We start from the raw sequence: 57,671 nt of genomic DNA on the forward strand, positions 1-57,671 counted from the left end.
GCTGTCGAAGGTGTAGGTGTCGCCGGTGATGGTCTTGATCTCGAAGGCGAGCCAGTAGTCGTTGCCGCAGGTGACGCAGGTGGCCATGGCGGCCGTCTCCTTCCGGTGGGGGCCGGCCGGGTGGCCGGGCAGCCGTTCCCAGTGTCGGAGGGCCCTGCGGGGGCGGCCACTCGACGGCGTCGTCAGGCGGGCCGGGCGGCCAGTTCCTCCAGGGCCCGGACGGCGCGGTCGGCGTCGTCGGCGGTGACGAACAGGTGGTCGTGGTGGAAGCCGGCCACCACGTTGCAGCTGATCCCCTCCTCGGCGAGGCGCCCGGCGACGGCCGCGGTGAGGCCGACGGCCTCCAGGGCGGAGTGGATCTGCAGGGTGATCCAGGCCGCCACGTACTCGTAGCGCAGCCCGAGCGCGTCGGCCTCCTCCTGGGTGACGACGACCGTGACCCCTTCGGGTTCGGCGACGGTCACCACCGGCCGCATGCCCGCGGGCACCTTGGCGGGCAGCGTGCAGTAGACGTACCGCCCCGGGTTGAGCAGCGGGCGCATCCCGTGCAGCAGCTTCGCGAGGTCTCGTTCACCGGCCATGCCCGTCACCGTAGCGGGCGGACGGGGCCTGGGCGGCGGGGTTGGGTGCCGATGCGCCGTTCGTGTCGGAATCCGTTGACGAGCGACAGTCGCCGATATATCGTCGAGCTATCGAGACAGTAACTCGACTGGCTCGGTGAACGAGGAGGTGAGCGCCATGCGCTCAGGAAACCGAGGAAATCCGGGAATGCGGTTCAGCGGCGAGGGTCCGCGCGGGGGCTGGCGCCGCGGGCCGGGGCCGGACTTCGAAGGGCGGGAGTTCGAGGGCCGGGAGGCCTTCGGCGGCTTCGGCCCGCCGCCGTTCGGCGGCGGTGGGCCCGGGCGGCCGATGGGCGGCCCGTTCGGGCACGGCTTCGGCGGGCACGGCGGGCGCCGGGGCGGCCCGCACGGGCGCCGCGGCGGCCGGGCGCGGCGCGGGGACGTCAGGGCCTCGCTGCTGGCGCTGCTCAAGGAGCGGCCGATGCACGGCTACGAGATGATCGCCGAGATCTCCGAGCGGACGGGTGGGGCCTGGCGGCCGAGCCCGGGCTCGATCTACCCCAACCTCCAACTGCTGGAGGAGGAGGGCCTGATCACCGCGGAGGAGGTCGGCGGCAAGCGGCTGGTATCGCTCACCGAGGCGGGCCGGGCCGAGGCCGAGGCGGGGCCCGCCGAGCCGTGGGCGGAGGCCGGCCGGGAGGTCGACTGGGAGGCCGTCCAGGAGGTCGGCCAGGCGCTGGCCGCGGTCGACCAGGCGATCCGCCAGGTGATGGCGACGGGCACCGAGGCGCAGCGGGCCAAGGGCCTGGTGGTGCTCACCGAGGCGCGCAAGAAGCTGTACCTGATCCTCGCCGACGAGGACTGACCGCCGTGGGGGGCTGGGCACAGGCGGTGCGGCTGTTCAGGGGTGGACCGTGAACAGGGCCACGCAGGCGAGCAGCAGCACCGCCCAGCCGAACCAGAGCCAGCCGTTCGGGCCGATCACCACGGTGTAGACGCACACCGCCACCAGCAGCGCCCCGGTGACGCCGGCGACCTGCCGGTTGTGGTGCGCGACCGCCTGGGGGCGGCTGCGGGGGTGCCGTGCCGTTCTCGCCATGCCGTCCTCCCGGGGAGGCTGGGGGTGGCGGCCGGTGCGGGCGGCGCGGCCGTCAGCCGGACGCGCGGGCGGTGGCCGCCTCGTCGAACTCGTAGCGCCAGTGCCAGCTGATGCCCCGCACCTGCTTGGACCGGACGTACACCAGTGTGCGCGCGGGGGAGTCGCCGTGCGCGGGGACCGGCACCTTGTAGGTCTTCGGCACGCCGAACATCGGCCCCAGCGGGATGGGGAGGATGCGGCCGTCCAGGGGGCCGCCGACGAATTCGGTGTCCGCGCTCTTCACCCCACCAGGGTCTCACCTCCGCACGGGTGACCGGCGCACCCGCCCGAGCCCTCCGGCCGGGTGCGGGGAGTGTGACCGGAGAGGCACCGCCCCCGGTCATCCGGAGCCCCCGCGCACCCTTATCCTTCCTGTTACGCCCCCGGGGTTCACCCGGGTCAGCGGGCCCCGTACGGGCCGGGCGGGGCGCGGATCCGCGCGCCCTCCGGCCGACCTGGCGCGGACAGCGTGCTGCCGCGACTGCGTACCGTGACCCGGGCGTCGGCCCTCCGGTGACCCCGGTTCCCGGTCGGCAGGGCGTGGACAGCAGGGCCGAGCACCGTCCCGGGAAGCAGCGGGGGGCGCTGTGCGTTGCGTCGGAGTGGTACGTCGAACGCTGTGCCGCACCAGGTACGGCAGTGCGCGGAAGGGGCCCGATGGAAGCCGGCGGCAGGTGGACGACCTGGTGGCAGAAGCGTGAGCGTCAGCGGGCCAGGTCGGGTGAGGTGGACGGCCCCGCCGCCCGGCTCGATCAGCTGCTCGGCGCGGTGCGCGCCGGATTCCCGCTCGCGCCGGCCGCGCATCCGGCCGGCTACCGCTGCTCCTGCGACCGGGTGGCCTGTCCGGCGCCCGCCCAGCACCCGGTCTCCTTCGCCTGGCAGACCCAGGCCACGACCGACCCCGAGCAGCTCGCCCGCTGGCTCGCCCGCGATCCGCAGACCAACTTCATCACCGCCACCGGCCGCGCCCACGACGTCCTGGACGTCCCGGTCGAGGCCGGCCGGCTGGCTCTGGAGCGGCTGACCGAGCGGGGCGTCGAGGGCCCGGTCGCCGCCGTCGGCGAGGACCGCTACCTGTTCTTCACCGCCACCCGGGGCACCCCGCAGGACGAGGACGAGTGGTGGCCGAGCGTCCTCGACTCCACCCCGGACACCATGTCCGAGCACCCCGGCCTGCGCTGGCACTGCCGCGGCTCGTACACCCTGCTGCCGCCGGCCGCGCTGCCGGACGGCTCGCAGGTGCGGTGGCTGCGCGGGCCCGAGCAGCCGCTGCCGGACCCGCTGCGCGTCCTGGACGTGCTCACCGACGCCTGCACCGAGGTGGGCGCCGTCGCCGAGGAGCAGTGGCTCATCGGCTGAACCGGCGCCCGGCCGGGGGTCACGGCAGGGTGAGGACCTCCGCGCCGTCCGCCGTGACCACCAGGGTGTGCTCGAACTGGGCGGTGCGCTTGCGGTCCTTGGTGACGACCGTCCAGCCGTCCGGCCAGATCTCGTAGTCGTAGGTGCCCAGGGTGAGCATCGGCTCGATGGTGAAGGTCATCCCCGGCTTGATCACCTCGGTGGCCCGCTCGCTGTCGTAGTGCGGGATGATCAGGCCGGAGTGGAACGACGTGTTGATGCCGTGCCCGGTGAAGTCCCGCACCACGCCGTAGTCGAAGCGCTTGGCGTAGGACTCGATGACCCGCCCGATCACGTTGATCTGACGGCCGGGCTTGACGGCCTTGATCGCCCGGTTGAGGGATTCGCGGGTCCGCTCGACCAGCAGCCGGGACTCCTCGTCGACGTCGCCGACCAGGTAGGTGGCGTTGAGGTCGCCGTGCACTCCGTGGATGTACGCGGTGGCGTCGATGTTGACGATGTCGCCGTCCTGGAGCACGGTCGAGTCCGGGATGCCGTGGCAGATCACCTCGTTGATCGAGGTGCAGACCGACTTGGGGAAGCCGCGGTAGCCGAGGTCGGACGGGTACGCGTCGTGGTCGCACATGTAGGTGTGGGCGACGGCGTCCAGCGCGTCGGTGGTGACGCCGGGGGCGATCAGCTTGGCGGCCTCCGCCATCGCCTGGGCGGCGATCCGGCTCGCGATCCGCATCTTCTCGATCGTCTCGGCGGTCTGCACCTCGGGCCCGGTGTACGGCGTCGGGGCGGGCCGCCCGACGTACTCGGGGCGCGCGATGTGCGCCGGGACCTTGCGGGTGGGGGACTGGATGCCGGGTACGAGAGCCATGGCCGCGAGTCTATCGGCCGCCCCCGGCGCGCCCGGGCGGTGTGCGCGGCGGCCCCGGCCGGGGAATGATCGGTACGACCCCATCGCTTCGACGGGAGGGCACCATGCCCCTGGGATTCCACCGCAAGCCGACCGGCAAGCCCGGCGAGTGGTTCTACTGCATCAAGCACGGCAAGGTCGAGGAGGGGCCGGAGTGCCCCGCCAAGGACCGCCTCGGCCCGTACGACAGCCCGGAGGAGGCCTCGCACGCCCTGCAACTCGCCGACGAGCGCAACCGGGAGTGGCGGCAGGGGGACGAGCGCTGGAACGACACGCCGAAGGACGGCGGCGGCGAGTAGCGGCCGGGGCGGCGTCCGGCGGACGGCTTCTGCCGTCAAGCCGTCGCCGCCGGCCGGCCGGCCGCCGTCAGTCCGTCGCCGCGGCGGCCTCCCGCTCCCGCTGCTGCTCCCGCTCGCGCTCCGCGCGCTCGTGCCCGGCGCGGACGGCGGCGGTGTGCGGGTCGGTGCGGTCGTCGTAGGCGAGCAGCTTGGGCAGCGCGGCGGCCACCGCGAGGACGGCGACGACGCAGATCAGGCCGCCGCTCCAGACGGCGGCGCGGACGCCGACCAGCCCGGCCATGGTGCCGGCCCGGACCTGGCCGAGCTGGGGGCCGACGGAGTAGCTGAGCAGTTCGACGCCGGCCATCCGGCCGCGCACCTCGTCCGGGATGGACTGGTTCCACATGGTCGAGCGGGCCAGCCCGCTGATCTCGTCGGCGCCGCCGGCCAGCGCCAGGCCGAGCAGCACCAGCCAGATGCTCCCGGACAGGCCGGCCAGGGCCATGGCCGCGCCCCAGCCGACGGCGGCGACCACCAGCAGCCGGCCGTGCCGGTGGATCCGGGACGTCCAGCCGCTGGTCGCCCCGACCAGCAGGGCGCCGGCCGCGGAGGCCGCGTACATCGGGCCGAGCGCCCAGTCCGCGCCCAACTCGGAGGCCAGGAAGGGGAAGACGGCCACCGGGAAGGCGAACAGCATCGCGCAGAGGTCGATCGTGTAGGTGCCGAGCAGGTCCTTGCGGCTCCACGCGTACCGGACGCCGGTGAGCACCGCCCGCACCGACGGCCGCTCGGCGCCGGTGGCCGGCGGCACCGCCCGGATCCGGACGAGCAGCAGCAGCGATGCGGCGAAGGTGAGCACGTCCAGCGCGTACGCCGTCCCCACCCCGGAGAACGCCACCACGACGCCGGCCAGCGCCGGCCCGGCCACCGAAGCGGCGTTGCGGTACAGGGAGTTGAGGGCGAACGCGGCGGTCAGGTGCTGGTGCGGGACGATCCGCGGGGTGAGCGAGTCCAGGGCCGGGCGCTGCAACCCGTCGCAGGCCGCGACCAGCGCGGCGACCAGGTAGATCGGCCAGAGCAGCGGGGACGGCAGCAGCGCGTTGAGCAGCAGCAGGCCGGCGAGCAGACCCAGCCCGGCCTCGGCCCGCAGCACCAGCTTCCGGCGGTCCAGGGCGTCGGCGAGGGCGCCGCCCCACAGGCCGAAGACGATCAGCGGGACGAGCTCGAAGGCGCCGATCAGGCCGACCGCGAAGGAGGAGCCGGTCAGCTCCTTGATCTGCATCGGCACGGCGACGTAGGTCAGGTAGCTGCCGAAGCTGGTGACGCAGCCGGAGAGCCAGAGGAAGCGGAAGTCGCGGGAGGCGCGCCAGGGCGAGAGGTCGGGCGCGAGCGAGCGCAGCAGCGTGCGCAACCGTCCGGAGGTGCCAGGGGGATGCGGGGGTTCGTCGTCGTTCACGAACCAGCATCCTCGAACGCGGGCTGCCGGGTTCGCAAAGGGTTTTTCAGCCCGACACACGACCGTCAGCCCGACACCTCGCTGACAACGGCCGGGTCGGGCCCGGGCTACCAGCGGCTGATCGCGGGCGGTGCGGTCAGCCGGCCGGCGAGTTCGGCGAGCCGGTCCAGCGCGGTGCGGCGGGCCGGGGGCCGCCCGGCGGCGGCGCTGACCAGGTGCTGGGCGAGGTCGAAGGGCTCCTCGTCGGCGGTGCCGACGGCGAGCCGCTCGTGCGCGAGCCCGCCGAGGTCGCCCGGCTCGGCGGGGGCGGCGCCGTCCAGCGCAAGCACGGTCGCGCCGTGCCGGCGGGCGTCCTGCACCCGTTCCAGCAGCGGCGCGCCGGCCGTCTCCGGCGCCACCACCAGGACGGTGGCGCCGCGCCCGGCCCCGGTGAGCCGACTCAGGCCGTGCGCGAGGTGCGCCGGGGCGCCGACCGGCGGAGCGTGCCGCAGCAGGGTGGGCGCCAGTCGGGGGACGGCCGACCAGGCGGCCTCGTCGGCCAGGTGCGCGGCCAGATGCCAGGGCTCGTACGCCTCGGTTCCGATCAGCAGCAGTCCGCCGGCCCCGCGCCGCGACACCGAGCGCCGCAGCGACCCGGCGAAGCCGCCGACCGCCTCCAGCCAGCCGGTGCCCGCCAGGTGCTGCCGGAGTGCCGAAACTCTCACCGCGTCCATGCGGCCCAGAATGTCGCGTCCGGCCGGGGGTTTGACAGGATCGGCCCATGACTTCCCTCGATTCAGCGACAAACCCGGCCCACGAACTGCCGGACGTCTCACAGCTGGTGATCGGTGTCCTCGGCGGCACCGGCGACCAGGGGCGCGGCCTGGCCCTGCGACTGGCCAAGGCCGGCCAGCAGGTGATCATCGGCTCGCGCGACGCGGCCCGGGCCGAGGCCTCCGCCGCCGAACTGGGCCTCGGCGTGCGTGGCGCCGACAACGCCACCACCGCCCGGGAGAGCGACGTGGTGATCGTCGCGGTGCCCTGGGACGGGCACGCCTCGATCCTGACCGCGCTGCGCGAGGAACTGGCCGGCAAGATCGTGGTCGACTGCGTCAACCCGCTCGGCTTCGACAAGCAGGGTGCGTACGCGCTGAAGCCGGAGGAGGGCAGCGCCGCCCAGCAGGCCGCCGCGCTGCTGCCGGACTCCCGGGTCACCGCCGCCTTCCACCACCTCTCGGCGGTGCTGCTCCAGGACGAGTCGGTGGAGCAGATCGACACCGACGTCATGGTGCTCGGCGAGGAGCGGGCCGCCACCGACATCGTGCAGGCGCTGGCCGGCCGGATCCCCGGCATGCGGGGGATCTTCGCGGGCCGGTTGCGCAACGCGCACCAGGTGGAGTCGCTGGTGGCCAACCTGATCTCGGTCAACCGCCGCTACAAGGCCCACGCGGGCCTGCGGGTGACGGACGTCTGAGATCCGGTGGAGCCGTGTCGGCCTCACCCCTGGACCAGCTCCGGAGGTGAGGTCGGCGACAATGGGTGCGGCCGCAACCCGGCCGACCGCACCCGGCCCTAGGAGCCTCCCGCCATGCCCCGCACGTCCCTCTTCGCCCTGATCGTCGTCGTCCTCGCGCTGGCGGCCGCCGTGGTCTCGCTGACCCAGGGCTTCTGGCTGGGCCTGATCTGGCTCCCGATGGCCGGTGTGGCGAGCAACGTGCTCTGGATGAACCGCCGCCGCGCGAAGATCGCCGAGGCCACGGCCGCCGCCGCGGCAGCCGAGCAGGGCTAGTCGGCTAGTTCTTCCAGAAGCTGAACAGGTACCGGCCGAGCGTCGCGTAGTCCTGGTCCACGCCGAACAGGCTCATCAGGTCGTGGATGACCCCGAAGAAGAACGAGTTCACCGAGGGCTGCCACAGCAGCGCGAACACGGCCAGCAGCCCGTACGGCGCGAACGGCTCGACCGCGCGCCGGGTCTTGTACGACAGCCAGGGCTCGACGATCCCGTAGCCGTCCAGCCCGGGCACCGGCAGCAGGTTCAGCAGGGCGGCGCTGAGCTGGAGCAGGCCGAGGAAGCCGAGCGCGCCCGCGAACGGCGAGACGTTCAGCTCGTAGCCGTTCCAGACCGCGTGCACCGTCGGGTCGTCCAGCCAGCCGGCGCCGATCGGGATCAGCAGCAGGGCCGCGCACACCACGTTCACCAGCGGCCCGGCCGCCGAGATCAGGCTGTGCTTGAGCCGGCCCCGGATCCGGTCCCGCTCGATCCAGACCGAGCCGCCGGGCAGGCCGATGCCGCCCAGGATCACGAACACGATCGGCAGCACGAAGCTGAGCAGCACGTTGGTGTACTTCAGCGGGTTGAGCGTGAGGTAGCCCTTGGCGCCGACGCTGATGTCGCCACCGTGCAGGGCGGTGCGCGCGTGCGCGTACTCGTGCAGGCACAGCGAGACCATCCAGCCCGCCACCACGAACAGGAACACCCCGAACGCGGCGTTCCCGTAGCCCGAGTACACCGCCCAGCCGGAGGTGGCGAGGACGGCGAGGAGCACCCAGAACACCGGGCTGATCCGGCGGTCCTCGCTGCGTGAGCGCTGCGTGGCGGCGAAGGTCATGGTGTGGGTGCTCCGGGTGTCCGAGGAAAAGCGGGCAGGGGATCGATCATGCCGGGCGGGCCGGTGACCGGACAAGCCGTCCCGGGTGAACGTCCGAGGGCCCCGTCCGGGTTCCGCCGCCGGTGAGGGGCCCCTGGACAATTGTGCGCCCCGATCGCCGCCCATCGACCAGAATGGACCGGTGTACTACGGCATCCTCGGGACCACGACGGCCCACCACGACGACGGCACCCCGGTGCCGCTAGGCGGCGCCCGGCTGCGGGCACTGCTCACCGCGCTCGCCCTCCGGCAGGGCCGTCCGGTGCCCGCCGACCTGCTGGTGGACGAGGTGTGGGAGGCCGAGCCGCCCCAGGACTCCTCCGCCGCGCTCCAGACCCTGGTCGGCCGGCTGCGCCGGACCGTCGGCCGGGACGAGATCGGCTCCGGCCCGGCCGGGTACTGGCTGACCGACCCGGCCACCGACCTCGCCGAGTTCCAGCGGCTCGGCGCCGAAGGCCGCCGCGCCCTGGACACCGGGGACCACGCGCTCGCCGCCGAGCGGCTGCGCGCCGCCCTGGCGCTGTGGCGCGGCCCCGCCCTGGCCGACCTGCCGGACCGCGGCGGCCCGGCCGCCCGGCTGGAGACCCAGCGCGAGGAGGCCCGCCGCCACCGGATCACCGCCGAGCTCGGGCTCGGCCGGGCCGCCGAACTGGTCGCCGAGCTCACCGAGCTCTGCGAACGGCAGCCGCTGGACGAGCCGTTGCAGCAGCTGATGATCCGGGCGCTGCACGAGAGCGGTCGCACCGCCGAGGCGCTGCGCCACTACGAGCGGACCAGGCGTGCCCTCGCCGAGGAGCTCGGCGTCGACCCGGGGCGCCAACTCCAGTCCCTGTACGCCACGTTGCTGACCCCGGCCGAGGTCGAACCGGCGCCCGCCGCCGCGCCGACCACGCCCGCGCCGGAGTCCATACCGGCCCCGCCGGCCCCGCCGACCCCGCCGGCCGCCGGGCGGTCCGGAGCGCCCCAACTCCCGCGCGTCGGCGGCAACCTGCGCGGCCGGCTGACCAGCTTCGTCGGCCGTGAGGGCGATCTCGCCGCACTGCGCGGGACGTTGACGGAGCATCGGATGGTCACCCTGACCGGCCCCGGTGGCTCCGGCAAGACCAGGCTCTCGATCGAGGCCGGCCGCGCCGAGCAGTCCGCCGGGCACTGGCCGGACGGCGTCTGGGTGGCCGAACTCGCCCCGCTGGAGACCCCGGACGCGGTGCCCGCCGCCGTGGTCTCCGCGCTCGGCCTGCGCGAGATCGTGCTGCACAGCGGCGGCATGGTCGCCGAGGTGATCGAGAAGCGCGCCGAGGACCCGGTGCGCCGGCTGGTCGAGCACTGCGGCCACCGCCGGATGCTGCTCGTCCTGGACAACTGCGAGCACCTGATCCAGGCCGCCGCCGACCTCGCCGACATCCTGCTCACCGAGTGCCCCGAGCTGACCGTGCTCGCCACCAGCCGGGAGCCGCTCGGCGTGCCCGGCGAGACCGTGCTGCCGGTCGAGCCGCTGCCCGACCCGGTGGCGCTGCGCCTGCTCACCGAGCGTGCCACCGCCGCCCGACCCGGCTTCGACCCGGACACCGACCCGGCGGCCTGCGCCGAGATCTGCCGCCGCCTGGACGGCCTGCCGCTGGCCATCGAACTCGCCGCCGCCCGGCTGCGGGTGATGACGGCGCGCCAGATCGCCGACCGCCTGGACGGCCGGTTCGCCCTGCTCACCGCGGGCAGCCGCACCCTGCTGCCGCGTCAGCAGACCCTGCGCGCGGTGGTCGACTGGAGCTGGGACCTGCTGGGCAAGCGCGAACGGGCGGTGCTGCGCCGGCTCTCGGTGTTCGCCGGCGGCTGGCAGCTGGAGGACGCCGAGGCGATCTGCGCCGACGGCGTCGAGGTGGTCGGCGGGGAGGTCGCCGACCTGCTGCTGTCGCTGGTCGACAAGTCCCTGCTGGTGGCCGACCTGGACGACGGCAGCCTGCCGCGCTACCGGATGCTGGAGACCATCCACGAGTACGCGACCGAGCGCCTCGCCGAGTCCGAGGAGGAGCGCGACGCGACCGGGGCCCGCCACCTGACGCACTTCCGTACCATCGCCGCCACCGCCTTCCTGAACATCCACGGCCCCCAGCAGCTGCACTGGCTGACGGTGCTGGAGCGCGAGCTGGACAACATCCGGGCCGCGCTGAGGCGCGCCATCGACCTCGGGGACGAGGAGCAGTCGCTGGTCCTCACCCTCGGCATGAGCTGGTACTGGTCGCTGCGCGGCTACAGCATGGAGGCCCGCGGCTGGTACGACGCCGTCGCGGCGCTCGGGCCGGATCCGTTCGGCCCGAAGCCGCCCGTACCGCTGGAGCGGGACGTGCTCTCCTACGGCCTGCCGATGCCCGAAGGGGTCGTCGAGGAGGCCCGCCGACTGCTCGCGATGTACCGGCTGATGGGTATGTTCGAGGGGAACCTGGACGTGCTCGGCAACCCGGTGGCGATCGCCGTCGCGGAGCAACTGCTGGAGGCCTACACCCCGGAGCTGCCGCAGGCCTACCGGTTCCCGGGCCTGATACGGGTGTTCGGGGCGTTCCTGGCCGGCCGGCTGGAAATGATGAGGAGCCTGCTGGACGACGCCGTCCGCGGCTGCGAGGAGCACGGCGGGCCGAACGACCTCGCGTTCATCCTGCAGCTCCGGGCCAAGATGCTGAACGACTGGCCGGGCGGGGCCGACCAGGGAATCCTGGACGGCCAGCGCTCCCTGGAACTGTTCGAGCAGGCCGGCAACCTCTGGGGGGTCTCCCAGGCCCTGTCCGCCCAGGGCGAGTCGCTGGCCAACCGGGGCGATCCGGAGGCGGCCGCCGTCGCGTACGAGCGGGCGATCGAGCTGGCCGAGGAGCTGGGGACGCCGCACGAGGTGCCGATGCTGCGGGTGAACCTCGGCTCCGCCCTGCTGGAGCAGGACATGGAGCGCGGCGAGCGGATCATCCGGGAGACGCTGGCCGGGCTGGACCACCACAGCGCGGACCACTCCTCCACCGGCGCGCTGCTGTTCGGCGGCCTCACGCTCTGCGGCGTCCACATGCTGCGCGGCGAGTACGAGCAGGCGCTGGCCGAGCTGGACCGGATGGAGGCGACCAGCGTCGGCAGCTTCGCCCCGGGGATCGTGACCGGGATGCTGACCACCACCCGGGGCTGGATCACCGCCCGGGCGGGCCTGCCGGACGAGGGGCTCGCGATGCTGCGCGAGGGGCGGACGCTGCTGCGCGAGACGTCGCGCACGAGCGGCTTCGGCGAGCAGATGACGGTCATGGTGGTCCCCGCGGTGGTGGGGGTGCTGCGCGCCTTCGCCGAGCGCGACGGCGACCTGGAGCGGGCCCGGCAGGCCACCGTGCTGCACGGCGCGCACCACGTGCTGAACGGCCCGAAGGGCGGCTACCTGGACCGCGTCGAGCGCGGCCGGGCGGCGACCGACCTGCGGGCCCAGCTGGGCGACGCCGCGTTCGAGGCCGCCCACGCCGCCGGCGAGGGCCTGACCCCGGAACAGATCCGGGAGCGGATGTACGAGTGGATCGGCTGACCGGCGTCCGTCCCTGGTCACCGGTCAGCCGACAGGAGTGGATCGGCTGACCGACGCCCGTCCCCGGCCGTCGGTCAGCCGTTCCGCCGGCCGGCCCCGTCCCCTGGTGCCGGTCGGTCGCCCCCCGGCCCTCCCCCGCGGAGGGTCGGCGGCCGTTCTCAGGTCCGCTTGCGGAAGCGGGCGACGGCGAGCGGCGCGAAGATCGCGGTGGTGGCCACCGACCAGATCAGCACGACCATCACCGGGTGGGCCAGCGGCCCCTGGCCGTTGAGCAGGGAGCGGGAGGCGTCGGCGAGCGCCGACAGCGGGTTGACCTTGGTGAAGGCCTGGAGCCAGCCCGGCATGGTGTCGGTCGGCGCGAAGATCGAGCTGCCGAACTGCATCGGCATCAGGACCAGCATGGCCACGCCCTGGACGGCCTGGGCGCTGCGCAGCGCCATGCCCAGCAGCATCGAGACCCAGACGATCGACATGCCGAACACCAGCGACAGGCCGACCGCGGCCACGACCTCCAGCGGACCGGTCTTCACCTCGAAGCCGATGCACATCGCGAAGCCGATCAGGATCACGAAGGAGAGCAGCGCCCGGCAGGTCTCGGCGGCCATCTTGGAGAGCAGGACGGAGGCCCGGCCGATCGGCAGGGTCCGGAAGCGGTCCATCACGCCGGTCTGGAAGTCGCTGTTCAGGCCGGTGCCGACGGCCATCGCGAGGGTGAGGCCGGTCTGCCCGAGCAGGCCGGGGATCATGTACTGCTTGTAGGAGTCCTGGTTGCCGGAGACGGCGCCGCCGAAGACGTAGACGAACAGCACCGTGAAGATGACCGGCATCAGCACGGCGTCGAACATCGACTCCGGGTCGGCCTTGATCCGCATCAGGTTGCGCCGGGTCAGTGCGCCGACGTGGCGGAAGGTGCCGGACAGGCCGATCCGGGGGTCCTCCACCCGGGTGGGGGCGACGGTGGCGGTGGTCATGCGACGGGCTCCTTGGCGAGGCTGGGGGCGGCGTCCGCGGTGTCGGCGGGCTTGCCGGTGATGGCGAGGAAGACCTCGTCGAGGCTGGGCACCTTGGTGTCGATGCCGGCTATCGCGAAGCCGCGGCCGCCGAGCACCCCGATGACGGCGGTCAGCTGCTCGTCGTTGGTGATCGGCACCGCGAGCAGCCCGGTGTCGGTGGAGACGGTGGCGCTGGTGATGCCGCGGTCGTGCAGGCAGCGGGCCATCTCGGGCAGCTCGGCCGGGTGGACGGCGCGGATCTGGAGGGTCTGGCCGCCGACCTTGGCCTTGAGCTCGGCCACGCCGCCGTTGGCGATCACCCGGCCGCGGTCGATGACGGTCAGCTCGTCGGCGAGCTGCTCCGCCTCCTCCATGTACTGGGTGGTGAGCAGCACGGTGCTGCCCTCGGCGACCATCCGCTGGACCTCGTCCCAGACCTCGTTGCGGGTGCGCGGGTCGAGGCCGGTGGTGGGTTCGTCCAGGTAGAGCACCTTGGGGCGGCCGATCATGCTGGCGGCCAGGTCGAGGCGGCGGCGCATGCCGCCGGAGTAGGTCTTGGCGGTCCGCTTGGCGGCCTCGGTGAGCGAGAAGCGCTCCAGCAGTTCGGCGGCCCGGGCCTTGGCCTCGCGGCTGGGGAGGTCGAGCAGCCGGCCGATCAGGTAGAGGTTCTCGTACCCGGAGAGGAGCTCGTCGACGGAGGCGTACTGCCCGGTGAGGCCGATGGTGCGGCGCAGCTGCTTGGGCTGGCGCAGGACGTCGTAGCCGCCGACGAACGCGGTGCCGGCGTCGGGCTTGATCAGGGTGGAGAGGACCCGGACCAGGGTGGTCTTGCCGGCGCCGTTGGGGCCGAGCACGCCGAGCACGGTGCCCTCGCGGACGGTGAGGTCGACCCCGTCGAGGGCCTTGGTGGTGCCGTAGTGCTTGACGATGCCGCGGACCTCGACGGCGTTGCCCGCGGCGGTCCCCCGGTCGTTCGGGGCGGTGGCGATTCGTGTCATGCCCCTAGGTTGTCCGGCCCGGCTGTCAGCGGGCTGTCATGAGGGGGCGGGCCCGGCGCTGCGCTGTCAGACCGCTGTCACCGGGGGAGCGGGCACACGGCAGCGGCCCCGCTCCCGGGCGGGGGAGCGGGGCCGTCGGCGGTTCACGCCCTAGCGGAAGCTGTGCTCCGCCGCCGGGAAGGCGCCGCCGCGGACGTCCTCGGCGAAGGCGCGGGCGGCGTCGCCGAGGACGGTCCGCAGGTCGGCGTACTGCTTGACGAACTTGGGCACCCGGCCCGCCGTCATGCCGGCCATGTCGGTCCAGACCAGGACCTGGGCGTCGGTGTCGGGCCCGCCGCCGATGCCGACGGTCGGGATGGTCAGCTGCTCGGTGACCTGGGCGGCCAGCTCGGCCGGCACCGCCTCCAGTACGACCGCGAAGGCGCCCGACTGCTGGACGGCCTTGGCGTCGCGCAGCAGCTGGTGCGCCGCCTCGTCGCCGCGGCCCTGGACGGGGTAGCCGCCGAAGGCGTGCACGGACTGCGGGGTGAGGCCGATGTGCGCCATCACCGGGACGCCGGCCTCGACCAGCAGCTCGATCGAGCGGGCGCTGCGCTCCCCGCCCTCCAGCTTGACCGCGCCGACCCCGGCCTCCTTCATCAGCCGGGCCGCGTTGCGCATGGCCTGCGCGGGGGACTCCTGGTAGGAGCCGAACGGCAGGTCGGCGACGATCATCGCGCGCTTGGTGCCGCGGACGACGGCGGCGGAGAGCATCACCATCTGATCCATGGTCACCGGCACGGTGGTCTCGTAGCCGAGGTGGCAGTTGCCGGCGGAGTCGCCGACCAGCAGGACGGGGATGCCGGCCTCGTCGAACACCCCGGCGGTGAGGGCGTCGTAGGCGGTGAGCATCGACCACTTCTCGCCGCGCTGTTTGGCGGTGGCGAGGTCGCGGACGGTGATGCGGCGGTTGGTGACCCCGCCGTAGAGGGTGGCGGTCGCCGCCTGGTTCTGGGCAGGCGAAGGCGAAGAAGCGTTCATCGAACGGACTCCTGAAGGGTTGTCGTCTCGTGGCGCCGTGCGGCGTCCCCGGATCACCTCCATGCTTGCACGCCCCGGCGTGCGCGCAAAGGGGCGTGCGGGCGGTCGGGTGCGATCTGCGGCACACCGGCGAGCGCGGGCGGCCCCGGGCTTTGCCGCGTTTTTACGAAACGGAGTCGTCTCGTATCGTAATGGCCGCTACCCTGGTGCCGGGGGGTTACGAGACGACCATGGCTCGGAATTGCCCGCCAGTGCCACACCACCACGGACGGGAAGACCAATGACCACCGCAGCCGCGCCACCCCGCGTGCCGGAAGCCATCCACCGCCGACGCTGGGCGATCCTCTGCACCCTGGTGCTCGCCCTGCTCGTCGTCGTCCTCGACAACTCGATCCTCAACGTCGCGATGAAGACCATCGCGACCCCCGCGCCGGTCGGCCTCGGCGCCAGCCAGAGCGACCTGGAGTGGTCGATCAACTCCTACACCCTGGTGTTCGCCGGGCTGCTCTTCACCTCCGGCCTGCTCGGCGACCGCTTCGGCCGCAAGCGCGCGCTGCTCGGCGGCATGGTGGTCTTCGGCATCGCCTCGCTGCTCTCCGCGCTGGCCGCCTCGCCCGGTGAACTCGTGGGCTACCGCGCCCTGATGGGCGTCGGCGCCGCGCTCGCGATGCCCGCCACGCTGGCCATCATCATGAACGTGTTCGAGCGCTCCGAGCAGCCCAAGGCGATCGGCATCTGGGCCGGCGCGGTCGGCCTGGCCATCGCCATCGGCCCGATCACCGGCGGCCTGCTGATCGAGCACTTCTGGTGGGGCTCGGTCTTCCTGGTCAACGTCCCGATCGTGATCGTCGCGGTGATCGCGATGATCGTCCTGGTGCCCGAGTCCAAGGACCCGAACCCCGGCAAGCTCGACCCGATAGGCGTGCTGCTGTCGATCATCGGCCTGGTCGCGCTGATCTACGGCATCATCAAGGGCGGCGAGCTGGCCGACTTCACCGCCGCCGAGGCCTGGGTGCCGACGCTGGTCGGCGTGCTGGCGCTGGCCGCCTTCGTCTGGTTCGAGGGCCGCACCCGCTTCCCCGCGCTGGACGTCACGTGGTTCCGCAACAAGGTGTTCAGCGCCTCCGTCGTGGTCGTCGGCGTGGTCTTCTTCGCGCTGATGGGTGTCTCCTTCTTCGGCGTCTTCTACATCCAGAGCGTGCGCGGCTACAGCGCGCTCCAGGCCGGCCTGCTGATGCTGCCGCTGGCCGTCGCCCAGCTGCTGTTCGCGCCGCGGGCCCGGCTGGTGGTCGACCGCTTCGGCGTCGCCGCCACCGCCGCCGTCGGCATGCTGCTGATCGCGGTCGGCTTCGTCGGCTACACCCTGCTGGGCGTCGACACGCCGATCTGGGTGCTGATCGTGCTCGGCCTGTTGATGGGTACCGGCATGGCGCACGTCATGCCGCCGGTCACCGTCGCGATCATGGCCTCGCTGCCCCGCGAGAAGGCCGGCGCGGGCTCGGCCGTCAACAACACCTTCCGCCAGGTCGGCGGCTCGCTCGGCGTCGCCGTGCTCGGCGCGGTGCTCTCCACCGTCTACCGCGACGGCATGACCGACACGCTCAACCAGCTGCCCGACGACCTGCGCGGCAAGGCCGGCGAGTCGCTGGAGGCCACCCTGGCCATCGCCGAGCGGATGGGCCCCAAGGGCGCCGCGCTGATCGGCCCGGCCGACGACGCCTTCGTCAGCGCCATGCACGTGGTGGCCTCGCTCTCCGCGGGCATCACGGTGGTCGGTGCGCTGATCGCCTGGTTCCTGCTGCCGCGCCGGTCGGCTGCCCCCGGCGGCCCGGCCGGGAAGGCCGCCGAGCAGCCCGACCAGAGTCGCAAGGCCGTGGCCGCGGACGCCTGACCCTCGACCGCACTGAGCGACAATGGCCCTGTCACCCGGGTGAACCCCCGGGCGGCAGGGCCGAGGTCCAGGACGGCGGCCGCCACCCGGCCCGGTCCACGGACCACCATCGGAAACGGAACGGCGCCCGTGCGCCACGCGGACAGCGAGGGAGTACAGCGGGGATGAAGACGGACACCCCGGCCGCCGGGGCCGGACAGCCCTGCGCCGCCGTACGCCGCGGCCGCCCGCGCAGCGAGGCCGCCGAGCAGGCCATCTTCGCCGCCGTCGAGGACCTGATGGCCGGCGGCACCGCGCTGTCCGAACTCACCATCGAGGGCATCGCCGCCGCGGCCGGCGTCGGCAAGGCCACCATCTACCGGCGCTGGCCCAACAAGGAGGCCCTGCTGGTCGACGTGGTCAGCCGGCTGGAAGTCCCGATGCCCGCGCCGACCGACGGCACCGCCCGGGACCACCTGATCGAGATGATCGACTACATGCGCCGGCGCGGCCTCGCCAAGCGCTCCCGCTGGGTGCTCAAGGCCGCCCTCGGCCAGATGCAGGGCCTGCCCGACCTGTACAGCGCGTACCGCGACCGGGTGATCAAGCCGCGCCGGGAGGCGGGGCTCACCCTGATCCGCCGCGCCATGGACGAGGGCGTGCTGCGGTCCGACCTCGACGTCGAGCTGCTCGGCGACATGCTGATGGGCCCGATCCTGTACCGCAGCATCCTCTGGGACGACTCCGACCTGGAGGACCCGGACCTGGCCCGCCGGATGGTCGACTCGCTGCTCGAAGGCCTGGCGCCGCACGCGGCCTCCGGCTCCCGCGGCTGAACGCGCTCCCGCGCCCCGGTCCCGTACCCGCAGCGACCTGCACCGACCTGCACCGACCTGCGTCCGACCTGCACCGACCTGCACCGACCTGCACCGACCTGCGTCCGGCGTGGCCTGGCTCACCAAACCGGGCCACGCCGGAACCCGCTCCGACGGCCCCGCGTCTGTCCCGGCATAGGCTGAGCCGGGTATCCGATCAAACCGGCACCAGTCCGGCACCCGCCCGTACCGCACGGGCCGGACACCGGACCGGCGACGGCACGAACAACGGGAGCCACGGATGACGCAGGCGGACAGGACCGACCGGAGCACGGCCGGGCCCTGGGGCGAGGCGGGCGCCCCGGCCCCCGCGGGCCGTCCCGGAGGGTTCCTGGGCCTGCGGCACTGGGGCCGGGACGGCCGCGGCGCCACCACCTGGCGGCGCGGCCTGGCGGTCGCGGTGCTGGCCGTGCTCACCGCCCTGCTGATGGCCCTCCACGCCGACGTCCCCAACAGCGCCGGCAACCTCGGCAGCCTGCTGGAGACCTTCCTGCCCTGGATCGGCCTGGCCGTCCCGGTGCTGCTGGTCCCCGCGCTGCTGCGCCGCTCCGCCACCGCGCTGATCGCGCTGCTGCTGCCCGTCGCGATCTGGCTCAACCTGTTCGGCGGCCTGCTCAGCGACAAGAGCGGCGGCACTGGCGACTGGACGGTGGTCAGCCACAACGTCGCCGCCGCCAACCCCGACGTGCCGGGCACCGTCCGCGGCCTGGTGGCCTCCGGCGCCCAGATCGTCGCCCTCCAGGAACTGGCCGGCAAGCCGCTGCGCGACTACGAGAGCGGGCTCGCCGAGGCGTACCCGTACCACGAGGTGGAGGGGACGGTCGGCCTCTGGTCGAAGTACCCGATCAGCGGAGTCTCGCCGGTGGACCTCAAGATGGGCTGGACCAGGGCGTTCCGGGCCCAGGTCGCCACCCCGCAGGGCCCGGTCGCGGTGTACGTCGCGCACCTGCCGTCGGTGCGGCTGAAGGCCGAGGGCGGCTTCACCGTCGACCAGCGGGACGTCAGCGCGCAGGCGCTCGGCGACGCGATCCAGGCCGAGCCGGTGAAGAAGGTGCTGCTGCTCGGCGACCTCAACGGCACCATGAACGACCGCAGCCTGGCGCCGGTCACCTCGCAGATGCGCTCGGCCCAGGGCGCCGCCGGGGACGGCTTCGGCTTCAGCTGGCCGGCGTCCTTCCCGATGGCCCGGATCGACCAGATCATGAGCAAGGGCGGCCTCGCGCCGGTCGACTCCCGCACCCTGCCCCGGGACGGCAGCGACCACCTCGCGGTGGCCGCCACCTACCGGTTCAACTAGCTAGGTCAGCCCCGCCGCCAGCGGTTGGTGATCGGCAGGCGGCGGTCCCGGCCGAAGTTCTTGACCGAGATCTTGGGGCCCGGCGGGTACTGCCGCCGCTTGTACTCGGCGGTGTCGACCAGCCGGACCACCCGGTCCACCACGGCCGGGTCGAAGCCGGCCGCGACGATCGCGTCCCGCCCCTCGTCGCCCTCGATGTAGCGGGCCAGCACGCTGTCCAGCAGGTCGTAGTCGGGCAGCGAGTCGCTGTCCTTCTGGTCCGGCCGCAGTTCGGCGGACGGCGGCTTGGAGATGGTGTTCTCCGGGATCGGCGGCACCTCGCCGCGCCGCTCGGCCTCCTCGTTGCGCCAGTGGGCCAGCCGGAAGACCAGCGACTTGTAGACGTCCTTGATCGGCCCGAACGCGCCCACCGAGTCGCCGTACAGGGTCGAGTAGCCGACGGCCAGCTCGCTCTTGTTCCCGGGCGCGAGCACGATGTGCCCCTCCTGGTTGGAGATCGCCATCAGCAGGGTGCCGCGCAGCCGGGACTGCAGGTTCTCCTCGGCCAGGCCGGTCAGCTCGGTCGCGCCCAGGTAGGCGTCGAACATCGGGGCGATGGAGACGGTGCGGTAGTGCAGCCCGGTCCGGCGGGCCAGCTCGGCCGCGTCGTCCCGGGAGTGCTGCGAGGAGTAGCGGCTGGGCATCGAGACGCAGTACACGTTCTCGGCGCCGATCGCGTCCACCGCGATGGCGGCCACCAGTGCCGAGTCGATGCCGCCGGAGAGGCCGATCAGCACCGAACGGAAGCCGTTCTTGGTGACGTACGCCCGGGTGCCGGAGACCAGCGCGGCCCAGATCTCCGCCTCGTCGGACAGCCGCGGCGCCACCTCGGGGGTCGGGGTGTCCGCGGGCGCGGCCTGCGGCTCGCCGCCCAGCTCGGTGCGGACGAGGTGCAGGCCGTCGCTCAGCAGCAGGCCGTCGGTGTGGTCGCCGCCGGCGGCCGGCAGGTCGAGGTCCAGCACCAGCAGGTGCTCCTCGAACTGCGGGGAGCGGGCCAGCACCTCGCCGTCCGCGCCGACCACGATCGAGTCGCCGTCGAAGACCAGCTCGTCCTGGCCGCCGACCATGTTGACGTAGGCCAGCGGGCAGCCCGCCTCGGCGGCCCGGCGCCGGACCAGCTCCAGCCGCTGGTCGTCCTTGTTCCGCTCGTACGGCGAGCCGTTGACCACCAGCAGCAGCCCGGCCCCGGCCTCGCGGGCCGCGGTGACCCGGCCGCCGTCCTGCCAGATGTCCTCGCAGATGGCCAGTGCGACGTCGACTCCGTGCAGCCGCAGCACCGGCAGCTGCTCGCCCGGGACGAACCAGCGGTACTCGTCGAACACGCCGTAGTTGGGCAGGTGGTGCTTGGCGAAGCGGGTCACCACCTCGCCCCGGTGCAACACGGCGGCGCAGTTCTGCGGGGAGCCGGCCGGGCGGCCGAACCTCGGCGAGGCGTGCTCGGAGCGCCCGAGGTAGCCGACCACCACCGGCACCTCGCCCAGCCCGTCGGCGGCCAGCCGCCCGGCCAGCTCGACCAGCGCGCCCCGGGACGCCTCGACGAAGGAACTGCGCAGGGCGAGGTCCTCGACGGGGTAGCCGGTCAGGGCCATCTCGGGGAAGGCGACCAACTGGGCGCCGGCCTCCACGGCCTGCCTGGTCCAGCGCACCACCTCATCGCTGTTGCGGGCGATGTCACCGACCCAGGGGTCGATCTGGCTCAGGGCGAGACGGAGATTGGGCATGCCTCCGAGTGTAATCGTCGATCTGACGCAATGTGCTGCCCGGGGGGTCGGACCGGGGTCCGGACTGCCGTCCCGCGCGGTGATCGGCCATGATGGGGGCAGTCGCGTCCGGGGGTCTTCCGGGCGTAACACGAGCGTAAAGAGCAGAGGTGAGACTGTCCCCATGGGCAAGCAGCAGCAGTTCGTGCTTCGGACGCTTGAGGAGCGTGACATCCGGTTCGTCCGGCTGTGGTTCACCGACGTGCTCGGGTTCCTGAAGTCGGTCGCGGTGGCTCCGGCCGAACTGGAGCAGGCCTTCGAGGAGGGCATCGGCTTCGACGGCTCGGCGATCGAGGGCTTCGCCCGGGTCTACGAGTCCGACATGATCGCCAAGCCGGACCCGACCACCTTCCAGATCCTGCCGTGGCGCTCGGAGACCCCCGGTACCGCCCGGATGTTCTGCGACATCCTGATGCCCGACGGCTCGCCGTCCTACGCCGACCCCCGGTTCGTGCTCAAGCGCACCCTGGAGAAGGCCTCCGCCCAGGGCTTCACCTTCTACACCCACCCCGAGATCGAGTTCTTCCTGCTGAAGAACCTGCCCGGCGACGGCACCCCGCCGATCCCCGCCGACCAGTCCGGCTACTTCGACCACACCCCGCGCGGGGTCGGCCACGACTTCCGCCGACAGGCCATCACCATGCTGGAGTCGATGGGCATCTCGGTGGAGTTCTCCCACCACGAGGGCGCCCCCGGCCAGCAGGAGATCGACCTGCGCTACGCCGACGCGCTGTCCACCGCCGACAACATCATGACCTTCCGTCTGGTCATGAAGGAGGTCGCGCTGGAGCAGGGCGTGCACGCCAGCTTCATGCCCAAGCCGTTCTCCGACCACCCCGGCTCGGGCATGCACACCCACCTGTCGCTGTTCGAGGGCGACCGCAACGCCTTCCACGAGACCGGCGCCGAGTACCAGCTCTCCAAGGTCGGGCGCTCCTTCATCGCCGGCCTGCTCAAGCACGCCGCCGAGACCGCCGCCGTCACCAACCAGTGGGTGAACTCCTACAAGCGGATCTGGGGCGGCTCCCAGCGCACCGCCGGCGCCGGCGGCGAGGCCCCGTCCTACATCTGCTGGGGCCACAACAACCGCTCGGCGCTGATCCGGGTGCCGATGTACAAGCCCGGCAAGCAGGGCTCCACCCGGATCGAGGTCCGCTCCCTGGACACCGGCTGCAACCCGTACCTCGCCTACGCCGTCACCCTCGCGGCCGGCCTCAAGGGCATCGAGGAGGGCTACGAGCTCCCGCCGGGCGCCGACGACGACGTCTGGGCGCTGTCCGACTCCGAGCGCCGCGCCCTCGGCATCCAGCCGATGCCGCAGAACCTCGGCGAGGCGATCGACCTGATGCAGCGCAGCGAGCTCGTCGCCGAGACCCTCGGCGAGCACGTCTTCGACTTCTTCCTGCGCAACAAGCGGCAGGAGTGGGAGGAGTACCGCTCCGAGGTGACGCCGTTCGAGCTGCGCAAGAACCTCCAGGTGCTGTGAGCACCTGAGGCTCCCAAACACCTCCGGGCCCGCTGTCGTTCGATCGGATGACAGCGGGCCGTCCGCTGGGGTGGGATCGCTTCCCCAATGGCGGTATGTGAAGATCCTGTGACGGACGGTTGTGATCCGATGGGCGTGCTCGTCCGTTCCGTCCCGAGAGGATCCCATGCCCTCCTCCGCTGTCAGCCGCGCCGCCGCGGCCCGCCTGCTCGCCCGCCGGGCCGTCGTCGCGGGCGCCGCCCTCGCCGCCGTCGCGAGCCAGCTGCTGGCCACCCCGGTCGCCGACGCCCGTGGCTCCGGCTCCGGTTCGTCGAACCCGCGCCCGCGCGCCGAGACCATCTCCGAGAACCCGCTGCCGTTCACCACCCGCTTCCAGGGCGACTTCCACGGCTCCGTCACCAGGATCAGCAACTCGCTGATGACCTGTGACGAGACCAAGCCGCCGGTCGACCCGGCGCAGCCGCCCTGCGAGGACGCCCGCAAGGGCCTCGGCAGCATGCCGATCAACAACAAGTACGAGATGAAGTACATCAACATCGACCCGGGCTCCATCGGCCCGCTCGGTGACCCGATCTACTCCGCCAGCTCCGCCGACCTCGGCCTGATCGACGGTTCCAAGGTCAAGTACGCCCGGCTGTACTGGGGCGGCACCCGCGGCATCGGCGACACCGTGCTGCCGGAGAACCAGATCGACGAGGTGTACCTCAAGGTCCCGGGCGAGAAGCAGTACCGGGACATCGCCAACGACCAGCCGTCCATCGGCTACATCACCACCGACGTGGAGAGCAGCTACCAGGCCTCCGCCGACATCACCGACCTGGTCAGGAACGCCGGCAACGGCACCTACACCGTCGCCGACATGGACTCGGTGGTGAAGCCGCACAGCTGGGGCGGCTGGACGATCGTCGTCGCGTACGAGAACGACTGCAAGCCGATGCGGCACATCCACCTGTGGGACGGCTTCCAGGTCGAGCTGCCGGACAGCCCGACGCGGCAGATCAAGCTCACGGGGCTGCAGACGCCGCAGAGCGGTCAGCTCCACGGCAAGCTCGGCTGGGTGGTCTACGACGGCGACCTCAAGTGGACCGGTGACACCCTGTCGGTCAAGTCCACCAACGGGCCCGAGGCGCTGTTCTCCGACATCAACCACGCGCCGGACGACGCCTTCAACTCCACCATCGAGGAGCTGACCCCGGAGGACCAGTTCGCCCGCAACCCGTACAACCGCAACAACTTCGGCTACGACTCCAACCGCTGGGACATCTCGCCGTACCTGCGCAACGGGGACACCGACCTCACCACCACCTTCAACACCCAGAAGGACGGCTACGACATCGGCGTCTTCTACGCCTACGTCAACCTGGACGGATCCACCGACGCCTGACCGGCCGCCGCCCGGCGCCGCTGCCGACCCACCCGCACCGCGCGGGCCGGCAGCGGCGCCGTCGCGTTCCCGCCGGGCCGGCGCGGCGAGCCGCGCAGCAGCCGCTCGCACGGCCGCTCCACCCAGCGGTACAGGCCCGCCGCCACCGCCAGCGACCCCCCGGCCAGCAGCAGCCAGACCCCGACCGCCGCCGCCCCGGGCGCCGGGCGCCCCAACTCGGCGAGCCAGCAGCGGATGCCGATCTCGTGCACCAGGTACCAGGCGTAGGACCACTCGCCGAGCCGCACCGCTGCCCGCCCGGCCAGACCTCGTCCGGCCGGTCCCCGTTCGCCCGGCGGCCGGGGGGCCGCACCGGCCGCGTCCCGCTGGGCCGCCGCCACCAGCAGCGCCGCGAACAGGGCCGCCGGCACCAGCTGGGAGGCGCTGTACGGGCCCCACCACAGCGCGTCCGGGACGGCCGCGTGCCAGGGCGCCAGCAGCAGGTGCCAGCCCGCCACCGCCGCGGCCGCCACGCCGAGCCGCACCCGGGGGAGCAGCCCGTGCCGCACCGCCAGCCCGACCGCCACCCCGAGCACGAACTGCGGGGTACGGGCCAGCGGCAGGTAGTCCAGCAGCCAGCCGCGCACCGTCGGATCGGCCGGCAGCAGCGGGCCCGCCGCCCACAGCGCCGGGCCGAGCACCGCGCACACCGCCGCCACCGGCAGCCAGGCACGGCGGCGCGGCGCCAGCAACCGCAGCAGCAGCGGGAACAGCAGGTAGAACCAGGCCTCGGCGCCCAGCGACCAGGACGCCGGATTGCCGCCGTACACCGTCGCCTGCGCCCACGGGTGCACCAGCAGCAGCGACCAGAGCGCGGCCGCCACCGGCAGCGCCGTGCCGATCGCGGCGTCCGCGCCCAGCGACAGCACGGTGCTCAGCACGTGCAACGGCCAGATCCGGGCGAACCGGCGGCGGGCGAACGCCCCGGCGGGGACGGGCGAACCGCCGTACGTCCAGGCCAGGACGAAACCGGACAGGACGAAGAAGAACGTCACCCCCGAGCGCCCGTACCAGGCGAGCGGATCGAGCACCGGCAGCCCGCCGACCTTGCGGGACAAGTGGTAGAGCACCACCAGCAGGGCCGCCCAGAAGCGCAGCCCGGTGAGCGAGGGCAGGCGGCTGGGCATCGGCGCTCCGGAACGGGGTGGGACGGTCGGCGCCGGGAGAACGAGCGCGGCGGGCCCGAGGTCACGGACGGGCGGCGCGGCGCGCGGCGCCGGGCCGTCAGGCGGTCGTGTCCGGCGGTCGTGTCCGGCGCCGGGCCGTCAGGGCGCGTAACCTGCTGGGGCGGACGGATGGAGGGGCCATGGCGGTGGACGAGCAGCGGGCCGGGAGCCGGGTCAGCCGGCCGGAGATCAGGCTGGTCAGGCGCGGGTTCACCGACCCGGCGCAGGCGGTGCGGCTGCTGGCGGGCCCCGGCCTGGAAGGCCTGGCCGACGACCCCGTGCTGCTGGACGCGCTCGGCGCCACCGCCGACCCCGACCTCGCCCTGCTCGGCCTGGCCCGGCTGCTGGAGGCCGCCGACGAGGCCGAACGGCGCACCCTGCGCGACACCCTCACCACCTCCAAGCCGCTGCGCGACCGGCTGCTCGGCGTGCTCGGCGTCTCCACCGCGCTCGCCGACCACCTGGCCCGGCACCCGCACGACTGGCACATGCTGGTCACCTTCGAGCTGCGCGACATGCACCCCGGCCCGGAGGACTTCCGCCGCGCGCTCGCCGAGGGCGTCCGGCGCGGCCGGGAGGGCGGCCGCAGCCCGGCGGACGCGCTGCGCGTCGCCTACCGCCGCTGCCTGCTCGCCATCGCCGCCCGCGACCTCACCGGCACCACCGACCTCGCGCAGACCGCCGCCGAACTCGCCGACCTGGCCGGCGCCACCCTGCAGACCGCCCTGGACCTCGCCGCCGAGCAGGACCAGGACGCCGCCCGGGCCTGCCGGCTCGCCGTGATCGGCATGGGCAAGTGCGGCGGCCGCGAACTCAACTACGTCTCCGACGTGGACGTCATCTTCGTCGCCGAGCCGCGCGAGGGCGTGGACGAGCACGAGGCCGTCAAGGCCGCCACCCGGCTCGCCGCCGCCCTCACCCGGCTCTGCTCGGACACCACCGGCGAGGGCACCATCTGGCCGGTGGACGCCAACCTGCGCCCCGAGGGCCGCAACGGCCCGCTGGTGCGCACCCTGGCCAGCCACCTCGCCTACTACCAGCGCTGGGCCAAGACCTGGGAGTTCCAGGCGCTGCTCAAGGCCCGCCCCGTCGCCGGGGACGCCGAACTCGGCGCCGCCTACCTGGAGGCGCTGGCCCCGATGGTCTGGCAGGCCGCCGCCCGGGACAACTTCGTCACCGACGTGCAGCAGATGCGCCGCCGGGTGATCGACTCGATCCCCGCCACCGAACTGGACCGCCAGCTCAAGCTCGGCCCCGGCGGGCTGCGCGACGTCGAGTTCTCCGTCCAGCTGCTCCAGCTGGTGCACGGCCGCACCGACCCGGCGCTGCGCAGCGGCAACACCCTGGAGGCGCTGGCCGCGCTCTCCCGCGGCGGGTACGTCGGCCGGGCGGACGCCGTCTCGCTGGACACCGCCTACCGCTTCCTGCGCTCCCTGGAGCACCGGATCCAGCTCTACCGGCTGCGCCGCACCCACCTGATGCCCACCGGCGCGGAGGACCTGCGCCGGCTGGCCCGCTCGCTGGCCGCGCTGATCAACGACGACACCCGCTCCGACCCGGTGGCCGCGCTGCAGCGCGAGTGGAAGCGGCACGCGGTCGAGGTCCGGCGGCTGCACGAGAAGCTGTTCTACCGGCCGCTGCTCGACGCCGTCGCCGAACTGCCGCCGGGCGCGGCCGGGTTGACCCCGGACGCGGCCCGGGCCCGGCTGGAGGCGCTGGGCTACGCGGACCCGGCCGCCGCGCTGCGCCACCTCAGCGCGCTCGCCTCCGGGGTGAGCCGCAAGGCCGCGATCCAGCGCACCCTGCTGCCGGTGCTGCTCGGCTGGTTCGCCGACTCGGCCGATCCGGACGCCGGGCTGCTCAACTTCCGCCAGGTCTCCGACGCGCTCGGCCGCACCCCCTGGTACCTGCGGCTGCTGCGCGACGAGAGCGCCGCCGCCGAGCAGCTGGCCCGGGTGCTGTCGGCCGGCCGGCTCGCCCCCGACCTGCTGCTGCGCGCCCCCGAGGCGGTCGCCATGCTGGGCGACCCGCAGGGCCTGGCGCCGCGCGGCCGGGCCGCCCTGGAGCAGGAGATACTGGCCGCCGTCGGCCGGGCCGGATCCACCGCCGCGGCCGTCGCCGCCGCCCGCTCGGTGCGCCGCCGGGAGCTGTTCCGGACCGCCGCCGCGGACGTCCTCGGCCGCCTCGGCGAGGACCCGGCCGAGGCGCTGGACACCGCGGGGGAGGCGCTGACCGCGCTCAACGCCGCCACCCTCCAGGGCGCGCTGCGCGCCTGCACGGCCGGCTGGGAGGCCGAGCACGGCGACCTGCCGACCCGGATCGCGGTGATCGCGATGGGCCGGTTCGGCGGCCACGAGCTGGGCTACGGCTCGGACGCCGACGTGCTCTTCGTCCACGAGCCGCTGCTCGGCTCGCTGGAGCAGGACGCCGCCCGGGCCGCCCAGGCGGTCTGCAACGAGCTGCGGACCCTGCTCGGTGCGCCGTCCACCGAGCCGCCGCTGCTGGTCGACGCCGACCTGCGGCCGGAGGGGCGCAGCGGCCCGCTGGTGCGCACCCTCGCCTCGTACGCGGCGTACTACCGGCGCTGGTCGCACGCCTGGGAGAGCCAGGCGCTGCTGCGCGCCGAGCCGGTGGCCGGGGACGAGGAGCTGGGCGCGCGGTTCCGGCAGCTGATCGACCCGCTGCGCTACCCCGGCGTCGGGGTGCCGGAGCGGGACCTGGTGGAGATCCGCCGGATCAAGGCGCGGATCGAGGCCGAGCGGCTGCCGCGCGGCGCCGACCCGACCACGCACACCAAGATCGGCCGCGGCGGGCTGGCCGACGTGGAGTGGACGGTGCAACTGCTCCAGCTCCAGCACGGGCACGAGCTGCCGGCCCTGCGCACCACCCGGACCAGGGCCGCGCTGGCGGCCGCCGCCGAAGCCGGGCTGGTCGGGCGCTCGGACGCGCAGGTGCTGGACGCGGCCTGGGTGCTGGCCTCCCGGGTGCGCTCGGCGGTGATGCTGGTGCGCGGGCGGCCCGGCGACAGCTTCCCCGGGGAGGCCCGGGAGCTGGCCGGGGTGGCCCGCTACCTCGGGTACGGCGCCGGGCACAGCGGCGAGCTGGTGGACGACTACCGGCGGACCACCCGGCGGGCCCGGGCGGTGGTGGAGCGGCTGTTCTACGGCGGCTGAGGCCGGCGGCCGAGGCTCGGGCACGCGAAAGGGGCCCCGGGTGGGGCCCCTTCGGTTCGTCCGGGTCCGGCAGCTCTACCGGCGGGCGCCGGTCGCCGCGGGTTCGCTCCACTGCTCGGGGACGGTGATCGGCTCCTCCGCCGCCTCCCGGGCGGGCACCTGGGGCAGTTTGTAGACCCAGGAGTGGTACAGCCAGCGGGCGGTGAGGAAGCCCACGGCCAGGCAGAGCTCGCCGCCGACGGCGTCCATCCAGAAGTGGTTGGCGGTCGAGACGATCACCGCCAGGGTGGCCAGCGGGTAGAGCAGGCCGAGCACCCGGACCCACGTCCGGCGGGCCAGGTAGAAGATGGCCAGCCCGCACCACATCGACCAGCCGATGTGCATCGAGGGCATCGCCGCGTACTGGTTGGACACGTGCGCGGCGGGCCCGGAGGCCATCGAGCCCCAGGTGCCGTGCACCTTCACGGTGTCGATGAAGCCGCCGTCGGTCATCAGCCGGGGCGGTGCGAGCGGGAAGAAGAAGAAGCCGATCAGGGCGATCGCGGTGGTGGCGAACAGCACGGTGCGGGCGGCGACGTAGCGGCCGGGGTGGCGGCGGTAGAGCCAGACCAGCACGCCGATCGTCACGACGAAGTGCAGGGTCGCGTAGTAGTAGTTCATCCCGGTGATGAGCCACCCGACGCTGTTCGCGGCGTGGTTGATCGAACGCTCGACGGCGATGCCCAGCGACTGCTCCAGGTCCCAGATCCAGCGCGCGTGCTTCTGGGCTATCGAGGCCTGTTCCGGGACGGCGTTGCGGATGATCGAGTAGATCCAGTAGCTGATCCCGATCAGGGCCAGTTCGAACCAGATCTTCGGCCGGGCCGGTGAGCGCCGCTGGTCGCGGATGCGGCCGCGCAGTGCGGCGATACGGGACTGAGTGGCGCGGGCGGCTCCGTCGGGCAGGCGTCCCGAGGAGGCCGGCCGTGCTCCGGAACCGTCACCACGCGCCGCTTCGGCGCGCTGTTCGCGGCCGTGCTGGATCTTGGTCGGTTCCCCCATGGACGAGAAGTCTGCCAGACGTCCCGTCGCCGTCCAGTCATCCCCTGGCAGTGGATTCTTCACCGGCTGTCCCCCTTGAGGGCTAGGGGGCGGCTCCCACCGGGGTAGGGGGTGCGGTCGGGTCTGGTGCTTACCGGCGGGACAGGCATACGTCCCATTGTTACGCCGACCGCTCGAAGGGCGTAATCGGGGTGGCGGCAACGGTCCTGGCCTGGAGTTTCCCGGAACGAAACGGTTTCTGCATCTTGCTGAAACATATTGCAGGCCGCTAGCTTCCAGGGAACTCGCTCACCCCTTCCCCTAAGGGAGACCCTCAGTGGCCGATGTCCGGCTCCGCCCCCGGCGGAGCACCCCCCGACGCAGACCCGGCCGCACGGCCGTCCTGCTGGCCGCCGCACTGACCGCCGCCACCCTCGGCAGCGCGCCCGCGGCCCTCGCCGCCGCCCCGCCGGCCCCGCCCTCGGACGCCACCCTGGCGGCCACCGCAGGGCGGCACGACCTCACCCGCGAGCAGTTCTACTTCGTCCTGCCCGACCGCTTCGCCGACGGCGACCCCGCCAACGACACGGGGGGCATCACCGGAGGCCGGCTGGACCACGGCTTCGACCCGGCCGACAAGGGCTTCTACCACGGCGGCGACCTGGCCGGCCTGATCCAGCGGCTCGACTACATCCAGAACCTCGGCACCACCGCGATCTGGATGGCCCCGATCTTCAGGAACAAGCCGGTCCAGGGCAGCGGCGACCAGGCCTCGGCCGGTTACCACGGCTACTGGATCACCGACTTCACCCAGGTCGACCCGCACTTCGGCACCAACGACCAGCTCAAGGACCTGATAGCCAAGGCCCACGCCCGCGGCATCAAGGTCTTCTTCGACGTCATCACCAACCACACCGCCGACGTCATCGACGCCGCCGAACAGCAGCACGGCTACCGCTCCGTCGGCGCCTACCCGACCCTCGACGCCGACGGCAACCCCGTCGACGAGACCGCGATCGCCGACGCGGGCGCGGGCGCGGGCGCGCCCTGGCCGCGGCTCACCAAGGACTCCTTCCCCTACACCCCGGTCTTCCGCAAGCCCGCCGACGCCACGGCCAAGACCCCGTCCTGGCTCAACGATCCCGCGCTCTACCACAACCGCGGTGACTCGACCTTCGTCGGCGAGTCCGCCACCGAGGGCGACTTCAGCGGCCTGGACGACCTCGACACCCAGAACCCCCGGGTGGTGAAGGGCTTCGAGAAGGTCTACCAGCAGTGGGTCAAGGACGCCGGCGTGGACGGCTTCCGGATCGACACCGTCAAGCACGTCAACATGGCGTTCTGGCAGCAGTGGGCGCCCGCGCTCAAGGACTTCGCCGCCAAGCAGGGCAACAAGAAGTTCTTCATGTTCGGCGAGGTCTACTCCGGCGACCCGGCGATCACCTCGCCGTACGTCACCAAGGGCAAGCTCCAGGCCACCCTGGACTTCCCGTTCCAGGGCGCCGCCCGCAGCTACGTCTCCCAGGGCGGCTCGGCGAAGAACCTCGCCGACGTCTACGGCCAGGACTACCGCTACACCACCGCCGACACCGACGCGTACGAGCTGCCGACCTTCCTCGGCAACCACGACATGGGCCGGTTCGGCTCCTTCCTGCTCGCCGACAACCCGGGCGCCGACGAGGCCACCCTGCTGAAGAAGGACCGGCTCGGCAACGAGCTCCAGTTCCTCACCCGCGGCCAGCCCGTCGTCTACTACGGCGACGAGCAGGGCTTCACCGGTGCGGGCGGCGACCAGGACGCCCGGCAGGACATGTTCGCCTCGAAGACGCCCTCCTACAACGGCGACCGGGTGCTCGGCGGCCCCTCCGGCCCGGCCGACCGGTACGGGCAGGGCGGCGCGCTCTACCAGGACGTCGCCGCGCTGGCCAAGCTGCGCCGCGACAACCCGGCGCTCGCCGACGGCGCCCAGATCGAGCGCTACGCCGCCGACGGCGCGGGCGTGTACGCCTTCTCCCGGATCGACGCCGGGCAGCGGACCGAGTACCTGGTGGCGGTCAACAACGCCGCCGAGGCGAAGACCGTCACCCTCGACACCTTCTCCGCCGGGATGGGCTTCGACCGGATCTACCCGGCAACGGGCGGGAAAGCGACCTCCGGCGCCGACCGCAAGGTCACCGTGACCGTGCCGGCGCTCTCCTCGGTGGTGTTCAAGGCGGGCGCAGTCCTCGCACCCACCACGGCGGCGCCGCAGCTCTCCGTGCAGCCTCCGGCCGACGGTTCGAGCGGCACCGTCACCGTCGGCGCCACGACCGGCGGCGGCTTCAACCGCGTGACCTTCGCCGCCCAGATCGGCACCGGGCCCTGGCAGACCCTGGGCACCGCCGACACCGGGAGGAACCTGGTCACCCAGGACCTGAGCGCCACCGCCCCCGGCACGGTCGTCCGCTACAAGGCCGTCGTCCAGGACTCCAGCGGCCGGCTGCGCTCCGCCACCGCGAGCTTCACCACCGGCGCCCCCGCGCCCAAGCCGGTGCCCACCGCCGGCGCCCGCCCGTACGCCGTCGTGCACTACAACCGTCCGGACGGCGACTACGACGGCTGGAACCTCTACGCCTGGGGCGACCTCGCCGACGGCGAGGCCACCCCGTGGCCCGCCGGGCACGCCTTCACCGGCCGGGACGCGTACGGCGCCTTCGCCTACGTGAAGCTCAAGCCCGGCGCCTCGGACGTCGGGTTCGTCGTCGAGAAGAACGGCGTCAAGGACGTCGACGCCGACCGCCACGTCGACGTCGGCGCCACCGGCGAGGTCTGGCTCCGGCAGGGCGACCCGGCCGTGCGCACCGCCGACCCGGGCCCGGCGAACACCCAGCCCGCCAACACCGCCGTCCTCCACTACAACCGGGCCGACGGCGACTACGACGGCTGGGGCCTGCACGACTGGACCGGCGCCGCCACCCCCACCGACTGGGGCAAGCCGCTGATGCCGGTGCGCCGCGACGCCTTCGGCGCCGTCTTCGAGGTGCCGCTGGCCCCCGGCGCGACCAGCCTCAGCTACATCCTGCACAAGGGCAACGACAAGGACCTGCCCACCGACCAGTCCCTGGACCTCGCCGTCGACGGCCGCGAGGTGTGGCTGCTCGGTGGCCGCGAGGGCCACCTGCTGCCGCAGAACGCCGCCGCCTCCGCGCAGGTGGACCTCGGCACCGCCAAGGCCCAGTGGATCGACGCCAGGACCGTCGTCGTCCCGGCGGCCTACGGCGCGGGCGACGCGGCCCTGGCCGGCGGCACCAGCGCCCAGCTGGTGTACGACCCGGAGGGCGGCATCCGCGCCGACAAGGGCGTGCTGACCAAGCCCGGCCGGTGGATCCGGCTCAACGCCGCCCAGGGCGGCCTGACCGCGGCGCAGAAGGCCGCGTTCCCGCACCTGGCGGGCTACCGGGCCTTCACCGTGGACGCCCGGGACACCGCGCGCGTCCCGGCCGCGCTGCGCAGCCAGCTGCTGTTCACCGAACACCTGCCCAGCGGCGCCGTGCTGGCCGCCACCGGCGTGCAGACCCCCGGCGTGCTGGACGACCTCTACGCGCGCCGCACCGGCCGGGTGGACTTCGGCCCGGCCTACTACAACGGCAAGGTGGCGCTGTCGGTGTGGGCGCCGACCGCGCAGGAGGTGTCCGTCCAGGTCTTCGACGGCGCGACCGGCGGCACCCCGAAGACGCTGCCGCTGAAGCTGGACGACGAGACCGGCGTCTGGGAAGTCGTCCGCGACAAGGGCGAGTTGGACGGCAAGTACTACCTGTACCAGGTGAAGGTCTGGGCGCCCTCCGTCCAGCAGGTGGTGGTCAACACCGTCACCGACCCGTACTCGGTCGCGCTGTCCACCGACTCCAGGCGCAGCCTGGTCGCCGACCTCGCCGCCAAGGAGCTCAAGCCCGCGGGCTGGGAGGAGCAGAACGTCCCCGAGGCCGTCCCGCCGGCGCGGCAGCAGATCCAGGAACTGCACGTCCGGGACTTCTCGGTGGAGGACACCACCGTCCCGGCCGCCGAGCGCGGCACCTACCTGGCGTTCACCGAGTCGCAGTCGGCCGGCATGCGGCACCTGCGGGAGCTCGCCCAGGCCGGGGTGACCACCGTCCACCTGCTGCCGACCTTCGACATCGCCACCATCCGGGAGAACCGGGCCGACCAGAAGCTGCCGGCCTGCGACCTCAAGTCCCTGCCCCCGGACGGCCCGAAGCAGCAGGAATGCGTGGCGGCCGTCGCCGCCGACGACGCGTACAACTGGGGCTACGACCCGTTGCACTACACCGTGCCGGAGGGGTCGTACGCCACTGAGCCGACCGGGGTGGCGCGCACCGTCGAATTCCGGCGGATGGTGCAGGCGATGCACGAGGCCGGGCTGCGGGTGGTGCTGGACGTGGTCTACAACCACACCGCCGCCAGCGGCCAGGCCGAGCACTCGGTGCTGGACAAGGTCGTCCCCGGCTACTACCAGCGGCTGGACGACAACGGCAAGGTCACCGCGGACAGCTGTTGCGCCGACACCGCGCCCGAGCACGCCATGATGAACCGGCTCGTGGTCGACTCGGTGACCACCTGGGCCCGCGAGTACAAGGTCGACGGCTTCCGCTTCGACCTGATGGGCCTGGATCCGAAGTCCACCATGCTGGACGTGCAGGCCGCGCTGCGGAAGATGACGCCCGCCTCGGACGGCGTCGACGGGAAGAACGTCTTCCTCTACGGCGAGGGCTGGAACTTCGGCGTCGTCGCGAACAACGCCCGGTTCGAGCAGGCCACCCAGCTCAACCTGGCCGGCACCGGCATCGCCACCTTCGACGACCGGCTCCGCGACGCCGCCCGCGGCGGCAACTTCATGCTGAACTCCGCCCCGCAGCAGGGCTTCGCCTCGGGCCTGTACACCGACCCCAACGGCTCGCCCGCCAACGGCACCCCGCAGGAGCAGAAGGACCGGCTGCTGCACCAGATGGACCAGCTGAAGGTCGGACTGGCCGGCAACCTGGCCGGCTACTCCTTCACCGACAGCTCGGGCCGGGCCGTCACCGGCGCGCAGGTCGACTACAACGGAGCCCCGACCGGGTACGCGGCCAAGCCGGGCGAGGCGGTGGAGTACGTGGACGCCCACGACAACACCGACCTGTTCGACGCGCTCGCGTACAAGCTGCCGACCGGCACCACGCCCGCCGACCGGGCCCGGATGCAGGCGCTCGGGCTCTCGCTCACCGCGCTCACCCAGGGCGCGGGCTTCGCCCAGGCCGGCAGCGACCTGCTGCGCTCCAAGTCGCTGGACGCCAACTCCTACGACTCGGGCGACTGGTTCAACGCCATCCACTGGGACCCGTCGCAGGGCAACGGCTGGGGCCGCGGCCTGCCGCCGGCGGCCGACAACAAGGAGATGTGGCCGACCGCGCAGTCCCTGCTGGCGAACCCGCGGCTGACCGTGGGGGCGGCCGAGATCCGCGCGACCTCCGCGCAGTACCAGGAGTTCCTGCGGATCAAGCGGTCCTCGCCGCTGTTCTCGCTGCCCACCCTGGCCGCCGTCCAGCAGCGGCTGTCCTACCCGCTCTCCGGCACGCCCGGTGAGACGCCCGGGGTGATCACCCTGCACCTGGACGGCACCGGGCTGAAGGGCGCCGAGAAGGGCGTCACCGTGGTGTTCAACGCCACGCCCACCGCGCAGGCGCAGACCGTGGCGGCCCTGAAGGGGACGGGCCAGGCCCTGCACCCGGTCCAGGCGGGCGGCGCGGACGCGGTGGTGAAGCAGTCCGGCTTCGACGCCGTGACCGGCACCTTCACCGTGCCGGGCCGTACCGTGGCGGTGTTCGTCCAGGGCTGATCGACGAACGCCGGAACCCCCGGGTCCCGCACCGCCGTTGTGGCGGTGCGGGACCCGTTTCGTTTTGGCCGCCCGGTGGCCGGAAAGCACCGATGGCACGGCCGGAAGCGTGATGTGCCGCGCCCGCCCGGCGCCGTCGGCCACCGGGTGGTGCGGGCGGGGGCCCTGAGTGCTGGTCAGTGACTTCCGGAAGTGATCGAACATTCCCCGGATCATGAAAACCGTGTTCATGAGTTCTCAAAGGGGTAACACAACTGATGAACAGTCATGCATACGGTTTCGGTAATGAATCGGCCATTCCGTGGCATGCATCTGTCATTAACGACTCGTTTGCTGCCACGATTCCTGCGGCTGCAGACGAGGGGGCCCCACCCCCCGGTGCGGCTGACCAGTTCAGGTGCAGCGCGTCCCAAACCTGCCACGACTTGTGAGCACCGCAATCGCACCCCCGTCGCGCACCCCGGGCGGGGGCCCCCACTGCGCCGCAACCCTGCGGCCCAGGTTTCTCTCCACCGGCGCGAACCCGCGCCGGTCGGAAAAGGAGTCCGCATGTCCCGTTACGCTCACGCCCGGAAGGCCGCGGTTGTCATGGCCGCAACCACCGCGCTGCTGGTGACCGGCATACCGGTCATCGCGCAGGCCGCGACGCCCGACGCCCCGTCCGCCGTCGCCGCCCAGCAGTCGGACCGGGCCGCGCTGATCGCCTCCGCGAACCAGCAGTCCGCGTCCTTCGCCCAGGCCCTGGGCCTGAGCAGCCAGGAGAAGCTGGTCACCAAGGACGTCGTCCTGGACACCAACGGCGGCCGCCACCTGCGCTACGAGCGCACCTACGCCGGACTCCCGGTGCTCGGCGGCGACCTGATCGTCCACCAGGACGCCGCGGGCGCCACCAAGAGCGTGACCAAGGCCAGCGAGGCCAACCTCGCCGGTGTCAGCACCACGCCGGCCCAGGCCGCGCCGAAGGCCCAGGCCGCCGCGCTCGCCGCCGAGCAGGGCGCCGCCGTCGACACCGCGCCGCGCCTGGTCGTCTGGGCCGCCGACGGCACCCCGAAGCTCGCCTGGGAGACCGTCGTCTCCGGCCGCGAGTCCGACGGCACCCCGAGCAAGCTGCACGTGGTCACCGACGCCGCGACCGGCGACGTGCTCAGCAAGGCCGACGGCATCAAGCGCGGCTCCGGCAACGGCGTGTTCGTCGGCAACGTGCCGCTGACCACCACCCAGAGCGGCTCGACGTACTCGCTGAAGGACGCCACCCGCGGCGGCCAGTACACCACCGACATGAAGAACGGCACATCCGGCAACGGCACGCTGTTCAGCAAGTCGAGCGACACCTGGGGCAACGGCCAGGCCAGCAACCGCGAGTCCGCCGCCGTGGACGCCCAGTTCGGCGCGGCCGCCACCTGGGACTTCTACAAGAACACCTTCGGCCGCAACGGCATCCGCAACGACGGCGTCGGCGCGATGAGCCGGGCCCACTACGACACCGGCTACGTCAACGCCTTCTGGGACGACAGCTGCTTCTGCATGACCTACGGCGACGGCTCGGGCGACACCCACCCGCTGACCGAACTCGACGTCTCCGGCCACGAGATGAGCCACGGCGTCACCTCGGCCACCGCCAACCTGAACTACTCGGGCGAGTCCGGCGGCCTCAACGAGGCCACCTCGGACATCTTCGGTTCGATGGTCGAGTTCTACGCCAACCTGCCCGCCGACAACCCGGACTACCTGATCGGCGAGCTGATCGACATCAACGGCAACGGCACGCCGCTGCGCTACATGGACAAGCCCTCCAAGGACGGCACCTCCGCCGACTCCTGGTACTCGGGCGTCGGCAACCTGGACGTGCACTACTCGTCCGGTGTCGCCAACCACTTCTTCTACCTGCTGGCCGAGGGCAGCGGCGCCAAGGTGATCAACGGCGTCAGCTACAACAGCCCGACGGTCAACAACATCACCGTCGGCGGCATCGGCCGGGACAAGGCCCAGCAGGTCTGGTACAAGGCGCTGACCGCGTACATGACCTCCACCACCAACTACGCCGCCGCCCGCACCGCGACCCTGAACGCGGCCACCGACCTGTACGGCGCGAACAGCGCCGAGTACAACGCGGTCGCCACGGCCTGGGCCGCCGTCAACGTCGGCTCGCTGCCCAACCCCGGCGGCATCACCGTCACCAGCCCGGGCAACCAGTCCACGGCGGTCGGCGGTGCGGTGAACCTCCAGATCAAGGCCTCCGGTGGTACCGCGCCGCTGTCGTACAGCGCGACGGGTCTGCCGGCCGGGCTGGCGATCAACGCCTCCACCGGTGCGATCACCGGTACCGCCACCACGGCGGGCTCGTCGAACGTGACGGTGACGGTGAAGGACTCGGCGGGCAAGTCGGGTACCGCGAGCTTCACGTGGACGGTGACCGGTGGCGGTGGCGGCACCTGCACGCCGGCGCAGCTGCTGGGCAACGCGGGCTTCGAGACGGGCTCGGCGGCGCCGTGGACGACCAGCTCCGGCGTGGTGGACAACAGCTCCTCGCAGGCGGCGCACGGTGGTTCGTGGAAGTCGTGGCTGAACGGCTACGGCTCCTCGCACACCGACACGCTGGCGCAGACGGTGACGATCCCGACGGGCTGCAAGGCGACGCTGAGCTTCTGGCTGCACATCGACACCGCTGAGTCGGGCAGCACCGCGTACGACAAGCTGGCCGTGTCGGTGAACGGGACCACGCTGAAGACGTACTCCAACGCGGACGCCGCGGCGGGCTACCAGCAGCGGACCTTCGACCTCTCGTCCTACGCGGGCCAGACGGTCACCCTGAAGTTCACCGGCACCGAGGACGCCTCGCTGCAGACGAGCTTCGTGATCGACGACACCTCCATCCAGACCGGCTGAGTCCGGACCGGGCCCCCGCGGGCCCGGTGAACCAGGACAGGTGAGGGGCCCGGCGGCTACGGCTGCCGGGCCCTTGTCGTGCGTCCGGGCCCAGGCGGTGCAGAAACGTTCCTCCCGAGCCCTTGACGCTCTCTCCCGGCGGCCCTAGGTTCAGCGCTGCAAGTTTCCGGCAAGTTACAGAAACTTCCTGCATAGCTCTTCCTGCACAGCTCATCCCCGGCTGCCCCCACCCCAGCCACCCCCCAGGAGACGACGTGGTCACCACCGCCCCCACCCGCCGGACCGCCCGCGCGGCCGGCGCCCTCGCCGCCTCGGCGGCCCTGGCGCTCTCGCTCGCCACCTCCCTCGGCGCCCCCGCCGCCCAGGCCGCCCCACCCGCCAACAACGGCAAGGACGTCACCGCCACCCTCTTCGAGTGGCGCTTCGACTCGGTCGCCCAGGCCTGCACCTCGACGCTCGGCCCGAAGGGCTACGGCTTCGTCGAGGTCTCGCCGCCCCAGGAGCACATCCAGGGCCCGCAGTGGTGGACCTCCTACCAGCCCGTCAGCTACCGGATCGCCGGGCGGCTCGGCGACCGGACGTCCTTCAAGAACATGGTCGACACCTGCCACGCCGCCGGGGTCAAGGTCATCGCCGACGCCGTCGTCAACCACATGACGGCCGGCTCCGGCACCGGCACCGGCGGCACCGCGTACACCAAGTACACCTACCCCGGCACCTACCAGGACCAGGACTTCCACTCCTGCCGCCAGCCGATCACCAACTACCAGGACCGCTCCAACGTGCAGAACTGCGAGCTGGTCAACCTCGCGGACCTCGACACCGGCAGCGCGTACGTCCAGCAGACCATCGCCCGCTACCTGGACGACCTGGGCTCCCTCGGCGTCGACGGCTACCGGATCGACGCCGCCAAGCACATCGCCGCCGGCGACCTCGCCGCGATCAAGGCGAAGACGGCCAACCCCAAGGCCTACTGGGTGCAGGAGGTCATCTACGGCGCCGGCGAGCCGGTCCAGCCCACCGAGTACACCGGCACCGGCGACGTCGACGAGTTCCGCGTCGGCACCGACCTCAAGCGGATGTTCACCAGCGACAAGCTCGCCAACCTGTCCGGCTGGGGCGCCTCCTGGGGGTACCTGCCGAGCGGGCAGGCTCGCTCCTTCATCGACAACTGGGACACCGAGCGCAACGGCTCCACCCTCAACTACACCTACGGCAACACCTACACGCTGGCCAACGTCTTCCTGCTCGCCTCGCCGTACGGCGCGCCCAACGTCTACTCCGGCTACGCCTTCACCAACAACGACGACGGCCCGCCCAACGGCGGCACCGTCAACGCCTGCTACCAGGACGGCTGGAACTGCACCCACGCCTGGCGGCAGATCGCCAACATGGTCGGCTTCCGCAACGCCGTCGCGGGCACCGGCGTGACCAACTGGTGGTCCAACGGCAACAACGCGATCGCCTTCGGCCGCGGCAACAAGGGCTACGTCGCGCTCAACCACGAGAGCGGCCCGATCACCCGGACCTTCCAGACCGGGCTCGCGGCCGGCACCTACTGCGATGTCCAGCACGGCGACCCGCAGCCGGGCGGCGGCTGCACCGGCCCGACCTACCAGGTGGGCGCCAACGGGCAGTTCACCGCGACGGTCGGCGCGGGCGACGCGATCGCGCTGTACGTCCCGGGCGGGGCGGCCAGCAGCTCCGGCGCCTCGTTCAACGTCAACGCGACCACCGTCAACGGCCAGAACGTCTACGTGGTCGGCGACGTCGCCGCGCTCGGCGGCTGGGACCCGGCCAAGGCGCTGCCGCTCTCCTCGGCCGGCTACCCGGTCTGGTCGCTGTCGCTCGCGCTGCCGGCCGGCGCGGCCTTCCAGTACAAGTACGTCCGCAAGGACGCGAGCGGCGCGGTGACCTGGGAGTCCGGGGCCAACCGGACGGCGACCGCGCCGGCCTCGGGCCTGGTCGCCCTGAACGACACCTGGCGGCCGTAGGGCCCCGGGCGGCGCGCCCGTGACACCTCCGGGCCGCCCTCGGGCCGCCCCTGGACCCCCGTCAGCCTGGCCTGACGGGGGTCCCTCGTGCGGGTGGCCGTGCCGGTTCAAACCTCGGCCGGCGAGGCGGCGCTGACACGATCGCGGGATGAGAACCACCCCCCTCGTCCTCGACCTCGAACTGTGCGGCGGCCGCTGGGACGGCCACCGCAAGCGCGTCAACGCCGCCGCCCCGCCGCCCGCACTGCGGATGCTGCTCCGGGCCCGCCTGCCCGCCGCGGAGAGCGGCGAGTACTGGCCGACCACCAGCGTCTACCGGCTGGACGGCGACCGCGCCGGCTCGCTCCGCTACCGCCACTCGCACGACGAGTGATCGCCATCGGGTATAACTCCCGGCCCTGGAAATGGGGTTGGGTTAGGGTGGGGACATGGTTGCGAACCGCGAGGAAGAAGTGGCCGTGAACGAACCGGAGTTCGTCAGCGCTCCCGCCCTGATTCTTCAGTCCCTCGCCGCCGACCCCGACCGACGGGCCATCGCCACCGCCGACGGCGTCGAACTCACCGCCGGCGACTTCGCCGCCGCCACCTACCGCCTCGCCCACGAGCTCGTCGCCCGGGGCGTGGTGCGCGGCGACACCGTGACCCTGCTCGCCGGCAACACCGCCGAGGCGCTGAGCGCCCGTTACGCGGCAGGCCTCGCGGGTGCGCGGGTGGTGAACCTCTACGACGGCATGAGCGCTTCGACCCTGGCCGAGATCGCGACGAGCGTCGACACCGCCGTCCTGCTCGTCGACGCCGAACGGTACCCGGTGGCCGCCGAGTTGCTGCCCCTGATCGACGTGCCGACCGTCCTCCGTCTCGGCCCCGGACCGGATGCGATCGGCGAGGACGTGATCGCCGCCGCCGCCCACCGGCCCGCCGAGCCGCCGGCCGTCCGGGTCGGCCCGGACGACGACTGGGGCATCCGGCACACCGGCGGGACCACCGGAATCCCGAAGGGCATCCGCAGCCTGCACGGCGCCTACCGGAAGGTCTTCGACACCCCCGGCCGCATGGAGAGCGACGCGCCCCGCTTCCTCGCCGCCACCTCGCTCGCCCACCTCGCCGGGCTCTTCTCCGACCTGACGCTCCACAACGGCGGTACGGTGGTCCTCCAGCGCTCCTTCGACCCCGGAGACGTGCTGGCCGCGATCGAGCGCGAACGCATCACCGACCTGTGGGTGCTGCCGCCGCTGCTCTACCAGCTGCTCGACCACCCGGCGATCGGCCGCGCCGACCTGTCCAGCCTGCGCCGGGTCTCGTACGGCGGCTGCGCGGCCTCGCCCACCCGGGTGCGCGAGGCGCTCAAGGTGTTCGGGCCGGTCCTGTGGAGCGGCTACGGGCAGTCGGAGGCGCAGAACATCTGCATGCTCGCCCCGCACGAGCACGACCGGGTCGGGCACGGCGGCCAGATCGCGGTCGGCCGCCCCCTCCCGGGCGTCGAGGTGGTGATCCGGTCCGCCGACGGCACCGAGCTGCCGACGGGGGAGCAGGGCGAGATCCACGTCCGCTCGGACACCGTCATGGCCGGGTACTGGAAGCGGCCCGACCTGACCGCCGAGGTGCTGCGCGACGGCTGGCTGAACACCGGCGACATCGGCTACTTCGACGCGGACGGCTACCTCTACCTGGCCGACCGGCTCAAGGACAAGATCATCGTGGTCGGCGGGCACGTCTACCCGTCCGAGGTCGAGGACCTGCTGCTCACCCACCCGGCGATCGCGCAGTGCGCGGTCTTCGGGGTGCGCGACGCGCAGGAGGCGGAGCACGTCCACGTCGCCGTCGTCGCCGCGTCGGGGCAGCGGCCGGACCTGGAGGAGGTCCGCGCGTTCGTCACGGCCCACAAGGGGCGGATCTACGCGCCGGAGGCCCTGCACGTCGTGGCCGCGATCCCGCTGACGGCGGTGGGCAAGCCGGACAAGAAGCGACTGCGCGAGTCCGTGGCGGACTGACGGCGGGAGCCCGACGGCGGACCTCCGGCAGGCAGCCCTAGCCCCGCCCGACGTACGGCATGGCGGTCGCCATCACGGTGGCGAACTGCACGTTGGCCTCCAGCGGCAGTTCGGCCATGTGTCGGACGGTGCGGGCCACGTCGGCCACGTCCATGGTCGGCTCGACCGCGATCCGCCCGTCCGCCTGCCGCACCCCGGTGGTCATCGCGGCGGTCATGTCGGTCGCCGCGTTGCCGATGTCGATCTGCCCACAGGCGATCCGGTACGGGCGGCCGTCCAGCGACAGCGACTTGGTCAGCCCCGTGACCGCGTGCTTGGTCGCGGTGTAGGCGATCGAGTGCGGGCGCGGGACGTGCGCCGAGATCGAGCCGTTGTTGATGATCCGGCCGCCCTGCGGGTCCTGCGCCTTCATCTGCCGGAACGCGGCCCGGGCGCAGAGGAACGCCCCGGTCAGGTTGAGGTCGACCACCGCCCGCCAGGCCTCGACCTCCAGGTTCTCCACCGGCACGGCCGCGCCGAAGGTGCCGGCGTTGTTGAACAGCAGGTCCACCCGGCCGAAGCGCTCGACGGCTCCGGCGAACAGCGCGTCCACCGCCGCCGGGTCGGTGACGTCGGTCGGCACCACCGCGGTCGGGGTGCCGCCCAGGCGGGCGGTCTCCCGCAGCGGCTCGGCCCGCCGGCCGGCCAGCACCAGCCGCCAGCCGGCCGCGGCCAGTTCGGCCGCCACGGCCCGGCCGACTCCGCTCCCGGCTCCGGTGACGACGGCGATCTGCTGGGGCATGGCGTTCTCCTGGGTCTGCTCGGGTCTGCTCGGGTCTGGTGGGCTTCGGCTTCGGCTTAGGCTGGGCGCGGGTCGGTCGGGGCGTGAGCCGATCGTTGCGGATGCGGCGGCTGCCGTCACTGGTCGAAGGCCCCAAAATTCGCACCCCCGGACAGGTCTCGGACCGTGCTCCCCGCCGTCCGGCCCCCGCCGACCGGGGGGAGCGGTGAAGGCCTTTACCTGATCGCGAACAAACATTGGATTTCCGGTGGCCACCGCGCAACCGGGCCACCCCGGTCCACGTCATAAGATCGCAGGAAGGCGCGCCACCGCGAGGGAGGACGCGCCGCCACCCCGGGGACCGCACCAGCGCCGCGCCCCCGGCCTGTCCGGCCCCACCGGGGGGCCACAGCCCGGTCAGACGGACCGGGCGTGTCATCGGTCGGAGAGTCCTCACCGTGCTTAGGCAGTCGTCCCGTTCCCGCGCCGTCCTGACCGGCGCCGCCGTGCTCGCCCTGGCCGCCTCGCTGGCGGCCTGCGGGAGTTCCGGTGGCGGGAAGGGGGACAGCGCCAAGGCGGCCGGCACCCCGGGTGCGACCGGTACCGGCGCCACGGGGGGTTCGCCCAGCGCCGGTGGCGGCGGTACGCCCGCGCCCACCACCGCGGAGCCCGCGGCCGCCACCGGGAAGGTGCTGATGCCCACCGGTCCGGCCGCCACCCTGAGCAAGGCCCGGGACACGTCCGCCGGTCCGATCATGGTGACCACGGTGACCGGCGCGAAGTCCGGCGTCTCCGGCAAGGTCTGGGTCTGGCTGCCGCCCGAGTACAACGACCCCAAGTTCGCCAAGACCGGTTTCCCGGTGCTCACCCTCTTCGCGGGCGGCCAGAGCAACGGCTACAACACCTGGACCGACAACCAGCTGCCGATCCAGGAGGAGAACGAGCAGCTGGTCAAGGCGGGCAAGTCCCACCCGTTCATCATGATCATGCCGGTGCAGAACTTCAACAGCGACGAGCACAACGCGCTGGACTGCTCCGACATCCCGGGCCAGCCCAAGATGGGCACCTGGATGTCCCAGGACCTCCCGGACTTCGTCCGCGCCAACTTCCGCACCGTGAAGGGCCGCGACGGCTGGGGCGTGATGGGCGCCTCCACCGGCGGCTTCTGCAGCGCCAAGCTCGCCCTCCAGCACCCGGACGTCTACAAGGCCGCCGTCCCGATCGACGGCTACTACGTTCCCGACTCGGGGCTGTGGAAGGGCCACGACGCCGAGCGGCAGGCCAACAACCCCGACGTGCTGGTCGCCCAGGGCAAGTCCGACGTGAAGATGCTGGTCACCGCAGGCGGCGCCAACCCGTACGAGACCAAGCTGGTCAAGGGCTGGGTCGCCAAGGCCGCCCCGCCGGCGTCGCTGGAGTACTACGAGCAGCCCGGTGGCAAGCACCTGACCTCGGACTTCAAGAAGATGATCCCGGACACGCTGCAGTGGCTCACCAAGAACCTGGCGGGCCCGGAGGCCGACTGATCCCAGCCGCACGACGACCCGCGCGGCCGTCCGCACGACGCGCCGTACGACGACCCGCAGGCCGTGGGCCCGGGGCACCCAGGTGCCCCGGGCCCACGGCGTTCCGGCAGCGTCCGGAGGCCGGGGCGGGCGATCGCGGGGCGGCACCCGCGCAGCGCGGCTTCCCCCGCGCACATGCCTGTGACCTGCGCGTCAATCGGACATTGATTCACTTTTGATCGACTGTGAGCACCTTGGATGGGGCCGCTCCACCGGCTGGCCCCGCCCGCCCCACGACGTCGTGAAGAGAGTGCCATGCCGATCCATCTACTGCCCCAGCCGTCCCCCTCCGTGCCCGAGCAGGCGGGGTCCGGGGTCGACACCCGGGGCGCGGCCGTGCCCGTGCGGGCCGTCGGCGAGGAGCCGGCGACGGCCCGCTTCGCCGGACTGCGGCTGGTGCACGCCGCGCTGCGCCGGGACCTCGCCCGGCTGCCCAACGCTCTGCGGCTGCTCCAGCCCGGCGAGGACGACGCCGGCGAGGCGCTGCTGCGGCACTGGAGCTTCGTGACCGCGATGCTGACCTGCCACCACGAGCAGCAGGACAGCCGGATCTGGCCGATCGTGCGCCGCTTCGCCCCCGAGCTGCGGCTGCTGCTCAACTGGCTGGAGGCGGACCACCACAACCTCGACCACTCGTTCACCCGGGTCACCACGCTGGTGCGGATCGCCAGCCGGGACACCGGCAGCGCCTGGCCGGTGGCGTACGCGATGGAGGACCTGGCGGCCCGGCTGGAGACGCACCTGCGGATCGAGGAGCGCCAGTTGCTGCCCCGGATGGAGCGGGTGGTCCCGGAGGGCTCCCGGCTCGGCGGCCTGGGCGAGCTGATGGACCTGCTGCGCTCGGCGGACGGCCCGGGGACGGCGGACGCGCTGGCCTGGCTGCTGGAGGGTGTGGAACCGGCTCTGGTGGAGCGGCTGTTGGCCGAGTGCGACGACGACGTGGCCCGCAACTGGCCGCACTGGCAGGCCACCTACCAGCGCTGCATGGCGCCGCTGTGGGGTCCGGCCGGTGCGCGGGGCAGCGACCTGGGCGGTGTCGCCGACTGACCGCCGGTCCTTTTCGCGGCCCGTCGATCTACGCGCGTGGCATACCTCTGAGGCATATGCCGAGCCTTTCCGGAATCCGATCCAGCAGTTCCAACTCCCCTCGTCCCCTAGGGGATTCGACCCATCGCCCTCGGGGTCGCGATCGTTCGGGCGCTCCGGGGCCGGCCAGGGGGTGCGTACCGCCGACGGCCGATGGCGGGGCGCGTGCGGGCGCCTACCGTCGACGCCATGACCACAGCGAGCACCCCGAACTCCCACCGAACCCCTGCCCGGCGCCGTTTCGGGCCCGCCGTCCGCCGCCCGGCGCTCCTCGCCGCCGGCGCCGTCCTCACCCTCGGCGCCGGACTGACCGCCTGCGACGGCGGTGTCGCGCTCTGCCTCGACGACGACAGCTGCGACGTCGTCGTGCGCACCGATGACGCCGAGGCCTCCAAGACCCTCCAGGTCTTCGGCGGCGACCGCACCGTGAAGATGACCGTCAGCCACATCACCGACAGCACGGTCGAGGTCGCGGTCGGGGACGAACGGAAGACCGTCGGCAAGGGCGCCGAGACCGCCGTCGGCACGGCGAAGGTCACCCTGCGCAAGGCGGACAAGGGCGACCGCTACGCCGAACTGCACGTCACCCGCGGCTGACGTTCACCGCCCGCACGCCCGCACGCCCGCACGCCCGCACACCCGCACGCACACCCGCACGTTCACCGTCCGCACGCATGGACGCCCACCCGACGCCTCCCCGGTGCCCGCTCGGGTCCGTACCGACCGGCCGGGGGTGCGACTCAGTCCGAGGCGAGCCGGAACTCCAGGTTCCCGAACCGGACCTGGTCGCCCGGCCGGACCCGTACCCCGCCCGCGATCCGGCGCCCGTTCACATGCGTGCCGTTGGTCGAGCCCAGGTCGTACAGCACCCAGCCGCCGCCCTCGCGCCGCAGTTCGGCGTGCCGTCGGGACACCGAGGCGTCGTGCAGCCGCAGCCCCGAGCCGGGGAACCGACCGATCGTCAACTGCCCGGCCCCGGTCTCCGGCAGGCTCAGCCCGGGCAGCCGTTCGGTGCGCCAGGCCCGGCGCAGCCGGTCCCCGAACGCGGAGACCCGGCCGACCGTCCGCAGCAGGAAGCGCTCGACCGGGCTCCCGGTCGGCAGCCCGGTCATCGCCTCGTCCAACTCGCCCCGGCTGGTGGCGTGCAGGACGATCTCCATCCGGCCGAGGAAGGTGTCGTGCGACAGCCGTCCGCTGCCCGCTCCGTCCTTGAGCACCCCGAGCGCCTGGTCCCGTTCGGCGTCCGAGGGGCGGACCGCGCCGGAGGGCCGGACGGCGCCGGTGCGGAACTCAGGAGACGTCATGGCCCGATTGTCGGCTCGGCCGGCTCGGACTGTCCAGATCACGCCGGGTGCCGGCGCGCGGTGAGTACGTCACTGCACTCCAGACGCCCGGTGCGCCACCGCGGTTCCGGGTGGCCGGGTGGCCGGGTTGCCTGGTGCCGGGGTGGCCGGTGCGCGGATGTCAGGAGGTCAGCCCTTCCGGGCGACCGCCAGGATCTTCTCGGTGGTGTGCAGGAACCGGGAGGTGACCGCACCCCGGTAGGCCTTGCCGAACAGTTCCCCGGTGACCCACTTGCCGTCCCGCAGGTGGACCACCACGTACGCGGCGCCCGGGTCGGCGCCGACCACCTCGTGGTCGCCCTTCGGCGAGAGGCGGGGGAGGGCGAGGTCGGCGGGCAGCGGCTCGGAGAGGAAGGCCACCACCAGCCGGACGTCGGGCGTCACCTCGACGCTCTTGAACGGCTCGGCGGCCAGCAGCGCGGCCACCTCGTCGACCGTCCGCAGCAGCGTGGGCACCGGGTAGCCGAGGGACCGTTCCAGGTGCTCCTCGATGCGCCGGGTGAGGGCGGCGCGGTCCGGCTCGTCGGTGGTGAAGAAGACGTTGCCGCTCTGGATGTAGGAGCGCACGCCCCCGAGCCCCAACTCGGCGAAGAGCGCCCGCAGCCGCTCCATCCGCACCGTCCGGCCGCCGACGTTGATCGCCCGCAGGAACGCGATGTACGTGGTCGTGGTGGTCACTCCGCCAGTCTGGCACCGGCCCCTGACACCCGGCGGTTGTCGGTGCCCGGTGCCAGACTGGCGCCATGGCCACCTGGCAGGATTTCGAGCAGCAGGCACCCGAGCTGGCGCCCCTCGTGCGGGCCCGGTTCGAAGCCGAGAAGCACCACGTCCTGGCGACGCTGCGCAAGGACGGGTCGCCCCGGGTGAGCGGTACGGAGGTCGACTTCGTCGGCGCCGACCTGATGCTCGGGTCGATGTACGGCTCGGCCAAGGCGCGCGACCTCCAACGGGACGGCCGCTTCGCGCTGCACGCCCATCCGGGGGACGAGACGATGGCCGGCGGGGACTCCAAGGTCTCCGGCCGCGCGGTCGAGATCACCGACGAGGCCGAACTTTCCGCCTACGCGGCCGATCTGCCCGAGCCGCCGCCGACCGCCTTCCACGCCTTCCGGCTGGACCTGGAGCAGGTGGTGCACACCGCCGTGGGGGAGGGCCACCTGTGGGTCCTCAACTGGCACCCGGGCCGGCCGGTGCAGCGGATCCAGCTGCACTGACCGGCCCCGGACGCCCCGGACGCCTCTTGGGCTCCGGACGCGGCGCTGCTACGGCAGGACGGACTTGACCGCCTCGGGGGTGCGGGCCACGACGGCGTGGCCGTCGTCCGCGGTGATGATCGGGCGCTGGATCAGGATCGGGTGCTCCGCCATCGCCGCGATCCAGCGGTCCCGGTCCGCCGGCTCCCGGGACCACTTCCGCATCCCCAGGTCCTTGGCGACCTGCTCGTCGATGCGGGTGATGTCCCACGGCTCCAGGCCCAGCCGCTCCAGCACCTGCTCCAGCTCGGCCGCGGTCGGCGGATCCTCCAGGTAGCGCCGCACGGTGTACTCGGCCCCGACGGCCTCCAGCTCGCCGAGCGCCGACCGACACTTGCCGCAGCGCGGGTTGATCCAGATCTCCATACCGGCAACCCTACCGAGCCGCCCGACGGCCGGGCGCCAACCCGCCCGGCCCGGCGCCCCCGCCGGACGGGAACTCCGCTGCACCCTCCGGTGGTTCACGCAGCAGGAACGTGGCCTCTGGGAGGGGAGCACCGGATGGACGGCGCGGCGATCATCGAGGAACTGCTGACCAGCGAGGGCCGGGCCGACCCGTACCCGCTGTACGCGCGGGCACACGCGCTGGGCGCGGCGGTGCCCGCCGGGCCGGACACCTTCCTGGTGGCCGGCCACGCCGCGGCCGACAAGGTGCTGCGCACCCCCGCCTTCGCCGTCGCGACCGCCGACATGATGGCGGAGCTGACCCCGGAGTTCGCCGAGCACCCGTCGCTGGCGCTGTTCGGCCGCTCGATCCTGCAGCGCAACGCGCCCGACCACCCCCGGGTCCGCTCGCTGATCGCCTCGGTCTTCACCGCCCGCCGGGTGGCCGCGCTGCGCCCGGCGGTGGAGGAGGCGGTCGCCGGGCTGCTGGACGGGATGGCCGAGCAGGGCGCCGACGGCTCGCCGGTGGACTTCATGGACGCCTTCGCCTTCCGGCTGCCGGTCGGGGTGATCTGCGAACTGCTCGGCGTCCCCGAGCGGGACCGCTACCGCTTCCGCGACCTCGCCTCCGACCTCACCGTCGCCCTGGAGTTCATCGACGACCGCTCCGAGCTCACCGAGGCGGACGAGGCCGCCGACGAACTGGCCGGCTACTTCACCGAGCTGGCCGCCGAGCGCCTCGCCCGCCCGCAAGACGACCTGGTCACCGACCTGGCCCGGATCGCCGTCGACGACCCTGAGCGGCTGCCCGCCCGGGAACTGCTGGCCAACCTGGTGCTGCTGCTGGTGGCCGGCTTCGAGACCACCACCAACCTGCTCGGCAACGGCCTGGCCCTGCTGTTCCGCCACCCGGAGGCCGCCGCCGGGCTGCGCAGCGGCGCGATCACCCCGGCCGGCTTCACCGACGAGGTGCTGCGCTTCGACTCCCCGGTCCAGCTCACCTCCCGGGTGGCGCTGGCCGAGGGGCTGGCCGTCGACGGGCTGCCCGTGCCGGTCGGCAACGTGGCGCTCCTGCTGCTCGGCGCGGCCAACCACGACCCGGCCCGGTACGACCGCCCGGAGGTGTTCGACCCGACCCGCCGGGACAGCCAGCCGCTGAGCTTCGGCGGCGGCCCGCACTACTGCCTGGGCGCCCAGCTGGCCCGACTGGAGGCCGAGGTCGCGGTGCCCGCCCTGCTCGACCGCTTCCCCCGGCTGGCCCCGGGCGGCGTGCCGGCCCGGCGGGACCGCCTGGTCCTGCGCGGCTTCGAGACCCTGCCGGTGATCGTCCGCTGATGACCGTCTCGCTGCTGACCGCCCACCGGTGGGGCCGCCGCTGACCGCCCACCGGCCCGGTTGTCGGCGCGCCCGCCGACCGCCCATCGGCCCCGGCTGTCGGCCGGGGCCGGGTTGGTCACCGTCCGCCGACCGGCCCTGACGCCCCGCTTCCGGGCCCGGTCGGTCCCGGAAACCGGGACGTTCGGCCGTTCGTGGCCGGGTCCTCCGTAGGAGAGCATGGAGGGACGAACCGGTCATACCGACCGGTCGGCCAGGAGGACCCCACCGTGCCCGTAGCACCCCGCCCGGAGCATCCGGCGGCCGTGGAACCCCGGGCACCGCGCTGGGTGCCCTGGCTGCCGGTGCTCCTCCTGCTGCTTGACCTGGCCGCCGAGGCGGTCGTCCCGGACGCCGTCGCGGCCGGCTTCCTGCTGACCGCGCTGCCCGTGGTGGCGGCGTTCAGCTACGGCCCGGTGCTGACCGCCACCACCACGGTCGGCGCCCTGGCGCTGCAACTGGTGCTGGCCGTGCGGGCGGGCCACATCGACGAGCAGCACCACGTCTGGGTCTACATCGCCACGCTGCTCTCCGGGGTGATGGGCACCGCCCTGTCCTGGCAGCGGACCCGGCAGAACCGCACCCTGCTGCACGCCCGTACCGTCGCCGAGACCCTGCAGCGCACCGTGCTGCGCCCGGTACCCGAGCGGGCGGGCGGTCTGCGGGTGGCCGGCCTCTACCGCCCGGCCCAGGCCGAGGTCCTGGTCGGCGGGGACCTGTACGAGGTGTGCGACACCCGCTTCGGCGTCCGGGTGCTGCTCGGCGACGTCCGCGGCAAGGGCCTCGGCGCCGTCCGTACGGTGGCCGACGTGCTCGGCGCCTTCCGGGCGACCGCGCACGACACCCCCGACCTGGTCGACCTCGCCGACCAGCTGGACCGTGCCGTCCTGCGCGACGCCGCCGACCGGGGCGACGACGAGCTGTTCGTCACCGCCGTCCTGCTGCAGTACCGGCCGGGCTCCGACTGCGTGGAGATCGTCAACCGGGGCCACACCACCCCGCTGCTGCTCACCGAGCACACCATCACCCCGGTGTCCTGCGCGGACGAACTCCCGCTCGGCCTGGCCCACCTCGGGCCCCCCGACGAGCGCGGCAAGCCGACCGCCGTCGCGCTGCCCCCGGGCCACACCGTCCTGCTCTACACCGACGGTGTGAGCGAGGCCCGGGACGCCACCGGCGCCTTCTACCCGCTGGCCCCCCGCCTGGCCGCCCTCGGCACCACCTCGCCCGACCGGCTGGTCTCCTTCCTGGCCCAGGACGTCCACGAGTACGCCGGCCTGCTCGCCGACGACCTCGCCGTCCTGGCGCTGACTCCGGAGCGCCCGTAGGCCTTCCCCGGGTGAACTCCCGCAGACCGAGCCCCCGGTTCCAGCCCTGCCCGCCTGCCCGCCTGCCCGCCTGCCCGTCCGCCTGCCTGCCCGTCCGCCTCCGACAACGCGCCAGTGGCGCCGCTGGGGGCGGCGCCACTGGTGTCGGTCGGGTGTTCAGTTGTCCGTCGTCGGTGTCAGCTGTGTCGTCCGGGCCGCCGGTAGACCACCGCGCACAGCGCCACACCTCCCAGGACGGCGAGGGCGCCGAGGGCGGCGATCAGCGCGTCGGGCGCCGAGCCGCCGGTGTTGGGCAGCGTCCCGCCGCTCGCCGACGGACTCGCGCTGTGGGTCGGGCCGGCGGTCGGGGTCGTACTGCCGGACCGGGTCGCGGTCGGCGAGGGGGACGGCGACGGCGTCGGCGAGGACGTCGGCGACGGGGACGATGTCGGGGAAGGCGAAGAGGTCGGGGACGGCGACGGGGACGGCGACCCGGTGGGGGTGGTCGGCAGGATCACGCCCATGTCGAGGTCGAGGTCGCGCTGCCCTCCGCTGAGCGTGACGGTCTGGGTGATGCCGGTGGCCGGGTCGGCGTCCGAGTCCTTGGCCGGATCGGTGCCGACGCCCCGCTTGGTGACGACGGCGCCGTCGGGCAGGGTGGACAGGTCGAACTGCACCGCGTAGCTGCCGTCGGGCAGGTGGTCGAAGAGGTAGTGGCCGTTCCGGTCGGTCACCGTGGTGACCGGCTTGCCGTTCTTGTCGCGGACGGGCTGGCCGTTGCCGTCGAGCAGCTTCACCGTGACGCCGGCGATGCCCGGGTCGCCGGGCTTCTGGATGCCGGAGCCGTCCACGTCCTGCCAGACGAAGTCGCCGAGCGCGTTGTCGGAGGGCTTGGTCTGCTTGACGGCGACGCCGACCTTGGCCGGCTCGGCGGGCAGCAGCTGGCGGCCGCTGGCGTCGGTGGCGGTGAAGGCGAAGCTGTTCCAGGCGTACTCCCCGTCGGGGGCGTCCACCGAGGCGACCATGGGCCAGGTCAGGGTGAAGGCCTCGCCGGAGGCCAGGCTGCCGGGGCGGCGGACCCGGAACCAGGTGGCCGTTCCCGGGCCGGGGAAAGTGCTGCTCCAGGTGGCGCCGCTGTTGCAGCCGGTCCGGTTGACCAGGGCGGCGTCGACGCACGGGTTGGGGTCGGTGGTGTACTCGATCCCCACGGTCGGGTCGCTGGTGGTGATCGGCTGGCTCAGCGACGGGGTCCAGGCGCTGCCGCGCGGAGCGTCCTGGGTGAGGACGTAGTTGTCGCCCGGGGTGGGGAGCTTGTCGTAGGCGATGAAGTCGGTGACCGGGTCGGGCGAGTCGTTGCGGACGGTCATCCGGTAGGAGATCCGGCCGCCGGGGGTGGCGCTGCCGATGCTGACGTAGTCGGCGTCCAGGTCGCCCATGACCTCCTTGTACGAGCGCAGCACGCTCGGCACGTCCACCTGGATCTGGGAGGAGGCGTGGCACATGAGCTCGGAGGTGTCGCCGTTGCCGTTGAGGTCCAGCACGTCCGGCGTGCTGCCGCTGTCGGAGCCGGAGAACATGCAGGAGACCGGCGCGGTCGGCTGGTCGACGGTGACGTAGATGTCGTTGGTCAGCTCGCCGGAGCGGATGCTGCTGGCCACCTGGACGTCGAAGAGCATCCGGTAGGCCAGCGCGTCGTGCAGGTACGTCATGTCGGGCGCGCCGGGCGGCCATTCCATCCTGACGATCTGGCGGCCGTCCGGGCCGGGGGTGACGGTGATCGACTGGGGGGCCTTGGCGTCCGGGTAGTTCGGGTCCGGGCGGGCCGAGCCCTCGACGTAGACGACACCGGCCGGGAGCACGTCGTACAGCACGAGCGGGCGGGTCAGGTCGCGGCCGCTGCGGTTGTACGGGATCACCTGGAAGGTCGCCATGCCGCCGGGTGCGGACAGCTCGCCGGCGACGGTGGTCTTGGCCGCGCCCAGGTTGGTGGCGGCGGTGACGGTGGTCGAGGCGCAGGCGTTGGCGGCGGAGGTGCTGGTGCCGTCGCCGGCGGTGGTGTCCAGACAGTTGGTCAGCGGGCTGGGGGCCGGGCGCCCGTCGTGGCCGGGGGTGACGACCTGGGTGATCACCTGCACCGAGTTGCCCGGGCTCCAGCCGGTCGGGATGGGGCCGTCCCAGGTGAACCTGAGGCCGTCGAGCCGGCGGCCGGCCGGGATGCCCAGCTCGTCGCGGGTCGGGTCGCCGGCGCCCTGGACGAAGGTGATCCGGCGGGCGCTGGACCCGTCCAGCGGGCTGGACGGGCTGAAGGTCTGCCAGGTCGGGTCGCCGTCGAGGCGGTACTGCAGGGTGAGCCCGATGCTGGTCGGGTTCCACGGCTCCAGCTGGAGGGACTGCGGGAAGAGCCAGTTGTACAGGCCGTCGGTGGTGCTGGCGCCGGGGTCGGTCATGGTCAGGCTGGTGGCCGGGCCGGAGGTGTTGGTGGCCGACAGGCTGAAGGAGTTGAGGTCGCCGGAGACGACGCTGTCGCGCCACACCTTGCTGGCGGTCACCATCACACCGGTGGCCGGGGGCCGGAACTGACCGGTGGTGGTGCCGGCGGTGTCGAGCTCGCGCTCGGCGTCCGGGCCGATCGGGTCGCCGTACAGGTCCACGGTGTTGTCGGAGGTCGTCCCGTCCGGGAAGTCGGCCTCCGGGTAGTTGACGACCAGCACACCCGGCAGCCGGCAGCCGCCGCGGCCGTTGCCGGAGCGGAACTCCCCGATGTCGTAGCCCCAGGTGTTGGGGCCGGGCGCGACCTGGCTCCAGCCGGGCGAGCGGCCGGTGTCCACCACGGCGCCGGGCGGCAGGGTGTCCAGCAGCCGGCTGGTGTCCAGGTCGACGTTGGGCACCAGGTCGGTGGCGCAGGCGCTGAACTGGTAGGTGACGGTGCGCCCGTCGCTGCTGGAGGTCTGGATGCCCTTGGTCACCGTGTACTGCGGCTGCACCTGGGCCTTGGTGTCGGCGGTGGCGGTCTGGCTGGGCTCACCGGTGGCCGTCATGGTGGCCGAGTTGGTGGAGGCCGCCCCGTCGGGGGTGGTGAAGTTCGGGTACTTCATCGTCACCGTGATGGTGGCGGTGGTGCCCGGGCTGAGGTCCTTGAGCCTGATGTCCATGGTGCCGCCCATCGCGCCCGCCGCGGGCACCGTGGAGGCGGCCTGGTCCACCGAGGAGGGGTCGGGCGTCCAGCCGACGAACTGCATGTTCGACGGCAGGGTGTCGGTGATCCGCCCGTCGGTGCACTCGGTGATGGAACAGGTGTACCGGAGGGTGTAGGTGACGTTCTCCCCCGGGGAGGCGGTCGCCTTGTCGACGGATTTGGTGAAAGAGATCGCGGCCTGGGCCGGCGGCGCCAGCACGCTGCTGCCGAGCAGCGAACCGGCCAGCAGGGCCAGCACCGAGGCGATCCGACCGGTCCGGAAGTGAATGCGCATCTCGGAAGTTCATCCGACCGTCCGACCGTCCCTCCCCCGACGCAACGCACAACCCCACACTTCCACCCGATCGGCCCCACCCGCCCGAGGGCCGCCACAAGAAGCAATCGAGAGCCCCACCGCGCATCACGACGGGCTGAAGTGGCGGGAGCTTCCGTACTGACTACGTCTGTGCAGGCCAGCGATCTCGCTGACCTGCACAGACGCAAGCTACCTACCCGGGTTCCCGTAGGCCAGAGAGCCCTTGCGGATCGTCGTACAACTCGAACTCGCGCGGGTGAGGTGGCTCGGGCTCAGGCGCGGTGGTCCAGTGTGTACACGGCACGTTCGTCAACGCCGATGGCTCGCATGAGTTCGACGGTGGGAACGCGGTAGCGGGTGCCGATCCGCAAGATCTTGCACGGGAAGGCGTCCTGACGGGCCAACCGGTAGGCGGTCGCCAGGCAGATGCCCAGGGCTCGGGCGGCGGTCGGCACGTCGACCACGACCGGCAGGTTGAAGGCCTCCATGAAGCTCAGCTGGCCGTGCTTCGCGGGGCTCACAGGTGCCTCGCGCCTCGGTGCGGGGAGGCGCTGTTGGCGTGGCGCTGCCGCTTGACATGCCGCGCCCGGCGGTTGAGTTGCTGCCGCTCGGCCTCCTCGGTGAGTGCGGTCAGAGCCTGTTGGCTCAGGCGCTCGGGGGAGATGGTGAAGCGCAGCTGGGCCCGCAGTCCGCCGACCCGTTCGTGCCGGGTGACCTCGACCTGGGGCTGCTGTACCTGGTCGTCCTCCTCCGGTCCGTCACACGCCGCCGTGCCGCCGCTATCGTCCACCCACTGCTCCAGCGTGGCGCACGCGGTTTCGTGCCGCCCCGCCCGCGCGAGCCGCCACGCCCTGCTGCACACGGCCTTGAGCAGGGCGTCGACCGACAGCGCCGACGGCGGTTCGCCGGTCCGCAGACCCTCCAGAAGGCCCAGCACCATCTCCGCCTCCACATCGGCTCGGTCGGCCCGCATCCGGTGGCAGATGCGGAAGGCGGTTCCGGTCAGCCTCGGCAGGGCCAACCAGACCAACAGGAGTCGCCACTCCTCCGCGGGTCCGTGCTCGGTCTGCGCAGCGCGCAGGGCCGCCCGCCAGATCTCGGTGACCAGAGCGGGGTCCTGGACCGTCCCGTAGATGGCGTCGCGCGCCTGAGCGGGGCTCAGCAGGACCGGCGGCTCGCCGTTCGGGTGGAGGGTCAGCCGGACCTCCTGTGCCCGGGGGTTGTCGAAGTACCGTGCTACGGCAGCGAACACGCTGCTGGCGCCGGCAACGGTCAAGGTGCAGTCCTCTCTTGCCGCCCGCCTGGACTCGGTGCGGCTGTTCTGTGGAACTGTTGCTGAGTGGTACCGAGTGCTACGCAGTGGTACCGCGTGTTAGCCCGTGAACTAGGCGGGCCGAAACGGTAGGAAGGACGAAAAGTCCTCCCGGAGGGGGTGCCCACCCGTCGGCGGGCACCCCGATTCGGCCTGAGCCGGAGGTCTCAGACCTCCGGCGGTGACGGGTTGTCCGGAGCGGGGTCGGGCAGCGCTGCCGGCGCCGGCGGCAGCTCCTTCTCGCGGGTCCGACGCTTGGCGGTCGGCGGGAACCCGCCGGAGGTCCGCTTGGTGCGACCCCCTCGGCGGGCGGGCAGGCGGTTGCTCATGGTCTCGTCCTTCCTTTTCTGACATTTTCCGTGGTCGAGCCGTCGTCGCCGGGTTCGGCGAGCGACTGACGCCATGGTGCCCAGCCGGCGAGGAGCTCGGTGGGCGCGGAACTGAGGAAACTCTGAGTTCGATCTGAGGGGGCGCGAAGTAGCGCAACCGTGTAAACCGGCGCTCGGAAACGCACAGATCCCTGTGGTGCCACAGCCCTGGCCGAGACGATCACCGTGAAGCGGAGGAATCGAACATGGATGGACGAGTGCTTGGGGTGGTGAGTGTTGGGCCATCAAATTCATCGAGTAGTCCGACCGTAATGGGATCCACAAAGCCAGCAGCCCTGTTCGCCTTGCTGGTGACGTCGCCGGGCGGTCGGTGTCCCGCGCGCGAGGTATTCGCCTGCTTGTGGCCCGCGGAGGAGTTCGGGCGGGATCGGCTGGACCAGGTCATGACCGTGCTGCGGAAGGCATTGGGGCTGGGGAAGGAATCGCTGCGCATGGAATCGGGAATCTGTTCCATTTATCTACCGAGGGATCGGATTGATCTCTACCGCTTCCGAGACCAGGTGCAGCACGCGGAACGGCTGTTCGGGAAGGACAGGGTCGATGCTCTGACCGCGGCCCTGGGGGAGTGGGGCGACCTGGTTCCGCTGAGCGGCCTGAAGGGGGAATGGGCCGTACAGCGCCGGGCGAAGCTGCGGCGGGAACGGCGGGCAGTGGTGGAAGCCCAGTTGGAGACCGCTCGGCGGGCTGGAATGGAGGACTGGCTGCGCACGGAGACGGACCGGTGGTACCGCAGCCTGCCGGAGGAGGACTGGCCCTTGCGTTACTACCTGATCGCACACGGCCGCTCGCTGACGTCGGCGGGACTGAAGAGGGTGATCAAGGAATGGAAGAGTCGCTTCAGGCGTCCGGACGAGGGACTGCAGGCAGTCATCGACGAGTTGCAGGGGAATGCACCACGATCGGGTGCCACCGCGCTGACCTCCGTGCCGAGTCAGTTGCCGCCTCTCGGACGATCGGCACTGGGCCGTGACGGGGTGATCCGTGAAGTGGTGGCGGCGGTGCTGCGGCAGCAGGACTCCGGCCGGCCGACCGTGGCCGTGGTCTGCGGCATGCCCGGCATCGGGAAGAGCCTGGTGGTGAACCGCGTGGCGCATCGGCTGCGGGAGGCGTTCCCGGACGGGGCACTCTACGCCGAACTCGGCGGATTCCCGGGGGAAGGAGAGCAACCGGCCGATCCCGAGCGCGTCGTCGACAAGTTCCTGGCGGAGTTCCCGCTGCCCTACTCACCGGTCGGATTGGAGCAGAAGAGTGCGGCGCTGCGCTCGGTGTTGGCGGGCCGCTCCGTGCTTATCGTGCTCGACGACGCCTGGGACGACGAGCAGGTGCTGCCGCTGCTGCCAGGAACCGGGCCCAGTGCGGTGCTGATCACCAGCCGCCGGAGGCCGGAAATGCTCCGTGCCCGCCAGGAGGTGAAGCTCTGGGCTCTGGGTGAACTCGACGACGAGGCTGCCGCGGAGCTGCTTCAGGAAGACATCTCTCCATCCGATCGTCGGATGTTCACCCAGGAGGTCGAGGATCTCGTCGAGGTGTGCGGCGGCAACCCATTGGCGCTGACCGTGACCGCTCGGCGCCTGGAAGGCCGTCCGGCCAGGGCGATCCGCCACCTGCGCGAACAACTCGCGAAGGAGGAAGGACGGCTCGATGCCCTGGAACACCCGCCGGCCCGCCTGTCCGTTCGGGCGGCCTTGGCCTGCTCAGTGAAC

At 72.7% G+C, this 57,671-nt stretch carries 46 protein-coding genes (2 of these 46 cut by a window edge); 24 read left to right on the top strand and 22 right to left on the bottom strand.

The features are described 5' to 3' along the window. Both AB0O82_RS06660 and AB0O82_RS06665 read right to left on the bottom strand, forming a co-directional pair. Positions 1-87: the 5' end (the start) of a hypothetical protein gene (locus tag AB0O82_RS06660; RefSeq protein ID WP_063347367.1), read on the bottom strand. The gene continues 171 nt to the left of window position 1, outside the view; only the first 87 of its 258 coding nucleotides appear in the window; its start codon is at positions 85-87; its stop codon lies beyond the left edge, outside the window. A 95-nt stretch (positions 88-182) separates the two neighbouring features. Further along, the gene (locus AB0O82_RS06665; protein WP_363580847.1) at positions 183-581 is read right to left on the bottom strand and encodes an ACT domain-containing protein; all 399 of its coding nucleotides are present in this window, start codon (positions 579-581) and stop codon (positions 183-185) included. 187 nt (positions 582-768) lie between these two features. Between AB0O82_RS06665 and AB0O82_RS06670 the strand changes: the two genes are divergently transcribed. Then, positions 769-1,425 (top strand): PadR family transcriptional regulator, encoded by a 657-nt coding sequence (locus tag AB0O82_RS06670; protein ID WP_363580849.1) that lies wholly within the window; start codon positions 769-771, stop codon positions 1,423-1,425. A 36-nt stretch (positions 1,426-1,461) separates the two neighbouring features. Here the strand turns inward: AB0O82_RS06670 and AB0O82_RS06675 are convergent, their stop codons facing one another. Beyond that, positions 1,462-1,659 (bottom strand): hypothetical protein, encoded by a 198-nt coding sequence (locus tag AB0O82_RS06675; protein WP_063347364.1) that lies wholly within the window; start codon positions 1,657-1,659, stop codon positions 1,462-1,464. A 52-nt stretch (positions 1,660-1,711) separates the two neighbouring features. Next, the gene (locus AB0O82_RS06680) at positions 1,712-1,942 is read right to left on the bottom strand and encodes a hypothetical protein (RefSeq protein ID WP_063347363.1); all 231 of its coding nucleotides are present in this window, start codon (positions 1,940-1,942) and stop codon (positions 1,712-1,714) included. A gap of 413 nt (positions 1,943-2,355) precedes the next feature. Here AB0O82_RS06680 and AB0O82_RS06685 point away from each other — a divergent pair, with 413 nt between their 5' ends. Then, on the top strand, positions 2,356-3,057 hold the full coding sequence (locus AB0O82_RS06685) for a bifunctional DNA primase/polymerase (protein WP_363580851.1): 702 nt from the start codon (positions 2,356-2,358) through the stop codon (positions 3,055-3,057). Between the two features lie 19 nt (positions 3,058-3,076). Here the strand turns inward: AB0O82_RS06685 and map are convergent, their stop codons facing one another. Then, positions 3,077-3,922 (bottom strand): type I methionyl aminopeptidase, encoded by an 846-nt coding sequence (gene map / locus AB0O82_RS06690; protein ID WP_063347361.1) that lies wholly within the window; start codon positions 3,920-3,922, stop codon positions 3,077-3,079. A 104-nt stretch (positions 3,923-4,026) separates the two neighbouring features. Between map and AB0O82_RS06695 the strand changes: the two genes are divergently transcribed. Then, the gene (locus AB0O82_RS06695; RefSeq protein WP_363580853.1) at positions 4,027-4,260 is read left to right on the top strand and encodes a hypothetical protein; all 234 of its coding nucleotides are present in this window, start codon (positions 4,027-4,029) and stop codon (positions 4,258-4,260) included. Between the two features lie 67 nt (positions 4,261-4,327). On the opposite strand, the gene AB0O82_RS06700 is transcribed toward AB0O82_RS06695, so the two are convergent. Then, positions 4,328-5,695, bottom strand: coding sequence for an MFS transporter (locus AB0O82_RS06700; RefSeq protein WP_363580855.1), 1,368 nt, complete (start codon positions 5,693-5,695; stop codon positions 4,328-4,330). Positions 5,696-5,802: 107 nt separating this feature from the next. Then, positions 5,803-6,408 (bottom strand): hypothetical protein, encoded by a 606-nt coding sequence (locus AB0O82_RS06705; protein WP_363580857.1) that lies wholly within the window; start codon positions 6,406-6,408, stop codon positions 5,803-5,805. Between the two features lie 47 nt (positions 6,409-6,455). Here AB0O82_RS06705 and npdG point away from each other — a divergent pair, with 47 nt between their 5' ends. Both npdG and AB0O82_RS06715 read left to right on the top strand, forming a co-directional pair. Next, complete coding sequence (gene npdG, locus AB0O82_RS06710; RefSeq protein ID WP_363580859.1) at positions 6,456-7,148, top strand: NADPH-dependent F420 reductase; 693 nt, start codon at positions 6,456-6,458, stop codon at positions 7,146-7,148. A gap of 114 nt (positions 7,149-7,262) precedes the next feature. Next, positions 7,263-7,463, top strand: a complete 201-nt coding sequence (locus AB0O82_RS06715; RefSeq protein WP_363372195.1) for a hypothetical protein — start codon at positions 7,263-7,265, stop codon at positions 7,461-7,463. A 4-nt stretch (positions 7,464-7,467) separates the two neighbouring features. On the opposite strand, the gene AB0O82_RS06720 is transcribed toward AB0O82_RS06715, so the two are convergent. Next, on the bottom strand, positions 7,468-8,283 hold the full coding sequence (locus AB0O82_RS06720; protein ID WP_363580861.1) for a site-2 protease family protein: 816 nt from the start codon (positions 8,281-8,283) through the stop codon (positions 7,468-7,470). A gap of 181 nt (positions 8,284-8,464) precedes the next feature. Here AB0O82_RS06720 and AB0O82_RS06725 point away from each other — a divergent pair, with 181 nt between their 5' ends. Continuing rightward, the gene (locus AB0O82_RS06725; protein ID WP_363580862.1) at positions 8,465-11,863 is read left to right on the top strand and encodes a BTAD domain-containing putative transcriptional regulator; all 3,399 of its coding nucleotides are present in this window, start codon (positions 8,465-8,467) and stop codon (positions 11,861-11,863) included. Between the two features lie 158 nt (positions 11,864-12,021). On the opposite strand, the gene AB0O82_RS06730 is transcribed toward AB0O82_RS06725, so the two are convergent. From AB0O82_RS06730 to panB, 3 genes are all read right to left on the bottom strand, one after another. Then, complete coding sequence (locus tag AB0O82_RS06730) at positions 12,022-12,834, bottom strand: ABC transporter permease (protein ID WP_363580864.1); 813 nt, start codon at positions 12,832-12,834, stop codon at positions 12,022-12,024. Next, the gene (locus AB0O82_RS06735) at positions 12,831-13,853 is read right to left on the bottom strand and encodes an ATP-binding cassette domain-containing protein (RefSeq protein WP_363580866.1); all 1,023 of its coding nucleotides are present in this window, start codon (positions 13,851-13,853) and stop codon (positions 12,831-12,833) included. The genes AB0O82_RS06730 and AB0O82_RS06735 overlap by 4 nt, the downstream gene beginning before the upstream one ends. A 150-nt stretch (positions 13,854-14,003) precedes the next feature. After that, entirely contained in the window at positions 14,004-14,873 is an 870-nt protein-coding gene (gene panB / locus AB0O82_RS06740; RefSeq protein ID WP_363580868.1) for a 3-methyl-2-oxobutanoate hydroxymethyltransferase, read from the bottom strand. A gap of 280 nt (positions 14,874-15,153) precedes the next feature. Between panB and AB0O82_RS06745 the strand changes: the two genes are divergently transcribed. The 3 genes from AB0O82_RS06745 to AB0O82_RS06755 all read left to right on the top strand — a co-directional run bounded on the left by AB0O82_RS06745 (position 15,154) and on the right by AB0O82_RS06755 (position 18,915). Next, entirely contained in the window at positions 15,154-16,764 is a 1,611-nt protein-coding gene (locus AB0O82_RS06745) for an MFS transporter (RefSeq protein ID WP_363580870.1), read from the top strand. 164 nt (positions 16,765-16,928) lie between these two features. Next, positions 16,929-17,579, top strand: coding sequence for a TetR/AcrR family transcriptional regulator (locus tag AB0O82_RS06750; protein WP_363580872.1), 651 nt, complete (start codon positions 16,929-16,931; stop codon positions 17,577-17,579). 466 nt (positions 17,580-18,045) lie between these two features. Further along, a complete protein-coding gene (locus AB0O82_RS06755; protein WP_363580978.1) occupies positions 18,046-18,915 on the top strand; it encodes an endonuclease/exonuclease/phosphatase family protein in 870 nt (289 codons plus the stop codon). Between the two features lie 5 nt (positions 18,916-18,920). Here the strand turns inward: AB0O82_RS06755 and AB0O82_RS06760 are convergent, their stop codons facing one another. Continuing rightward, entirely contained in the window at positions 18,921-20,675 is a 1,755-nt protein-coding gene (locus tag AB0O82_RS06760; RefSeq protein WP_363580874.1) for an NAD+ synthase, read from the bottom strand. A gap of 163 nt (positions 20,676-20,838) precedes the next feature. Between AB0O82_RS06760 and glnA the strand changes: the two genes are divergently transcribed. Together glnA and AB0O82_RS06770 are read left to right on the top strand one after the other, a co-directional pair. Further along, complete coding sequence (gene glnA, locus AB0O82_RS06765; RefSeq protein ID WP_363580876.1) at positions 20,839-22,200, top strand: type I glutamate--ammonia ligase; 1,362 nt, start codon at positions 20,839-20,841, stop codon at positions 22,198-22,200. Between the two features lie 166 nt (positions 22,201-22,366). Beyond that, entirely contained in the window at positions 22,367-23,584 is a 1,218-nt protein-coding gene (locus AB0O82_RS06770) for a hypothetical protein (RefSeq protein WP_363580878.1), read from the top strand. On the opposite strand, the gene AB0O82_RS06775 is transcribed toward AB0O82_RS06770, so the two are convergent. Next, a complete protein-coding gene (locus AB0O82_RS06775; protein ID WP_363580880.1) occupies positions 23,551-24,750 on the bottom strand; it encodes an acyltransferase in 1,200 nt (399 codons plus the stop codon). The two genes, AB0O82_RS06770 and AB0O82_RS06775, sit on opposite strands and share 34 nt — an antisense overlap. A gap of 179 nt (positions 24,751-24,929) precedes the next feature. Here AB0O82_RS06775 and AB0O82_RS06780 point away from each other — a divergent pair, with 179 nt between their 5' ends. Beyond that, a complete protein-coding gene (locus tag AB0O82_RS06780; RefSeq protein ID WP_363580882.1) occupies positions 24,930-27,962 on the top strand; it encodes a bifunctional [glutamine synthetase] adenylyltransferase/[glutamine synthetase]-adenylyl-L-tyrosine phosphorylase in 3,033 nt (1,010 codons plus the stop codon). Between the two features lie 75 nt (positions 27,963-28,037). Here the strand turns inward: AB0O82_RS06780 and AB0O82_RS06785 are convergent, their stop codons facing one another. Further along, the gene (locus AB0O82_RS06785) at positions 28,038-29,003 is read right to left on the bottom strand and encodes a phosphatase PAP2 family protein (protein WP_363580884.1); all 966 of its coding nucleotides are present in this window, start codon (positions 29,001-29,003) and stop codon (positions 28,038-28,040) included. A 316-nt stretch (positions 29,004-29,319) separates the two neighbouring features. On the opposite strand from AB0O82_RS06785, the gene pulA reads away from it, so the two are divergent. From pulA to AB0O82_RS06810, 5 genes are all read left to right on the top strand, one after another. Beyond that, complete coding sequence (gene pulA / locus AB0O82_RS06790; protein WP_363580886.1) at positions 29,320-34,833, top strand: pullulanase-type alpha-1,6-glucosidase; 5,514 nt, start codon at positions 29,320-29,322, stop codon at positions 34,831-34,833. A gap of 549 nt (positions 34,834-35,382) precedes the next feature. Further along, on the top strand, positions 35,383-37,719 hold the full coding sequence (locus AB0O82_RS06795; RefSeq protein ID WP_363580888.1) for a M4 family metallopeptidase: 2,337 nt from the start codon (positions 35,383-35,385) through the stop codon (positions 37,717-37,719). 254 nt (positions 37,720-37,973) lie between these two features. After that, positions 37,974-39,713 (top strand): carbohydrate-binding module family 20 domain-containing protein, encoded by a 1,740-nt coding sequence (locus AB0O82_RS06800; protein ID WP_363580890.1) that lies wholly within the window; start codon positions 37,974-37,976, stop codon positions 39,711-39,713. A 148-nt stretch (positions 39,714-39,861) separates the two neighbouring features. Further along, the gene (locus AB0O82_RS06805) at positions 39,862-40,086 is read left to right on the top strand and encodes a hypothetical protein (protein ID WP_363580892.1); all 225 of its coding nucleotides are present in this window, start codon (positions 39,862-39,864) and stop codon (positions 40,084-40,086) included. Positions 40,087-40,141: 55 nt separating this feature from the next. After that, positions 40,142-41,704 (top strand): AMP-binding protein, encoded by a 1,563-nt coding sequence (locus AB0O82_RS06810; RefSeq protein WP_363580894.1) that lies wholly within the window; start codon positions 40,142-40,144, stop codon positions 41,702-41,704. Positions 41,705-41,741: 37 nt separating this feature from the next. Here the strand turns inward: AB0O82_RS06810 and AB0O82_RS06815 are convergent, their stop codons facing one another. After that, positions 41,742-42,485 carry an SDR family oxidoreductase gene (locus AB0O82_RS06815; RefSeq protein ID WP_363580896.1) on the bottom strand — a complete coding sequence of 248 codons (744 nt, stop codon included), beginning with the start codon at positions 42,483-42,485 and terminating at the stop codon, positions 41,742-41,744. 437 nt (positions 42,486-42,922) lie between these two features. Between AB0O82_RS06815 and AB0O82_RS06820 the strand changes: the two genes are divergently transcribed. The 3 genes from AB0O82_RS06820 (at position 42,923) to AB0O82_RS06830 (ending at position 45,712) form a co-directional block, all read left to right on the top strand. Next, positions 42,923-43,990 (top strand): alpha/beta hydrolase-fold protein, encoded by a 1,068-nt coding sequence (locus AB0O82_RS06820; RefSeq protein WP_363580898.1) that lies wholly within the window; start codon positions 42,923-42,925, stop codon positions 43,988-43,990. A gap of 294 nt (positions 43,991-44,284) precedes the next feature. Next, positions 44,285-45,076, top strand: coding sequence for a hemerythrin domain-containing protein (locus tag AB0O82_RS06825; RefSeq protein ID WP_363580900.1), 792 nt, complete (start codon positions 44,285-44,287; stop codon positions 45,074-45,076). A 228-nt stretch (positions 45,077-45,304) separates the two neighbouring features. Further along, positions 45,305-45,712 (top strand): hypothetical protein, encoded by a 408-nt coding sequence (locus AB0O82_RS06830; RefSeq protein ID WP_363580902.1) that lies wholly within the window; start codon positions 45,305-45,307, stop codon positions 45,710-45,712. A 143-nt stretch (positions 45,713-45,855) separates the two neighbouring features. Here the strand turns inward: AB0O82_RS06830 and AB0O82_RS06835 are convergent, their stop codons facing one another. Beyond that, positions 45,856-46,419 carry a DUF1707 and FHA domain-containing protein gene (locus AB0O82_RS06835; RefSeq protein WP_063347333.1) on the bottom strand — a complete coding sequence of 188 codons (564 nt, stop codon included), beginning with the start codon at positions 46,417-46,419 and terminating at the stop codon, positions 45,856-45,858. A 168-nt stretch (positions 46,420-46,587) separates the two neighbouring features. Further along, positions 46,588-47,136 (bottom strand): DUF1697 domain-containing protein, encoded by a 549-nt coding sequence (locus AB0O82_RS06840; protein WP_363580904.1) that lies wholly within the window; start codon positions 47,134-47,136, stop codon positions 46,588-46,590. Between the two features lie 65 nt (positions 47,137-47,201). On the opposite strand from AB0O82_RS06840, the gene AB0O82_RS06845 reads away from it, so the two are divergent. Further along, the gene (locus AB0O82_RS06845) at positions 47,202-47,672 is read left to right on the top strand and encodes a pyridoxamine 5'-phosphate oxidase family protein (RefSeq protein ID WP_363580906.1); all 471 of its coding nucleotides are present in this window, start codon (positions 47,202-47,204) and stop codon (positions 47,670-47,672) included. A gap of 48 nt (positions 47,673-47,720) precedes the next feature. Here AB0O82_RS06845 and AB0O82_RS06850 read toward each other — a convergent pair whose 3' ends face one another. Next, positions 47,721-48,077, bottom strand: a complete 357-nt coding sequence (locus AB0O82_RS06850) for an arsenate reductase family protein (RefSeq protein WP_363580907.1) — start codon at positions 48,075-48,077, stop codon at positions 47,721-47,723. Positions 48,078-48,212: 135 nt separating this feature from the next. On the opposite strand from AB0O82_RS06850, the gene AB0O82_RS06855 reads away from it, so the two are divergent. Together AB0O82_RS06855 and AB0O82_RS06860 are read left to right on the top strand one after the other, a co-directional pair. Then, the gene (locus AB0O82_RS06855) at positions 48,213-49,430 is read left to right on the top strand and encodes a cytochrome P450 (protein WP_363580908.1); all 1,218 of its coding nucleotides are present in this window, start codon (positions 48,213-48,215) and stop codon (positions 49,428-49,430) included. A gap of 269 nt (positions 49,431-49,699) precedes the next feature. Continuing rightward, the gene (locus AB0O82_RS06860; RefSeq protein WP_363580909.1) at positions 49,700-50,797 is read left to right on the top strand and encodes a PP2C family protein-serine/threonine phosphatase; all 1,098 of its coding nucleotides are present in this window, start codon (positions 49,700-49,702) and stop codon (positions 50,795-50,797) included. A gap of 176 nt (positions 50,798-50,973) precedes the next feature. Here AB0O82_RS06860 and AB0O82_RS06865 read toward each other — a convergent pair whose 3' ends face one another. The 4 genes from AB0O82_RS06865 to AB0O82_RS06880 form a co-directional block, all read right to left on the bottom strand. Beyond that, positions 50,974-54,246: an SdrD B-like domain-containing protein gene (locus AB0O82_RS06865; protein WP_363580911.1), complete on the bottom strand. Its 3,273-nt coding sequence runs from the start codon at positions 54,244-54,246 to the stop codon at positions 50,974-50,976. A 293-nt stretch (positions 54,247-54,539) separates the two neighbouring features. Next, a complete protein-coding gene (locus AB0O82_RS06870) occupies positions 54,540-54,788 on the bottom strand; it encodes a helix-turn-helix domain-containing protein (RefSeq protein ID WP_363580913.1) in 249 nt (82 codons plus the stop codon). Further along, positions 54,785-55,543, bottom strand: a complete 759-nt coding sequence (locus tag AB0O82_RS06875) for a hypothetical protein (RefSeq protein ID WP_363580915.1) — start codon at positions 55,541-55,543, stop codon at positions 54,785-54,787. Before AB0O82_RS06875 ends, AB0O82_RS06870 begins: the two co-directional genes overlap by 4 nt. Positions 55,544-55,746: 203 nt before the next feature. Further along, positions 55,747-55,908, bottom strand: a complete 162-nt coding sequence (locus AB0O82_RS06880) for a hypothetical protein (RefSeq protein WP_363580917.1) — start codon at positions 55,906-55,908, stop codon at positions 55,747-55,749. Between the two features lie 443 nt (positions 55,909-56,351). Here AB0O82_RS06880 and AB0O82_RS06885 point away from each other — a divergent pair, with 443 nt between their 5' ends. Then, a protein-coding gene (locus tag AB0O82_RS06885) for a tetratricopeptide repeat protein (RefSeq protein WP_363580919.1) crosses the window boundary here: on the top strand, positions 56,352-57,671 show its 5' portion. The gene runs 1,239 nt beyond the window's last position; 1,320 of the gene's 2,559 nt are visible here — the first part of the coding sequence; the start codon lies at positions 56,352-56,354; its stop codon lies off the right edge, out of view.

Origin of the sequence: Kitasatospora sp. NPDC088264 (genome assembly GCF_040685715.1) — a bacterium.
Lineage (GTDB): Bacteria > Actinomycetota > Actinomycetes > Streptomycetales > Streptomycetaceae > Kitasatospora.

Bases quoted from the DNA above. Each gene is read 5' to 3' on its own strand.
- AB0O82_RS06760 (WP_363580874.1), bottom strand. From the start codon at position 20,675: ATGCCCAATCTCCGTCTCGCCCTGAGCCAGATCGACCCCTGGGTCGGT.
- AB0O82_RS06705 (WP_363580857.1), bottom strand. From the start codon at position 6,408: ATGGACGCGGTGAGAGTTTCGGCACTCCGGCAGCACCTGGCGGGCACC.
- AB0O82_RS06835 (WP_063347333.1), bottom strand. From the start codon at position 46,419: ATGACGTCTCCTGAGTTCCGCACCGGCGCCGTCCGGCCCTCCGGCGCG.
- AB0O82_RS06865 (WP_363580911.1), bottom strand. From the start codon at position 54,246: ATGCGCATTCACTTCCGGACCGGTCGGATCGCCTCGGTGCTGGCCCTG.
- AB0O82_RS06695 (WP_363580853.1), top strand. From the start codon at position 4,027: ATGCCCCTGGGATTCCACCGCAAGCCGACCGGCAAGCCCGGCGAGTGG.
- AB0O82_RS06665 (WP_363580847.1), bottom strand. From the start codon at position 581: ATGGCCGGTGAACGAGACCTCGCGAAGCTGCTGCACGGGATGCGCCCG.
- AB0O82_RS06715 (WP_363372195.1), top strand. From the start codon at position 7,263: ATGCCCCGCACGTCCCTCTTCGCCCTGATCGTCGTCGTCCTCGCGCTG.
- AB0O82_RS06780 (WP_363580882.1), top strand. From the start codon at position 24,930: ATGGCGGTGGACGAGCAGCGGGCCGGGAGCCGGGTCAGCCGGCCGGAG.
- AB0O82_RS06675 (WP_063347364.1), bottom strand. From the start codon at position 1,659: ATGGCGAGAACGGCACGGCACCCCCGCAGCCGCCCCCAGGCGGTCGCG.
- AB0O82_RS06685 (WP_363580851.1), top strand. From the start codon at position 2,356: ATGGAAGCCGGCGGCAGGTGGACGACCTGGTGGCAGAAGCGTGAGCGT.
- map (WP_063347361.1), bottom strand. From the start codon at position 3,922: ATGGCTCTCGTACCCGGCATCCAGTCCCCCACCCGCAAGGTCCCGGCG.
- glnA (WP_363580876.1), top strand. From the start codon at position 20,839: ATGGGCAAGCAGCAGCAGTTCGTGCTTCGGACGCTTGAGGAGCGTGAC.
- AB0O82_RS06770 (WP_363580878.1), top strand. From the start codon at position 22,367: ATGCCCTCCTCCGCTGTCAGCCGCGCCGCCGCGGCCCGCCTGCTCGCC.
- AB0O82_RS06670 (WP_363580849.1), top strand. From the start codon at position 769: ATGCGGTTCAGCGGCGAGGGTCCGCGCGGGGGCTGGCGCCGCGGGCCG.
- AB0O82_RS06855 (WP_363580908.1), top strand. From the start codon at position 48,213: ATGGACGGCGCGGCGATCATCGAGGAACTGCTGACCAGCGAGGGCCGG.
- AB0O82_RS06775 (WP_363580880.1), bottom strand. From the start codon at position 24,750: ATGCCCAGCCGCCTGCCCTCGCTCACCGGGCTGCGCTTCTGGGCGGCC.
- AB0O82_RS06755 (WP_363580978.1), top strand. From the start codon at position 18,046: ATGGCCCTCCACGCCGACGTCCCCAACAGCGCCGGCAACCTCGGCAGC.
- AB0O82_RS06735 (WP_363580866.1), bottom strand. From the start codon at position 13,853: ATGACACGAATCGCCACCGCCCCGAACGACCGGGGGACCGCCGCGGGC.
- AB0O82_RS06830 (WP_363580902.1), top strand. From the start codon at position 45,305: ATGACCACAGCGAGCACCCCGAACTCCCACCGAACCCCTGCCCGGCGC.
- AB0O82_RS06880 (WP_363580917.1), bottom strand. From the start codon at position 55,908: ATGAGCAACCGCCTGCCCGCCCGCCGAGGGGGTCGCACCAAGCGGACC.
- AB0O82_RS06805 (WP_363580892.1), top strand. From the start codon at position 39,862: ATGAGAACCACCCCCCTCGTCCTCGACCTCGAACTGTGCGGCGGCCGC.
- AB0O82_RS06810 (WP_363580894.1), top strand. From the start codon at position 40,142: ATGGTTGCGAACCGCGAGGAAGAAGTGGCCGTGAACGAACCGGAGTTC.
- AB0O82_RS06745 (WP_363580870.1), top strand. From the start codon at position 15,154: ATGACCACCGCAGCCGCGCCACCCCGCGTGCCGGAAGCCATCCACCGC.
- AB0O82_RS06720 (WP_363580861.1), bottom strand. From the start codon at position 8,283: ATGACCTTCGCCGCCACGCAGCGCTCACGCAGCGAGGACCGCCGGATC.
- npdG (WP_363580859.1), top strand. From the start codon at position 6,456: ATGACTTCCCTCGATTCAGCGACAAACCCGGCCCACGAACTGCCGGAC.
- panB (WP_363580868.1), bottom strand. From the start codon at position 14,873: ATGAACGCTTCTTCGCCTTCGCCTGCCCAGAACCAGGCGGCGACCGCC.
- AB0O82_RS06750 (WP_363580872.1), top strand. From the start codon at position 16,929: ATGAAGACGGACACCCCGGCCGCCGGGGCCGGACAGCCCTGCGCCGCC.
- AB0O82_RS06825 (WP_363580900.1), top strand. From the start codon at position 44,285: ATGCCGATCCATCTACTGCCCCAGCCGTCCCCCTCCGTGCCCGAGCAG.
- AB0O82_RS06785 (WP_363580884.1), bottom strand. From the start codon at position 29,003: ATGGGGGAACCGACCAAGATCCAGCACGGCCGCGAACAGCGCGCCGAA.
- AB0O82_RS06730 (WP_363580864.1), bottom strand. From the start codon at position 12,834: ATGACCACCGCCACCGTCGCCCCCACCCGGGTGGAGGACCCCCGGATC.
- AB0O82_RS06795 (WP_363580888.1), top strand. From the start codon at position 35,383: ATGTCCCGTTACGCTCACGCCCGGAAGGCCGCGGTTGTCATGGCCGCA.
- AB0O82_RS06850 (WP_363580907.1), bottom strand. From the start codon at position 48,077: ATGGAGATCTGGATCAACCCGCGCTGCGGCAAGTGTCGGTCGGCGCTC.
- AB0O82_RS06845 (WP_363580906.1), top strand. From the start codon at position 47,202: ATGGCCACCTGGCAGGATTTCGAGCAGCAGGCACCCGAGCTGGCGCCC.
- AB0O82_RS06815 (WP_363580896.1), bottom strand. From the start codon at position 42,485: ATGCCCCAGCAGATCGCCGTCGTCACCGGAGCCGGGAGCGGAGTCGGC.